The following is a 55,683-nucleotide window of genomic DNA, read 5'->3' as shown; positions in this document are numbered from 1 at the left end:
TACAAGAGGACAGGCGAAAGCAGAGCGGGCTCAGGGTGTGGCCCAGTTACGTCGGCGCTTTCCCCAGTAAGGAAGAAACCAGGCGGTATCTATCTCAAACAGGGCTCACCTTCGACTGCCAGCTTGCTCTATGCCCACGCGGTGTCAAACCACCTGCCTCCTGGTACTTGGCCTGTTCTCGGCGTTGACGCTGGGATACGGGCAGGTTTCCCCTTCTCGCCTGCAGGGCTGGACGCCCCGATTGGCCCGCAAGGCATGCATCAGTCTGGCCACGCTGGCGGTTCGGCGGGCCGACATTCGCCAGGTGGTCTTTACACAACCGGCCCGCTTTCGTGAAGGCAGCTGGACCCTCACGGGCGTCCTGCAGTTGCAATACGCGCCCAGTGGCCTCACCCGCGCACCCTTCATCTGCCAGTTCACGCCGGGTGCAGATCTGTTTGAGGTCGTGCTGGTCAGTCTGATTCTGGGGGCCTGAAGAGACGAGCAAACCAGGAGGACGCTGTCCGCTTGGCACTCTGCACTTTTCATTTGCCAGGAGGCGAACCGGTTGACATTCACCCCGCCTGGTGGCGCATCCAGAAGCCCAGCAGGCCGGTTTGACCGGACCTGGACAACTCTTAACAATTGACTAGCAGGGTTCCGGCGCAGCCCAGACCCGCTTTCTACACTGCGCAGCATGACCCAGCCCCGCACCATCGAAGACCTCCGCAGCGAGGTAGACCAGATTAACCGCGACCTGCTGCGCCTGCTCTCGCAGCGCGGCGCCGTGGTGGCCCAGATTGGTCACGCCAAGACCCAGGAAGGCCGTCCCAACCACTACGACCCTGCCCGCGAGGAGCAGCAGCTCAAGGAGCTTGAGGCCCTGAACGAGGGGCCGTTTACCACCGCCGCCGTCAAGGCCATCTTCAAGGAAATTTTCAAGGCCAGCCTGGACCTTGAGGAAAGCAACGACAAGAAGCAGCTGCTGGTGTCCCGCAAGGTCAAAAGCGACGACACCGTGCTGGACATTGACGGCGTGCGGATTGGTGGTGACGCGCCACCAATCATTATCGCTGGCCCCTGCTCCATCGAATCTGAAGAGCAGATGGAACAGACGGCGGCCTTCCTGGCGGGCAAGGGCGTCAAGATTCTGCGCGGCGGCGCCTACAAGCCGCGCACCAGCCCCTACGGCTTTCAGGGCATGGGCGTGGACGGCCTGATTCTGGGCAGCCGCGTGGCCAAAGAGCAGGGCATGCTGTTTATCACTGAAGTGATGGACACCCGCGACGTGGAAATTGTAGCCGAACACGCCGACATCCTGCAGGTGGGCGCGCGCAACATGCACAACTTCGCCCTGCTGCGCGAGGTGGGCCGCGCCCGGCGCCCGGTGCTGCTCAAGCGCGGGCTGTCGGCCACCATCGAAGAGTGGCTGTATGCCGCCGAGTACATTCTCTCGGAAGGCAACCCCGAAGTCATCCTGTGTGAGCGCGGCATCCGCACCTACGAGAAGTGGACGCGCAACACCCTGGACCTTAGCGCCGTGGCCCTGGCCAAGCAGGAAACGCACTTGCCGGTGATCGTGGACGTGACCCACGCCGCTGGCCGCCGCGACCTGCTGATTCCGCTGGCCAAGGCCGCGCTGGCGGTGGGCGCCGACGGCATTCATGTGGAGGTTCACCCCAGCCCCGCCACCGCCTTGTCGGACAACGAGCAGCAGCTGGACTTTGCCGGTTACGACCGCTTTATCGGCGCCCTGAGCGCTCAGCTGGGGCAGCTCGTTTCGGCGTAACACCTGGCACCAGAGCCGCGCCCACTTAGCTGGGCGCGGCTTCTTTCTGGGGCAAGGGCAGTCCGGCGCCCACCAGCGGAAAGGTATGCAGCTCCTGCACCTCGCCGCGCCACTCGCGCGTGAGGCTCAGGGCCTCGACCCGGAAGCTGCTTAGAGGCGGCGTCAGGCCCTCTATCTCGGCCCACAGCTCGGCCTCAGCCCAGGGCAGCACGCCCAGCGCCAGCGTCAGGTGGGGGCGGTAGGCAGCCCCGTCGTGCCTTGCCTGACTGGACGGCCCAATACTCAGGGTGCGTTCGTGCAGGGCGTGCAGGTCGTCGCCCAGAGCACATTCCAGAAAAAACATGCTGGGCACCCGTTTCCAGCCCAGCACCTGCACCGTCAGGGCTTCCTGCCCACGCAGCACCCCCCGGCAGGCCGCCACCAGGTCGGAGGAACTGAGGGTGGTATGAAAAGGCGCGCGCAGATTCAGGTGCGGCAGGCCAAAGCCGCGCACATTCAGCCGCAGTTGTAGGCGGCGCAGCCAGGTGTCCAGCGCTTCAGGCGGCCACGCCACCAGGGAATAGCGGGCGTGGTCAGCCTGGGACCAGGGCGCGGCAGAGTCGCTCACGGGGGCCTCAGCCTATCCGGTAATGGCAGGTGCCCTGCCCACAGGCAATCCGGGTGTCACGCGCCACAGGCACGCCCAGCAGCTCGGCATACAGCGTGCTCTCGGCGGCGCAGAGCTGCGCGTACTGCCGGGCGACAGTCAGGTTGGGGCAGTTGTGCTGAATCAGGTGCCACTGACCGTTCACCTCGTAAGCCGCCGCATCAAAACCGTGTTCGGTCAGGTGGGCCACCAGGGTCTGCACGCGCTCGCCCAGTGGCGCCGCCGCAGGCAGTTCCGGGCGCAACCGCCCAGCAATTTCTGTGTTGCGGGCGCCCAGCACCTCCAGCACCGCGCCGGCGCCGTACAGGGCCTCAATATGCCGCAGCACGTCCACGCAGAGGCTGGAATAGGTCTTGGGAAAGGCCGCCTCGCCCCGGTCGGTCAGGGCGAACACGTGCTGGGGCCGGCCGCGCCCGCCGGGCCGCTCGGTACGCGACTCTAGAAGCCCCTGGTCTTGCAGGTCGCACAGATGACGCCGCGCGGCCGGAATACTGACCTCCAGCCGGGCTGCCAGGTCCTGCGCGGTTTGCGGGCCGTGGCGCTTGACCAGTTCCAGCAGCCGGGTCTTGGTGCGCTCGGTGCTGGCCGGGGGGGGCAGGGTGAGGGTGGCGGTCATAGCCCCTCCGGCCGGAGCCCGCACCCTTCAGGTTTCAGTCCAGGCAGAGCGGGGCTCAGCCGCCGACGTGCTGGCCGGAGAAGGCTGGCACTCGCGCCTGTTCGGGAGAGGCACGGAACGGCCGTCATACGACAGTCAATTGACCAGGCAGGTCAGCCAGGGCGCGGTGGTCGGCCCGCACGCTGATCTGCCCCGCCAGGGTGCGCGCGGCGTGTTGCAGCGCCAGGGCGGCGGGGCTGTCGGGATGCGCCAGCACCGCCGGGGTGCCCGCGTCGGCGTCCTGGCGCACCGAGACTTCCAGCGGCACCTCGCCCAGCAGGGTGTACTCGCCCAGCTTGCGGCTGCCGCCCCGGCCGAACAGGTCGTAGGTGTGCCCGGTGTCGGGGGCCACGAAGTAACTCATGTTTTCAATGACGCCCAGCACCGGCACGCTGGCCTTGCGGAACATGTCCAGCGCGCGCGAGGCGTCAATCAGGGCCACATCCTGCGGGGTCGTGACCAGCACCGCGCCCGTCACCTGAATGGTCTGGGTCAGCGACAGTTGCACGTCGCCGGTGCCGGGCGGCAGGTCCACGATCAGGTAGTCCAGCTCGCCCCAGGCCGCGTCCTTGACGAACTGCTGGACGGCCGAGTGCAGCATCGGCCCGCGCCACACCAGCGCCTGCCCAGCGGGCGAGAGGTTGGCCATCGAGATGAAGTGAACGCCGTGGGCCAGCAGGGGCTGCATCTTGCGCTCGGCGTTGGCGGTGACACGGGCGGTACTTTGGCCCATCATGTGCGCCACGCTGGGACCGTACACGTCGGCGTCCAGCAGGCCCACCCGCGCGCCGTCACGCGCCAGGCTGGCGGCCAGGTTAACGGCCACGCTGCTTTTGCCCACGCCGCCCTTGCCGCTGCCCACCAGCACCACATGCTTGACGCCGGGCAGGGCCGGCTGCGCGGCGCGCACGGTGGCGCCAAACGTCACGTCCACGGTCTGCACACCCGGCACCGTCAGCACCGCCGCCCGGACATCCGATTCGATCTGCCCTTTTAGGGGGCAGGCGGGCGTGGTCAGGTTCACCTTGACCTGCACCGCCCCGGCTTCGATCTGCACCGACTCGATCATGCCCAGCGACACGAGGTCGCGGTGCAGTTCGGGGTCATTCACGGTGCTCAGGGCGCTCAGGACGGCGTCACGCATATGGGGCCATTAGTAGCGCAAGTCTGAGGGGGTGGCAAGCCACGCGCTTACAGTAGCGGCGCGGCGGTCCTGCCAGTCCCCGCCTCGCGCCCCGAGTGATTACGTCCTTATACTGGGCGCGTGATTCACATTTCATCGGGTGTGGACCAGAACCGGCAGGTCGCCGGCCTGCCCAATCCACGGCCGGGGTCATCATGAACGCTCTTGGCCCGTACGTGGCGGCGCGGGAACTGCCGGGGCGCCCCAGCAGCCCGGTGCGGACCCTGCGCGCCACCGACCGCCTGACCGGCATGCCGGTGCTGCTGCATGTGCTGAGCGGCCCTGAATGGCCAGGAGGGTGGCCCGACCTGCCGCCGCACCCCCACCTGCTGCCGGCCCTGGACAGCGGCCAGAGCAGCGGCGAGGCGTACCTGGTGACCGAGTTGCCGCTTCAGGCCCGGCCCGCCAGCGACCCCGAACTGACCGCGCGCGGCGCCCTGAGCGCCCTGGACGCCCTGCACACCCGCGGCCTGGTTCATGGGGGCCTCAGCCGCTCTCAGCTCTGGAGCGTGGACGGACACGTCCTGCTGGCGGGCGCGGGCCTGCCCTGGGGCGGCGACGCCCGGCCCGCTGACGACCTGTACGCGCTGGCCGTGATTCTGGACGAACTCGGCGGTCTGCCCGCCCGCCTGCGTGCCCTGGTGACCCAGCCGGGCACACTCAGCGCCGCGCAGGCGCTGGCCGCCCTGACCGGTGACTCAGCGGCGCCCCAGCGGCTTCGAGAGGCGCCCCCACCGCCTGCGGCCCCCACCGAAGCTGAACCGACGAGGCCCAGCCGCGTCTCACCCAGGCCGCTTAACGCCGAGCGGGCCGCGCCCGCGCCGATCAGCCCCGCTGACAATTCGGCGGCCCCGCACGACGGCACGCCGATTGTGCTGGGTGACCCGGTGGCCGAGGCGGCCGCCACGCCGGCCCCGGCAGCGCCCACGCCCACCGGCCCCGAAACGCCCCAGGAGCGCCGCCGCCGCCAGAACGAGGAACGGCGCGCCCAGGCCATCTTGGACGCCCAGGCCGCCGCTGAACGCCGGGCCCGGCAGTGGCAGGCCGAGGGGCCGCCTCCGGCGACGCCGCCCGCCCCAATCCAGATTGGCTTTGCCGACGACCTGCCTGGCTGGACGCCCACCGAAGCCGCGCCGCCAGCGTCCAGACCGGTGCCCACAGGTCCGGTGGAACGCCTGCCGGCCTCTTTGCGCCGCCCACCCCAGCCCGAGGCAACGGGCGCCGATGGCCCAACGCCCGCCGAACCGGCTGGGACGCTGGCCCCCAGCCCCGACACCCGCCTGCCCCCGCGCCTGCCCAGAGAACCCATCCGCATTGGCTGGGACGAGGACGAGTCCTGGCGGGTGGTGCGCGAGGCCCCCGCCCCGCCCCGCACGCGCCCGGCCATGCCCGAGTGGGCGCGGCCCGAATGGTTTGGCCCGCGCCGCGCCGCAGCGGTGCTGGCCGCCCTGGTGGTGTTGGGGGGCGGCTGGTGGGCCATGACGCACCGCCCCGAACAGACGGCGCCGCTGGCACCGGCCCTGGGCGGCTGCTGCGACGTGCGCGTCACCCTGCGGGGCGCCGCCGCGACCGCCGCCAACCTGAACCTGCTGAGTGCCCCGGACGCCGCCCGCCTGACGCCTGGGCAGCAGATGGGCCAGGTGCCGGGCACGCTGCATCTGCCGGTGCCGGGCACCTACCGCTTCAAGGTCGTGGCTCCGGGCTGGTCCCCGGCCAACCTGACCGTGACGGTGCCGCGCCGCCAGCCGGTGACCATTGACCTGAGCGACTGAGGACAGAGCTTACGGGGGTTTGCACGGTCCACCCTGGAGCCAGGGGCGCCCACGCCGCCATTTTGTTCCTCTGCATCGTGGTTGAGCGTCATAGTCTTCAACTCCTTGGATTCTGCTGTGTGATCAGAACCTCGAGCTGCCGTGGAATACATCGCGAATGACTCTTGAGCGAACCCCTTTGGATGAAAGCAGCGCAGTCAAGCGGTTCTCTGCGGCCAGTTATTGATAACGGCTTAAGTTCGCACTGGTGCCATCTGACTTGGCCAGCGAGGAGTGTGGCCAGCACGCAGGATGACTCACGTTAATTGATGCCGATTTATACCGTTCTCAATAGGAGCTGCTTTCAGAGACGTTGCTTGTCCAGCAGCAAAGCAAATTAACTGGAGGGCGCGCTGGGCACAGCATCAGGCGCCGAGCTGGCCAGGACGGCTTCCAGCTCGGCACGGGCCTGACGAATCGCCGCCTTCCACTCCATGAAGGCGGGCGAATCTATCCAGAGTTCAAAGGCTTGCCGGTACACGATGACCCCCACCTCGGCAGCCAGGGCAGCGGCGCCCCTGGCAAAGCCGCGCTGCACGAGCGCCCCAGCAAAGCCCGCCCGCAGGGAATTCAGTTTGCTGAGTTCGCGTTCCAGCAGCGGCGCGTTGGCACTGATGACCTGCTGACGGCGCTGGGACCAGCGGCGGCTGTCCTCGTTGAAAGAGTCGGCCGCCTCCAGCCCAGCCACCAGCAGGTCCAGCGCGCGGCCCGGCGGCGCCTGCCCCACGGCCTCGACCATGCGCGCTTCCAGCACCGCCGACCGTGCAAACAGCACTTCGCGCTTATCTGCAAAGTGCCGGTAGAAGGTGCGTTCGGTCAGGCCCGCCTGCCCGGCGATCTGGGCGACTGTGGTCTGTTCAAAGCCCTGCTCGATATAGAGATCCAGCGCCGTTTCTGCCAAACGGCGGCGAGCGTCCGGCGTCCAGCGGGCCATGCGCCGCACTATAGCGCCAGACCCCAGTGATGTCAGAGATTGACATCACTTACCCACGAGCCTAGAGTGGGTGAGGTCAGTTTCTGACATCACTTCTTTTCTCTCTCTCTTTAGGAGGTTTCCGCATGCGTGTTTTCGTCACTGGTGCGTCTGGCTTTATCGGCTCTGCCGTGATCCCTGAGCTGCTGGCCCACGGGCATCAAGTGCTGGGTCTGGCCCGCTCAGACGCGGCGGCCCAGGCGCTGGAAGCCGCCGGCGCGCAGGTGCAGCGCGGCTCGCTGGACGACCTGGCCAGCCTCCGGGCCGGGGCCGAGGCGACCGACGGCGTCATTCACCTCGCTTTCAAGCACGACTTCTCGGATTTTGCCGGCTCGGTGCAGGCCGACCAGCAGGCCATCGCGGCCCTGAGTGGCCCCCTCCTGCACAGCGGCCGGCCGCTGGTGATTGCCTCAGGCATCCTGGGCGTCGCGCCGGGCCGCACGGTGACCGAGCAGGACCAGCCCGACCTGACCCGCAACCTGCGCGCCCGCTCTGCCGAGCAGACCCTGGCGCTGGCGCCGCAGGGGGTGCGCGCGGTGGTCGTTCGGCTGGCCCCCACCGTGCATGACCTGGGTGACCCCGGCTTTGTTCGCACGCTGATTGAGGTGGCGCGGCAACAGGGCCAGTCGGGCTACGTGGACGGCGGCCAGAACCGCTGGCCCGCCGTTCACCGACAGGACGCCGCGCAGCTGTTCCGGCTGGCGCTGGAATCGGCCCCCGCCGGTTCGGTGCTGCACGGCGTGGCCGAAGAAGGCCTGACTGCACAGGAGATTGCCAGCACCATAGGTCAGCACCTGGGCCTGCCGGCAGTGTCGGTGCCCCGCGAGGTGGCAGCGGCGCACTTTGGCTGGATTGGGGCCTTTTTCAGCATGGACGCGCCGGCCTCCAATCAGGCCACGCGCGAGCTGCTGAACTGGCACCCGACCCACCGGGGGCTGCTGGAGGATCTGGCGCAGGGCGACTACTTCCGCCCGTAGGCTTGTTGCGTGAAACGCCCTCCAGCCCAGCAGATCGCCAGCTTGCCGCGCCGCACCTCCTGACCCGCTTTGCGCTTTTCTTGCAGCTCCACAACTTGGCAAGTTCGCTCGCCCCAGCACCTTGAAGGGAGTTGTCCCTCCAAGGTGCTGGGGTTTTGCTCTGAATCCTCCCCGAAACAGGTGCGGAGAGCAGCCGCAGGCCTTGCGGCTGGGCCTCCGCTTCACCCGTCTGCCCCGACCGGACGCCTCACCCAGAGCCGCGTGACACAATCAGGGCCGATGAGCGTCGTCATTCTGGATTTTGGCAGCCAATTCACGCGCCTGATTGCCCGGCGGTTCCGCGAGTTGGGCGCGTACAGCGTGATTCTGCCCGGCAATGCCCCGCTGGAGCGCGTGCAGCAGGAGAACCCCCAGGGGATTGTGCTGTCAGGCGGGCCCAGCAGTGTCTACGACGCAGCGGCCCCCAAACCGGCCGCCGGCGTGCTGGACCTGGACGTGCCTGTGCTGGGCGTGTGCTACGGCATGCAGTACCTGGCCCAGCAAGCGGGCGGCGACGTGAAACGTGCGGGCAAGCGCGAGTACGGCAAGGCTGACCTGACCCGCTACGGCGGGCAGCTGTTTGACGGGATTCAGGGCGAATTTGTGGCCTGGATGAGTCACAGTGACTCGGTAACGGCGCTGCCCGAGGGCTACGAGGTCGTGGCCGAGACCGAGGACACCCCCGTCACCGCCATTGAAAACGCACAGACCCGGCGCTACGGGGTGCAATTTCACCCCGAGGTCGTGCACACCCCCAAGGGCGGACAGCTGCTGGCCAATTTTCTGGACATCTGCGGCGTTAACCGCGACTGGAACACCGAACACATCGTTGAAGAACTGGTGGAGGGCGTGCGCGCCCAGGTGGGCGAGGGCCGGGTGCTGCTGGCCATTTCGGGCGGGGTGGATTCCAGCACGCTGGGCCTGCTCCTGGCCCGCGCGGTGGGCGAGCGCCTGACAGCGGTGTTTATTGACCACGGCCTGCTGCGCCTGGGAGAGCGCGAGCAGGTGGAAGCGGCTCTGAAGCCCCTGGGCGTGAACCTGCTCACTGTTGACGCCCGCACCGAATTCATGGCGGCCCTGGACGGCGTGTCCGACCCCGAACAGAAGCGCAAGATTATTGGCCGCGAATTTATCCGGGCCTTCGAGCGCGAAGCCCGCACCCACGGCCCCTTTGACTTTCTGGCCCAGGGCACCCTCTACCCCGATGTCATCGAGTCGGCGGGCGGCGAGGGCGCGGCCAACATCAAGAGCCACCACAACGTGGGCGGCCTGCCGGACGATCTCCAGTTCAAGCTGGTCGAGCCGTTCCGCACCCTGTTCAAGGATGAGGTGCGTGCCATCGCCGGGCTGCTGGGGCTACCCGACCACATCCGCATGCGTCACCCCTTCCCCGGCCCCGGCCTGGCCATTCGCTGCCTGGGCGCCATCAGCGAGGAGAAGCTGGACATCCTGCGCCGGGTGGACGACATCTTTATCTCGGGGCTGCGCGAGTTCGGGCTGTACGACGGCTGTTCTCAGGCGCTGGCAATCTTGACCCCTATTCAATCGGTAGGCGTCATGGGCGACGAACGCACCTACTCGTATACGGCCGCCCTGCGCGCTGTCACCACCGACGATTTCATGACGGCCGAGTGGGCCCGCCTGCCCTATGACTTCCTGGCCACCATGAGTAACCGCATCGTCAATCAGGTGCATGAAATTAACCGGGTGGTGTACGACATCACCGGCAAGCCGCCTGCCACGATTGAGTGGGAGTAAGTCCCAGAGGGCTTCAGGAGGAATGAGGGTCATCCTGAAGCCTCCAGAAGTGGGCAGCTTGACCAGAGAGCGTCGCAGTGCAAGCAACAGTCTCATATGGATTCCGTCTGGTGCCTTGCCACATTGGGAAAACGCCGGTTTGCGCACTTCACGCCCGGCACCCAGTTCGCTCCAACTCGCACTGCGGCGCAGTTTTTCAAAATGCAGGGAGCTATTGGACTTCCCTCACCGCAGCATCCAGAGCGACCAACAGCCGTAGCCCTCAACCACTCTGGGATGAAAGTGTGTCCACATAAAACAGCGGTGGAGGCCCGCCCCCCTGGCTCCAGGGCGCAACTGGCCGCCGCTGTCCATGCAAAAGACTGCTTGAACCTGGCCGCCTGAGCCTCATGAGACTGGCGCCCCCTGGCGGGTGAAGTCAGGAGGCGGGGCGCCGCGCTACTCTGGGGCCATGGGCCGCACCCAAAGGGGCGACACGCCCCAGGCAGTGCAGGGGGTGGACGCCGCGTGACGCAGGGCGACACGGCATTGACCCTCAGGCCGTACAGCCAGCTGCCCAAGCCGGCCCTGGAAGCGCAGGCGGTGGTGCTGCTGGCGCAGTCGGCGCAGGACGTGTTCCAGCGCTGCGTCGAGCTGGCCCTGAGCATCACGCGCGCCTCGACCTCGCTGGTCATTCTGTACCGCCCCGAGCAGGACGAGCTGGAACTGGTGGCGGCGGCGGGCCGCCTGAGTGAAGGTGCGGTCGGCCGCCGCCTGAAGCGGGGCCAGGGCGTGTCCTGGCGGGTGGTGGATTCAGGTCAGGTACTGCTGCTGGCACGCGCCGACCTGGCCGCCGACGCCGTATACCTGTCCGAACAGCGCCACGCCGCCATGTACCTGGGGGTGCCGCTGCTGGACCCTGACGGCCGGGTCCTGGGGGTCATGTCGGCCGATACCTCTGAAAGTGACGAGCAGCTGGGCCCCGATGACGCCCAGGCCATGCTGCTGCTGGGCCAGGCGGCGGGCGTGGCCTACACGCGCTGGCGGGCCCTGGAGCAGGCGCAGCACAGTGCGCGCCAGTTCGAGCGGCTGGCGCGGCTGTCGGCGCAGCTTGAGGGCCTGACCCAACCCGAAGACATTGTGCGCTGCGCCCTGCGCGCCCTGCTGGACCTGAGCGGCTTTACCACCGGCGGCGTGGTGACGGTGGACGCCAGTGGCCTGGCCCACCTGAGCGTGCAGGAGGGAGAACAGCAGTCGCAGGAACTGGTCGCGGCGGCGCTGCTCCGGCCCCATGAACCCAGCGGGCTGATTGGGCAGGTGCTGCGGTCCGGCCGGCCGCAAGCGGTACAGCACTATCAGGACTGGCCGGACCGGCTGCCGGGGGCCACGCACGTTCAGACCGCTGTGGCAGTGCCGCTGCGTCAGGGCGGGCAGGTGGTGGGGGTCGTCTTCCTGCTTCACATGCACCGCCCAGTGGCCCTGCCCCCCGAACTGCAAACCCTGATGGAAACGGTGGCGGCGCGCATTGAACACGCCCTGGAACGCAGCGCGAGCATGGAGCATTTGCAGCAGACCCGGGAAGCCGCCCTGCGCGCGCTGGGCCGCGTGCTCGAAAGCCGCGACGACGAAACTTACGGCCACACTGACCGGGTCACCACCCTGGCCCTGGCGCTGGGGCAGGCCCTGGGGCTGGATGAGCAGCAACTGCAACACCTGCGCTGGGGCGCGTACCTGCACGACATCGGCAAGGTGGGGGTCCATGACCAGCTGCTGCGCAAACCCGGCCCGCTGGACGACCAGGAGCGCCAGGCCATGCAGCGCCATGTGGTGCTGGGCGACGAGATGCTGCGCGAGGAGGTTTTTGTGCCGCGCGAGGTGCGCGAGGTGATTCGTTTTCACCATGAGCGCTGGGACGGCGCCGGCTACCCCGACGGGCTGGCCGGCGAACAGATTCCGCTGCTGGCCCGGGTGTTCAGCGTGGTGGACGTTTACGACGCCCTGCTCAGCGAGCGCCCTTACAAACCGGCCTGGTCACCTGCCGACGCCCAGGCGCAGCTGAGGGCCGAGGCCGGCACCCAGTTTGACCCGAGTATCGTGGCCACCTTTCTGGCCCTGCTGAGCAGCCAGGAGAGCTGAAAGGCCGTTGCCCGCTGTCCAAGAGGCACGGCGCACATAGGTTGACGTGCTACTCGCCTGGCGGCGCGCGTCGGCCTGCTTCTCTCTGTACCGTGGCTCTCTTCTACAGATTGCGTCTGTCAAGCCAACACATCGGTTCCGTTCCAATGTGTCAACTTCACGCCCGTCAGCCTACTTTTTCTCCCTCTCGCTCTGCTGCGAAGATCTTCGAGCCTGCTGTGCCGCTGTCCAAGTCGACTCGGATTCCATCGTTTGTGCAACTGGTTGAATCGGGGCCCTATCAGGCCAGGCAGATTGACTCCTGTGAGCAACCGGTTCAATGGGAAACTCTGGCAGTGTCTAGCCTGATAGGGACAGCAGAGGGGCCGCGTATTCCCTCACGCGACCCCTGCAACAGCTGCTCCTTACTTCTTCTGCAACGCCGCGATGTACTTCTTCAGGTCGTCAGCACTGCGGCCCTGTTTGAAGGGATTGAACTGACCGGGTTGCCCCCCCTGCGCCTGGCCATCCCGCGCCGCCTGAGCGCCCTGCCCCGCCTGACCGCTCGGGCGTTGACCTTGGCCCTGTCCCGGCAGGAAGCCGCCCGGAACCCCCGGAATCCGCGCCTGACCCCCTTGACTGCCCGCTTGCCGCTGAGCGCGCTGGGCCTCCCGCTCTTTTTCGGCTTTCAGCATCAGCGTGTCCAGGGCCGTCAGTTGCTTGCTGGTCAGCACCTTGTCTTCAATCTGAGTCAGGTACTTCTTGGCGTCGTTGGGCTGGACGCTCGCCGCTTTCTGAATGGTCGTCAGGATGGGCAGAAGCACCTTGGCCTGGGCTTTGGTCAGCGCGGTGGTCTTGTTTTTTTCCAGTTCGGGCAGCAGGCGCACCGTCTGGGCCAGGTCCATCACGGCCTGCATCTGGGTCATGCGGGCGCGCTGCTCGGCGCTCATCTGAGGCTGGCCGCTGGTCTGGGCGGCGGCGAAGGAAGCGGATACGACAGCGGCCGTCATCAACACGTTTTTCATAGGCAACTCCTGGGAAGGGGCTTTTGGGGGCGAACAGGGAACTTACTCGTAGCGAAGGGAATCCACGGGGTCGAGCTTGGCCGCGCGGGCGGCGGGGTAGTAGCCGAAAAACACCCCCACAAAGGCGCTGAAGGCAAACGCCACCAGCATGGGCGTCAGGGTGAAGACCGGCGAAATCCCGAAGCCTTGCCCGGCGAAGGCCAAGCCCACGCCCAGCGCCATGCCGATGATCCCGCCGCCGACCGACAGCAGGCTGGCTTCGACCAGAAACTGCGTCAGGATGTCGCGGGACCGCGCCCCCAGGGCCTTGCGCACGCCGATTTCGCGGGTGCGTTCGGTGACGGACACCAGCATGATGTTCATGATGCCGATGCCGCCCACCAGCAGGCTGATGCCCGCGATGGCCCCGACCAGCAGCGTCAGGGTGCCGGTAATGGCGCTCAGGCTGGCCAGGCTGTCGGCCTGATTCTGCACCTGAAAATCCAGGTTGTCTGGGTCCGTCTGCTCGTGGCGCTCGCTGAGCAGGTCGGTGACCTCGGTCTGCAACTGGGTCAGGTCTTTGGCGTCGGTCGCCTGAAGGTAGATGCTGCCCACGGTGGGCTCGCCCCGGGTGCTGTTCGTGCGGGCAAAGCGCTGGAGGTAAGTGGACAGAGGAATCAGCACCTGGCTGTTGGCATTGCCAAAGCCGCTGTTGCCCTTGTCGGGCAGCACGCCCACCACCGTGAAGGTCACGCTGCCCAGGCGCACCTTCTGGCCCAGAGCGGCGTCTGGGGAAGCGTCTTCGCCCCACAGGTCGGTCAGCACCTGCGCGCCGATGACCGCCACCCGCTTCTTGCCCTTCACGTCGGCGTCGGTGAAGTACGCGCCGGCCTCGACTGGGCTGTTGCGCACCATTTCATAGGCTGGCCAGGTGCCCAGCACGCTGGCCTGGGTGTTCAGGGTGCCCAGCTTGGCCTGCACGTTGCTGTTGACACTGGGGGCCACGCCCACCACCCGGTCGCCAAAGCTGTTGGCCAGCACCTCGGCGTCCTCCACCGTCACGGTCTGGCGGGGACCGCCGCGCACCAGACTGCCGCCGCCCCCGCCGCGCGCACTCTGCACCGTCAGCAGGTTGGTGCCCAGCGATTCGAGGTTGCGTGTGACCCCGGCCGTACTGCCCTGCCCGATAGCGGTGAGCGCCACCACCGCCGCCACGCCGATAATGACGCCCAGCGCGGTCAGCACCGACCGCAGCGGCGTCCCCACGATGGCCCGCCACGCGATAACGAAGGCGCCGCCCAGCCCAATCCCGCCCCGGCGGGGCCGGGTGGCCGAGGCCGCTGTGACCTGGGACAACGGCGCGGCGACCTCCAGCCCGGAGCCGCCGGCCGTCACGGCGCACTCCCGACGGCTGGCGGCCGGTGGGCCACTTTCGGGACCTGGCGGCGGTCACTTTCAATTCGGCCGTCGCGCACCCGAATGACCCGCTCGGCGTAGGCGCCGATGTCGTCTTCGTGGGTCACGATCACCACCGTGGTGCCCTCGGCGTGCAGGTCGCCGAAGAGGGCCATCACCTCCTCGCCGGTGCGGGTGTCGAGGTTGCCGGTGGGTTCATCGGCCAGCAGCAGCCGGGGCCGACCTGCCAGGGCGCGCGCCACCGCCACCCGCTGCTTTTGCCCGCCGCTGATCTGGCTGGGCAGGTTGCGGGCTTTATCGGCCAGGCCGACCCGCTCCAGCACAGCCAGCGCCCGCTCGCGCCGCTCGCGGGGGGGTACGCCAGCGTAAGTCAGCGGCACCTCCACGTTTTCCAGCAGGTTCAGGCGCGGCAGCAGGTGAAAGGCCTGAAACACGAAGCCGATGTCCTCGTTTCTGGCCTCGGCGCGCTCGTTCTCGCTGAGGGTGGTCACGTCGCGCCCGGCGAGGTGGTAGGCGCCGCTGCTGGGGCGGTCCAGCAGCCCGATGATCTGCATCAGGGTGGTTTTCCCACTGCCCGACGGCCCCATCAGGGCTACCAGCTCGCCCTGCCCAATCTGCACGCTGACCCCTTTCAGGGCCTCGAACACCACGTCGCCCTGCGCGTAGACCTTGCCCACGCTCTGAATGTCCACGACGGGCGGCCGGGCCACGGCGGTCACGGGGCCCCTCCGGGGAAGCCGCCGGCCGGAGGACCACCGCCGGCACCTCCAAAGCCGCTGTCCTGCGTCTGCCGGGTGCTGCCCGCCGCGCTGCTCCGGCTCGACGAGGCGCTGCCCGGCACCACGATCTCCTGACCCGCCTCTAAGCCGTCCAGCACCACGGTGTTCGTGTCGTCGGTCTCGCCGGTGGTGACGCGCACCCGCTCAGGTTCGGCGCTGGGTTCGGCGGCCGGCACCTCCACGTAGCTGCGACTCCGGACCGTCTGAATGGCCTTGCTGGGCACCAGCAGCCCGCGCTCCTCGCTCTGAATAATTTCGGCTTCGGCGGTCATGCCGGCGCGCAGGGTGCGGTCCGGGTTCTTCAGCTCCACCGTGGCGGTAAACACGCTGATCCCGCTGCTCTGGGTCGCGCCGGGCGAAACGCGCACCACCTCACCGCGAAAGGTCTGGTCCTCGAAAGCGTCCAGCGTCACCTCGGCCTGCTGGCCAGCCTGCACCCCCGCAATCTCGGTCTCGTCAATCTGCACCGGCAGGTTCAGGGTGGTGTCGTCCAGCAGGGTCAGAATGGTCGCGCCGCTGTTGACCACCGTGCCCTCGCCCGCCGTCACGGCACTGACCACGCCGCTGATGGGCGCGTAGACCTTGAGGCCCGCGCGGTCGGCCGCCGCCGCGTCCAGGGTGTCCTGCGCCTGCTGCACGGCAATCTGGGCGCTGCGCAGGGCCTGGGTGTCGCTGCCGCCGCCCGCCGCCGCCTGCGTCTGGGCGGCCGAGAGGCTGGCACGCGCACTGTCCACACTCTGCTGCGCTTTGGTCACCGCCGACTGCGCCTCCTGAAGCGCCTGAGAACTGATGGCCCCAATCGCGGCGAGTTGCCGCTGCCCGGCCAGGGTGCGCTGCGCGTCGGTCAGGGTCTGCGCGCTTTGCGTCAGGCTGCTCTGGGCCTGGGTCACGCTGCTCTGACGGCTGGCCACGCTGCTGGCCTGCGAGGCGCGGGTAGCGTCCAGACTGGCGCGGGCCTTGTCCAAGTTCAGCTGCGCTGTGCGCACATTCTGCTCTACGGCGTCGCTTTGCAGGGTCGTGACGAGTTGGCCCTTGGTCACGCGCTCGCCCACGGCAGGCACCGCGCCCACGGTGGCCGTCAGGTCGGCGCCCACCGTGCGGGTCTGGGCGGCTTCCAGGGTGCCGGGACCGCTGACCGAGAGGCGCAGCACCCCGGCCTCCACACGGGCCGTCGTCGTGGTGGGCTGGGCGGTGGCCGCCGCACTGGCCGTGCGGGTACGGGTGTAGACCACACCGCCCCCCACGGCGCCCAGCAGCAGCAGGCCGCCCACCACCCAGGGCCAGTGCTTGCGGCGCGGTGGGGCCGCGCGCAGGGGCGAGGTCTGAACGGTCACAGCGTTCCGCCCACGCCGGTCAGGTTCTGCCCGGCCGCCACCGACAGGGCGCCCAGGGCCTCCAGAACGTTGTTCTGGGCTTGCAGGCGGCTGTACTGAGCTTTTTTCAGCGTGAGCTGGGCGGCCTGAACCTCCACCGCGCTGACGGTGCCGCTTTTCAGACGGGCGCTATCCTGCGTGTAGGTTTTCTGGGCGGCGGCTTCACGGCTCAGGGCCACCTGCAACAGTTCGTAGGTGTTCTGGGCGGTCTGGTAGGCGCTGGCCAGGGTTTGCCCGGCACTTTTCTCGGCGCTGTCCTGGCTGCGCTGGGCGTTGGCGAGAGCCGTTTTGGCGTCTTGCAGGGTACGCGCGGGGGTGAAGTCGTTGTCGGCCAGCTTGACGCTCAAGGTGGCGCTCGCCACCTCGTTCTCGGCCGAGACCAGACTGCTGAGGCGCCCCAGGCCGCCTTGCAGGCTCGCCAGGGTGGCGCTCAATTTGGGGGCCGTAACGGCGCTGCCGGCGCGCACGCTGCTGCCCAGACCCGTCAGGGTGCCCAGCCGGGCGGCAGCCAGATTCACCTGTGCGCGGGCGTCGGCCAGATTCTGCCCGCTGCTCGCCAGAGTGTTCTGCGCGTTCGTGAGGTCCAGGGCGGTGGCGTTGCCGATATTCAGCTTCACCTGGGCCACCTGCACGCCCTTGGTGTCCACGGCCACCTGGAGGGTCTGCACCTCTACGTTCTCCTGCGCTTCCAGCAGGGCCGCATACGCGCTGATGGTGCTGCTGACGGCCGAGAGGCGAGCGCCACGCAGCGCGGCCTGGGCCTGCGCTTCGCTGTTTTTGGCCGTCAGCTTGGCCGCCACCAGCGCGGCGGGATCGGCCTGGGCGGCGCGGCTGGCGGCCTGGGCCTTGTCCAGGTTGGCCTGAGCGGTTCTGACGTCGGCATTGCTGCCTAGGGTCGCGGTGACGGCACTGCCCAGGCCCACGGCGCTCTGGGCGGCGGCCGTGCCCAGCAGCAGGGCGGCGCTCAGCAGGAGGGCGGTTCGGGTGGGGGCCAGCAGAACTGATTTCATTGAGAACCTCCGGCGGCGTTCAGAAGCGTGGTTTGGCTCAGGGAAGCTGTGATGCGGGCCGAGAGCAGGTCGCGCTCGGCCTGGGCGACAGCCAGTTCGGCGGTCGCCACGTCGTCAGCTGTGGCGGTACCGGCGGCCAGGCGGGCGCGGGCGGTATCCAGGCTCTGGGCGGCCAGGGTCAGGGCACTCTGACGGCTTTGCACGGCGGCCAGATTGGTTTGCAGGGTGGCGGCGCGGGTCCGCACGTCCAGTTCGGCGTTTTGCTGCGCCACAGTCAGCGCCAGTTCTGCCTGGGTGACGGCGGCGGCAGCGGCCGACCGCTGGGCCTGCTGCGCCGGCGAAAAGATGGTATACGACCCGCTGATACTGGCGGTCAGCCGCGCGCTGCCCGACGAAACTGCCGAAGTCGAGCCCGACGAGCTGCCCAGCGGCAGGGTGTAGCTGCCGCCCAGGGTGCCCTGCTTGAGGTTGAGGGTCGCGGCCACTGTGCCCAGGCCGGCTCCGCCGTAGCCCACGCTGGCGTTCAGGTCGGGCAGGCGGGTGTCGCGCTCCTCGGTGGCCAGGGCGTCCTGGGCACTGGCCAGAGCGTTTTGCGCGCTCACGACCTCGCTGCGCGCCGTGCGGGCGCGGGCCACCAGCGCCGCCAGGTCTGGGGCCTCTTCGGCTGCGGGCGCGTCTCCGGCAAAGGTCACACCGCTGAGCGGGGTGCCCAGCACCGCCTCCAGGCTGCGGCGGGCGCCGTCCAGACTGGCCTGGGCCTGCGCCAGACTGGCCTGGGCGCCCTGCACCCCGGCCTGCGCGCTCAGGAGGGTTTCGGCAGTGGCGTTGCCGGCCGCCTGCTGGGCCTGCACCACCGTGAGTTGCCGCTGCCGCTGCGCCAGGGTGCGCCCGGCCAGGGTGATGTCCTGGCCAGCCAGCGCGGCGGTCCAGTACGCCTGAGCCGCGTTCAGGCGAGTCGTGACCTGGGCCTCATGCAAGTTGGCCTGGGCCAGCGCCAGACTGCGTTCGGCGGTGCGGAGTCCACTCTGGGCACTGGACCAGGGCAGCAGCCCCAGAGTGACGTTGGCCCCGGCGCTGCCGCTCAGGGTGCCGCCCACCGTCGTGACCGTGCCGTCGGCGGCCGTGGTGGTGGCCGGGCCGGCGTAGTTGGCACTGCCCGTCACGTTGACCGTCAAGCCCAGCGCCGCGCGCGAGGCGGCCAGGTTCTGCACCGCCACCTGCACACTCAGAGCGGCGCGGGTGACGCTGGGGGCCTGGGCCAGACCGGCGTAGGCGTCGGCCAGGGTGTAAGGGCGGGGGTCTGTTGGGGGCGCACTGGTCTGGGCTGAACTGGGCTGGGCTGGGCTTGTTTGGGCCTGGGCCGCGCCGCCCAGCAGGGCCAGACTCAGCCCGAGCAGCAGAGGGGAAGGTGGGGGGCGACTCATGCGGCCCACTGTGGCGGGGGTCTGCGAAGACGCCGCTCAGCCTGTGTGAAGATTTATCGAAGACGGAGAAAGGTCGGCTAGGCGCGGCCTGGGCTGTCCTGAGCCTGCAGTTTTTGCACCTCGCCCCTTCGTTGTCCCTTCACGCGCGCCCTTTAAGCTGAACCCCATGAGCGCCCTGATCCTGATTGTCGAGGACGAACCCCAGCTGGCCGAGGTGCTAGAAGCCTACGCCCGGCAGGAGGGCTACCGCACTGAGCGCGCCGCCGACGGCCACGCCGCCCTGCACGCCTACCGGGCCATCAGCCCTGACCTGATCTTGCTGGACGTGATGCTGCCCGGCCGCAGCGGTCTGGACATCCTGAAGACGGTTCGGGCCTCTGGCAGCACGCCCGTCATCCTGGTCACGGCCCGCGCCGAGGAAACCGACCAGATCGTGGGCCTGGAACTGGGCGCCGACGACTACGTGGTCAAGCCGTTTCGCCCGCGTGAAGTGATGGCGCGGGTCAAGGCGGTGCTGCGCCGGGCCACCGCCGTGCTGGAAGGCGGCGAGCGCCCGGTGCGCGTGGGCCCTCTGGAAATTGACCGCCTGGCCGTGGCTGCCCGTGTCAACGGCGAAGCCCTGAACCTCACTCCAGCCGAGTTCCGGCTGCTGTCGCACCTGGCGCAGGCGCCGGGCCGGGCGTATACCCGCGAAGAACTGCTCTCGGCGGCCCTGCCGGGCAGCGAGGCGCTGGAACGAGTAGTGGACGCCCACCTGGCCAGCGTGCGGCGCAAATTGGACGCAGCCCAGGCCGGTGGGCTGCTGCATACCGTGCGCGGCGTGGGCTACCGCCTGGAGGCCGCTGGATGAAACGCCCCGTCTGGCCCTGGCGCGGGGGCCGGCCCCTGGCACTGACCCTGCTGCTGGCCATGCTGCTGGTGGTGGGGGTGTCGGTGGGCAGCACCTTCTATTTTTCCAATCTGGCGGTGCAGCGCCAGTTTCAGCGGCTGCCCGAAGAGGTGCGCGCCGCCCTGCGCGAGCGCCAGGAGGCGGCCCTGCGCGGCGAGACGGTGGCGCCCACGCCGCCGCTGCCTGTCATCCGCACCGGCAGCGCCGCTGACCCCTTTCTGGACCCCTGGCAAAGCAGCCCCGATGTGGGCGGAACGGTGACCCTCCCGGCCGGCACGCAGGCCACCGTCGAGGGCGGCCGCCGCCCGCGTGGCTGGCGCGACGACCTCTTTCGCGGCCCCCCCAACCAGACGCAGGACTTTCTGAAAGAGGTTCAGCGCAGCCTGCTCCAGGTGGGGCTGGTGGCGGCGGTGGCCTCGGCCCTCCTGGCCTTTCTGATTTCGCGGCGGGTGGCCCGGCCAGTGTCGGCGGTGTCGCGCGCGGCGGCGCGGCTGGCCAGCGGCGACCTGAGTGCCCGCGCGCCCACACCCGGCGGCGAGCGCGAGCTGGCGGCCCTGGCCCAGAGTTTTAACGAGATGGCCGAGAACCTGCAAACCCTGGAGCAGGAGCGCCAGCAGGCGGTGGCCGACATTGCCCACGAACTCCGCACGCCCATCGCCGTGATGCAGGCCCGTCTGGACGCCCTGGAAGACGGCGTCTATCCGCTGAACACGGAACAGATTGCGCTGCTCAGCACCCAGACCCAGCACCTGACGCGCCTGGTGGGCGACCTGCGCACCCTGACCCTGGCCGACGCGGGCCGCCTGACCCTGGAGGTCAGGGGCCTGGACCTGGCCGCCCTGGGCGCCGAGGTCGTGCGCGACCTGCAAGACCGCGCCGGGGCACGCGGCGTGGCCCTGACGCTTCAGGCGGCGCCCGCCCCTATGCAGGCCGACCCGGTGCGGGTGCGCCAGATGACGACCAACCTGATTGACAACGCCCTGCGCCACGCGGCCAGCCGCGTGAACGTGGAGGTCGAGTCGCGCGGCGCCGAGGTGCTGCTGCACGTCGAAGACGACGGCCCCGGTATTCCGGAGGGCAGCCGCGAGGCGGTCTTTACCCGCTTTACCCGCCTGGACAGCAGCCGCGCGCGCGACACAGGCGGCAGCGGCCTGGGCCTGGCGATTGTGCGCGCGCTGGCACAGGCGCACGGGGGCCGCGCCGGGCTGGGTGCCTCAGCGCGGCTGGGCGGGGCACGCTTTACGGTCGCCCTGCCGGCCCAGGGGTCATGACCCCGCAGGGGCCCCAGGGCCAGACTTTCACAGAGCGGCGCTTTGAACCGAGTACACTCTAAAGTGCCATGTTGAACGATTCGCGCCGACTCTGGAGGGTCTGCTGCCTGGCCAGCGCGCTGCTGTGCAGTCAGGCGGGCGCTGCGGCAGGCTGGGCGGCCATGGCCACAGCCCTGCTGGCCGAGCCGAATGCCAAGGCGGCGGCGCTGCGGGTCGTGGCCGCCAAAGAGACGCTGGATATCGTGCAGTGCCACACGCTGTGGTGCCAGGTGCGCGTGGGTGGGCAACTGGGCTGGGTGAACCGCGCCGCTGTGAACGTCAAAGGTGACTGCCCGGCGCTGCTGGCCCTGGGGCTCAAGGATATTCGCCGCAACGAAGCGGCCTACAGCGCCGAGCGCGACCCCGACCACAACGGCCGCGCCTGCGATCAGCGCGACCTGCTGAATATGCTCGGCCGCCGCTAAGAGGCCCAGCACCTCTTTTCATCGGGCCTCTGCCTTATATGGTAGGTCCGATGAAGCAGTCCAGACACTGTCTTTTGCAGATGCCAAACGGTTCATTCACAAATCGGAAGGGCGCCGATTTGCCAACTCCATCCCCAGCAACCATTTTTCTCCTTCCCCCACTGCTGTGGACTTGAGGAACTGCCTTGCAGAGCTGCGCCAGTCCGCTTGGATTTCATCGGTTGTGCAAACGGTTCAACCAGAGTCCGTATAGCCCTAATGCTTGGCCTGCGCGGCGGGACAACAAGGAGTGACGATGAGTAGCCCCCGTCACTCCTCGAACGTTTTGAGTTCTCCCCTACCTCCGTCCAACCCCCGCCAGGGACTGCCGCCATAGGGCCTCGACCCGCCGCCGGCAGGTTCAGGCGTTAGGGGTAAAGGTCAAAGCCGTGCTCATTGAGGTCTTGCTCAAGCGCCCGCTTCACCACCTGAATCTCTGCCATCGTCTCGGCCTCGAAATACACCTTGATGGGGCGTCCAGGCCTGGACTTGGCGACGTCCCAGCTCACATCGGCCAGATCAGTCCGTTCGCGTAAACGGGTGAGTGAAGCCTTCACAGCCTTTTCCGGTATTCCTGCATGAATTGCCATATCGTCTTTCAGCACAGGTCACCGTAGCAGACCCGGTGCCGCTACATAGGGCGGGAGGTCATCGTGTCGCCAGCTCTGGCCTCAAGGAGGCCTGTTTTACTCGCCTTCAGGTTGGTCGAACTGACCTCTCTGCAGCGGTTCTGAACGTGCCAGCGCAGGTCTTTAGTGCAGTGGGCTCTGTTGAGACAGGTGAGCTGATGAAGCCCTTCGGGTCAGACTAGAAGGCGGAAGCGACTTGGCCTGCTCACGACATTCATAGCCAAGGCCAGAGCCTGCGAATGCACCCTCCACTTGGCCCTCAGAGAAGGAATCGCTGGCCTTTCACGTTCAGGTGGAGAGCGTTAACGACTCCTGAAGCCAGTACAGACTCCTTGTCCTCCAGAGATCCACCGGCCAGAGACGACCAGTATCAGCTCCAGAAGATGTGCCGACATGCGGGGCCGGACGGGCCAGAGTGTGCGTCGGCAGGGGCAGCCTGTAAACTGGGAGGGTTGCCGCCCAGCGCGGCTGAGGAGTTGATTGGATGAGTAGTTTAGCCATCGGAATTGTCGGGTTGCCCAACGTCGGAAAAAGCACGCTGTTTAACGCCATCACGCGGGCCGGGGCGCTGGCCGCCAACTACCCCTTTGCCACCATTGAGCCCAATGTGGGCCGCGTCACCGTGCCCGACGAGCGCCTGGGCGCCCTGAGCAAGGTCTTTACCAAGGGCGAGCGGGTGCCGCCGATCATCCCAACTTTTGTGGAATTCGTGGACATCGCCGGGCTGGTCAAGGGTGCCAGCAAGGGCGAGGGGCTGGGCAACCAGTTTCTGGCCAACATCCGCGAGGCCGACGCGATTGCCCATGTCGTGCGCTGCTTTGAAGACGGCAACGTGGTGCATGTGGCCGGGCGCGTGGACCCCCTGGACGACATCGAGACCATCAACACCGAGCTGATTCTGGCCGACCTCGCCGGGCTGGAAAAGCGCCTGCAAAACCTCCAAAAGAAGGCCAAGAGTGGCGACAAGGACGCGCGTGAGCAGGCGGCCCTGGCCGAGCAGCTCCTGGCCGTACTGGGTGAGGGCAAGCCGGCGCGCGCCGGCAGCTATGATGCCCCCATCCCCAAGGAATTTGGCCTGATTACCACCAAGCCTGTGATTTACGTTGCCAACGTGGGCGAAGACAACCTGACAGAAGACAACGAGTACGTGCAGCAGGTGCGCGACTACGCCGCCGCCGAGGGCGCGCAGGTCGTGAAGATCAGTGCCCAGATTGAAGGCGAACTGGCCGAGATGCCTGAGGACGAGGCCCGCGCCTTTCTGGAAGAACTGGGCGTGCAGGAAAGTGGCCTGGACCAATTGGTGAAGGTGGGCTACGAGACGCTGGGCCTGATTACCTTTATTACCAGTGGGGAAAAAGAGGTGCGCGCCTGGACCATCCGCCGGGGCGAGAAGGCCCCTGAGGCTGCCGGCGAGATTCACAGCGACCTGGAGCGCGGCTTTATCCGTGCCGAGGTCATCGAGTGGGACAAGATGGTCGAGGCCGGGGGCTGGGCGGGCGCCAAGAGCAAGGGCTGGGTCCGCACCGAGGGCAAGGAATACGTCATGAAAGACGGCGACATCATGAACGTGCTGCACAACATGTAAAAGGGGAAGTGGTGAGTGGGCAGTGGTAAGTGGAAAAAGAAGGCGTCGCCATCCACTGGCACGCCTTCTTCTTTCTCCACTCCCTACTCACCACTCCCCGTTCACTTTCCTACACAGAAATTCCGGAAGACTGCGTCCACCACGTCCTCCTGCACGTCCTGGCCCGTCAGCTCGGCCAGGGCGCGCAGGCCTTCTTCCAGTTCGTAGCCGGCGAGGTCATCGGGCAGGTCACGGGCGGCCTGAATGTGACCCAGGGCGCGGCGGGCGGCGTCGGCCTGGCGCTCGGTGGTCAGCCAGGCTTCCCCGCGGGCGGCGTCGCCCAGCAGGGCGGCTTCCACGGCGGCGCGCAGCTCGGAGAGGCCCTGGCCAGTCACCGCACTGACCGCTATGGCTTCCGGGTCATGCCAGGCATCCGGGAGGTCAGCCTTGGTCTGCACCTTCAGCACGCGGCCAGCGGAGGGCACCTCGGCGCCCAGGTCTTCACGGGGCAGGCTGCCGTCTTCGAGCACCAGCACGAGGTCGGCGGCGCCTGCCAGCGCCACGGCCTGCCGCACCCCAGCAGCCTCAATCTGGTCGCCGGTTTCGCGGATACCCGCCGTGTCCACCAGCGTGACCGGTACGCCCGCCAGTTCCAGCCCCGCCTCCAGGTAATCGCGGGTGGTGCCGGGCAGCGGTGTGACAATCGAGCGTTCGTAGCCCAGCAGGGCATTCAGCAGACTGCTTTTCCCGGCATTGGGGCGGCCAATCAGGGCCAGGCGGGCGCCGCGTGTGGCCACCTGCCCGGCGTGGGCCGAGCGCAGCAGCTCGGTCAGGTCGTGCTCGGCCAGGGCCAGCGGCGCGGCGCGGTCTTCTTCGGGCACGCCCTCTTCGGGGTAGTCCAGCAGGGCCTGCAGGGCGGCCAGGGTGCGCGTGACCTGGCGCGTCACGCCCCCCACCCGCTCCCGCAGTGCTCCACTCAGGCCCAGGGTGGCCTGGCGGCGGGCAGCGTCGGTCTGGGCCTGCACCAGATTCAGCACGGCCTCGGCCTGCGTGAGGTCCAGGCGGCCGTGCAGGTAGGCGCGCAGGGTGAATTCACCGGGCCGGGCTGGCCGGGCGCCCAGGCGCAGGGCCGCTTCCAGCGCCCGGCCAAGCACAGCGGGGCTGCCGTGCGTCTGAAACTCGGCGACGTCCTCCCCGGTGTACGAGTGCGGGCCGCGAAACACCAGGCACAGCCCTTCATCAAGCACCTCGCCCGCCCCATCCAGAAACGACCCGAACAGAAACCGGCCGCCTGGGGTCCGCGAGGGCGCCCGCCGCCCCCGGAACAGCCCGTCAGCCACGGCCAGGGCGCCGGGACCACTGACCCGCACGATGCCCACGCCCGCGCTGCCCGGCGCGGTGGCAATAGCGGCAATGGTGTCAGACAGGCCCGTGCGAGAACTCACGCCTGGCAGGCTAGCACCGGCGAAGGGCGCGGGCTGTGGGGCGTAGAAACAGCTTTGCCTTCGCCCTAATCACGTGGTAGGAGAAGGGCTACAGCTCTACCATGCGGAAATATCTCCACAGCTGCCGCATTCGAATCACGATTCGCAGGCGGAAGGACCAAGGGCTAGACATCCGCATCTGTTTTGATGCAGTTGCCTGTAAGAAACGGAATATCGAGCGCCTGATTGGCTGCCTCAAACACTTCCGGCCACCTGATACGACAAGCGCGTGGTGAACGACCAGAGGTGGTTAACAGGTGTCACCGTCCTGCTTTGCATGCCTCCCGGTTCAGCTCTTGGCGACCGATAAGGTATACGCAGCCATCTCAAGCCATTCTCGCCGTGGGGTATCCGTCTGTGTGTGCGCGGCTGACTCAAGCCGGGCCTGCTGCTGGCTGTCCAGCAACCACTGCGTGACCTGCTGTGCCTGCGCTGGCCGGTTGGTCCAATAGGCCCCTTGCAACTGGCCCTTCACCAGCCCCTCAGCCTCCGATAACACAAAGGCGGCCAGATGCTGAACGGCAAATGGCGTATTCATCTCTGCCCAGTGAGTGAGGTAGGGCGTCAGATCGTGTGAGGCCTGAGCAATCCCTTCAAGAACTGTGGCCACCTCGCACGGTTCCCAAGGGTCCTTGACCTCTTCACGTGCCAAGACGTCATCCCACCAGGCATGCAGGAAGGCGTCCACGGCTGCATATTCCTGATCTGGCCATGACCACCACTGGCCGTAAGTCAACTTCCCTAACAGGCTTTCAGCCGAACTCAATTGATCATGGGCGATCAGTTCCAGAAGGCGAGGAAGGAAGTGCTTGAAATCGACGTCGTCCCCCCACGTGGTCATGGTTTTCATGGTGAAAAGAGCGAGATGCTGTGCCGTGAGTTCACGTAATGGTGCCGCGTGCAGTTCCTCTGCCGCACCTGGGGAAAGACACCCACAGGGACAGCCCTCGGTATGCCGTCGTAACGGGTACCGCTCAAACACTTGATAGATGTGATTGATGCTGCCCTGAAGGGCAGGCGAGAGAACTGGAGACGGCGTCACGCCTGTTCTTCCATACGGTCGCGCTCCTTGACAGCAATGCACCTCGGCCTAAACGCCGTAGAAGAGAGAAAGGCACGCACGTTGTGAGCAGAGGTCTTGCCGGGCTCTCGCCTTCCACTATTCGTATCGGGAACAGCGACAGTCTCCTGCATTCGCGGTGAGTCATTGAGAATGGCAGAGGGCCTGCTGAAGAAGCTGGGGATGCTCATCAAAAAGTTGCCGGGTGCGCCAGTAACTCTGCGCGTAAATGGCCAACCACTCATCCTCCGACAGATTCTGAAGTTGCACCACGTCGATGCTTGGGGTGGGTTCGTCGCGTGAGACTGGTCGCGTGCTGACCTGTATGGTCTGACGCTCAGCGTAGAGGTCAGTCACGAGCATGGCGAGTCCCTCGTTCAGCCAGAAAGGTAGGTGGAGGTGCGATGTGCAGGCGTGCGTTATTTCATGGCACAGCCGCCAATGTTCTTGCTCCTCTTTGCTCGCCGGTTGAAATAGTCGACTGCCCACAGACACTTCTGAAATACGAGGAGCCGGACGAGACCTGAGCAAGATAAGAGCACAACGACTCAATGGAACGTGGCATGCGGCAGACTTTTCCCATATTGCTTCATCTCTAGAGCGATATATCCTGCGCCAGACATATTCAATGGATGTCAAATGGGGGAAAATACCAGACCACCACTCATCGGCCAGATGAACACGAATATCCTGACGTGGTGTTATTTGCCACGTATCTTTCAAAATTTTCAATGTCTTTCCAACAACCTGAATATAATTGTCCTGAGCTGTTGTTTTGTACTCACTCATAAGGCAGCCTAGTGATAAGTGTCCTGATTTGTGCCGCAAAGAGTCATATTTTACATCAAATTCTGTTAGTAACAATTCAGTGTGAGAGCGAAAGTCGGGTGCTGGTCAACCTATTGCTGCTTATGGCGCCTTCTACCGCTGTCTGTCCGTTGCCTGAGTACCCTTAGCCTACAGACCCTAGCAGACGCGAGCATCTCTTGGCGGCGCATTTCAGCTCCCTTCAGAGCTTCCTGGCTGCTTCCTCCTACCCAAGATTCAAAGTTCACGCTCATGCTGTGGCCCTAGCATGGGGCGCGTATGCGTTTCCTTGTGCTGTCCGCGACCCTGACCCTTAGCGCGCTGCTGTGCGCGCCCGCCGCCGCACAGGCGACCACCCCGGCCACCCCAGCGGCCGCTCCCAAAGGCGTGTCCTCGGCGGCCACCACCAAGGCGGTCAGTGCCCTGTCGGTGGAGGTCAGTGCAGCGGTCAAAGGCCGCATCTTGACCTGTCCCGCCGCGCTGAAGCTCAGTGCCCAGGCGGTGTGCCTGTATGCCCAGAGCGCGCCGGCCAGCCTGCGGCCCCTGGTCCGGGGCAAGCTGAGCACCCGCGCCCAGGGGGACTGGAAGGCCAGCGGCAAGTCCAGCGTGCTGCTGGTCAAGGACGCCGCCAGCGGCCCGGTGTCGGCCTACGTGCTGCTCAGCCCCATCAGCGACAAGGAAACGCTGGTCGTCGTGGACACGGCGCAGGCCCAGGCGGCGGCCCCCGCTGCGGCGGCCAAAGCCGCTTTACCAGCGGGCGTGAGCAAGGGCCAGCCCTACGTCCTGGGCAGCGACCTGGTCGGTGTGGTGGCGGTGACCTCGCTGGGCGGCGGCAAATTCCGCCTGGTGGCAGAAGACGGCACCCTGACCGTCACCGCCGGCCAGCGCAGCGCCCAGGCGGGAGGCGGCACTGTGGAATTGCCCCTGGCCCCCGCCACGGACGGCAAGAACCTGATTTTCCCGGTCTCGGGCCTGCGCGCCCTGGGCTGCACCGTCACTCCGGCCGGCGGCTCGCTGACTGTGGCCTGCGGCAGCGACAGCGTCGGCCTGAAACCAATTGTGTTCTGAGCGTAGTTGAGGGAAATCCTCGACCGCCTTGAAGTTCACGCGGCCCGTGCGAGATTGAGACTGTCCCACTGACTCAGACTGGGGCAGCACTGCATACCCATCGCTTTATCCAGCCCATGCACGAAAGCAAAGCACCGTCAGGTTCGCGCGGCTTTCTCACGGTCCAGCTTCATCTTCTCTGGGCGGCCTGAGAGGACCACTCGTCTGAGCCCCAGTGAGCACTCATCCCTCACTGGGGCACTGCTCTGCTTTCAAACAGGGTCTCTGCGCCAACAGCTGGCCCCCTGCCGTATGGCCCTCAGCAGAGCTTGAGCGAGCCTTGAGGCTTGCCGGGAAGCGGCTGTCAGCACGGCCTCCAGGCGTCATGATGGCGGCAAGTCCCATTCTCAGGAGGAAAACCCCCATGACCATCCTTGACCGCCTGTCCCGCCTGCTGCGCGCCAACGTCAACGACCTGATTAGCCGCGCCGAAGACCCGGGCAAGATTATCGAGCAGGCCCTGCGCGACATGCGCGCCGCCTACGCCGAGGCCCGCAGCGAAGTGGCTGACGCCATGAGCCAGAACGCCAAGCTGGAACGTGAAGCCAGCACCAACCGCCGCCTGGGCAGCGAATACGAGAAAAAAGCCGAGGAGGCCCTGCGCGGCGGCAGCGAGGAACTGGCCCGCGAGGCCCTGCGACGCGCCCAGAACGCCCGTGACCTAGCCACCGGCTTTGAAGAGCAGTTGGGCCAGCAAACTCAAACGGTCGAGCAACTCAAAACCCAGCTGCGCGCCCTGGAAGCCAAGATTGACGAGATGGAATCCAAGAAGTCCCTGCTGGCTGCGCGGCAAAAGACCGCCCAGGCCGGGGCGACACTGGACCGCGTCTCGGGCTTTGACAAGGCGGGCGGGGCCATGGACGCCTTTGAAGAAATGGAGGCGAAAGTGCAGGGCCTGGAAGACCGCAACCGCGCCATGAGCGACCTGCGCCAGGACAATGACTTTGACGCCCAACTGAAGGACCTGGGCCGGGGCCGCGAGCTGGACGACGCCTTTGCGGCCCTGAAGGCGAAAGTGCAGGGCGAGCCGGGCAGCGCCGGCGAAAAGAGCGGCGGCTAAACGGCACCAGCACGCGTTCAGAACATCCGGGCGAAGGTCCGGATGTTTTTTGCTGCCTCAATAGGGGTTCCGTCTGTCACGCCGATAAATCCGCACTGACGAGCAAGCTCTACGTCTGCCCCCTCCCTTACTCCTGCGGCACTGCGCCCGTCCCTCAGCCTGAAGACCTTTCAGGTGGACAGTCCAGTGACTGGAGAACCGGCGTGAAGAGTCCTGACAGCCGATTCTCCGCGCCTCCAGCGGCCTGCATGGGCTTACCCCCTTTGCCGCGTGCACCTTCTGATCGATGACCGTCAGGAAAACTTCATATTTGCTGACAGAATGAAGGCGATGCGTTGTTTTAAGCTCGGTGGCATGTCGGCCTCCCCTTCCCTTCGCGTGTGGCTGACCGCGCTGCCCTTCCTGCTCCCCCTGGCAGCCTGCGCGCCGCAGGCCACGACCACGGTTCAGGCCAGTACGCCGGTCTCGGCAGTGTCGTTCTACCCCCATGAGACCGGGCTGGCCTGGAGTTACCTGCCCGAGGGCGAGGGCAGCGGCGCCCCGGCTTACACGCTGCGGGCACTGGGCGTCACGGTGTATGGCAGCCAGAGCGCACAGGCCTTTCAACTCGCTGGGCGCGGCGCCGACCAGACCTGGTACCGGACGGTGGACGCTTCGGGGGTGCGGCTGCTGGGGCTGCGCAAGCCCGGCGTGAACATTAGGCTGGAGCCGGCGTGGCTGGAGTTACCCGCCCAGACGGCCTGGCGCCTGGGACTGACCTGGCAGGGCCAGTCTCAGATCACGGTGAGCGGCGACGACGGCAAAGAGCAGGCGCGCGGCACCCTGAACTACAGCTACACCGTGCAGGACCGCCGCACCGTGCAGACCCCCGGCGGCCGCTTTGAGGTCTGGGTGGTCACGCGGCAAATCAGCGACACGCTAGGCGGCCTGTTTCCCGCCACGCAGCAGCTGTGGTTTGCCCCCTATGTGGGCGAGGTGCGCACGCCCGAAGGCCTGCTGCTGACCGGCCGCAATTTCTCGGCCCGCCCCGGAGGTCAGTGATGGAACGTGCTGCCGACAGCCTCACGCCCCTGCTGGACGGGATTCAGGCGCCCGCCGATCTAAAAAGGCTGACCCGCGAGCAGCTGCCCCTGCTGTCCCAGGAACTGCGGGACGAGATCGTGCGCGTGTGTTCGGTGGGCGGCCTGCACCTGGCGAGCAGCCTGGGGGCCACCGATGTGATCGTGGCCTTGCACTATGTCCTCAATTCGCCGCGCGACCGCATCCTTTTTGACGTGGGCCACCAGGCCTACGCCCACAAGATGCTCACCGGCCGCCGGGAGCAGATGCCCACCATCAAGAAAGAGGGGGGCCTGAGCGGCTTTACCAAGGTCAGCGAGTCCGAACACGACGCGATTACGGTGGGCCACGCCAGCACCAGCCTCGCCAACGCGCTGGGCATGGCGGTGGCGCGCGACGCACTGGGCCAGGACTACCGGGTCGCCGCCGTGATTGGCGACGGCGCCCTGACCGGCGGCATGGCCCTGGCCGCCCTGAACACCATCGGCGACATGAACCGCCGGATGCTGATTGTCCTGAACGACAACGAGATGAGTATCTCGGAGAACGTGGGAGGCCTCAACAAGTTCATGCGTGGCTTGCAGGTCCAGAAGTGGTTTCAGGAGGGTGAGGGCGCCGGCAAAAAGGCCGTAGAGGCCGTCAGCAAACCGCTGGCCAGCCTGATGAGCCGTGCCAAGAGTTCGACGCGGCACTTCTTTGACCCGGCCAGCGTCAATCCTTTCGCCGCCATGGGCGTGCGCTACGTGGGGCCGGTGGACGGCCACGACGTGCAGGAACTCGCCTGGCTGATGGAACGCCTGGTAGACCTGGACGGGCCGACCATCCTGCATGTGGTGACCAAGAAGGGCAAAGGCCTGAGTTACGCCGAGGCTGACCCCATCTACTGGCACGGCCCCGGCAAATTTGACCCCGCCACCGGGGACTTCAGCCCCAGCAAGGCGTACAGCTGGAGCAATGCCTTTGGTGACGCCGTGACCGAACTGGCCGCCCAGGACCCCCGCACCTTCGTGGTCACGCCTGCCATGCGCGAGGGCAGCGGCCTGGTCGAGTACAGCAGGGCCCACCCCAACCGTTACCTGGATGTGGGGATTGCCGAGGAGGTCGCGGTCACAGCCGCCGCCGGCATGGCGCTGCAGGGGCTGCGCCCGGTGGTCGCTATCTATTCCACCTTTCTGCAACGCGCCTACGACCAGGTGCTGCATGACGTGGCTATCGAAAATCTGAACGTGACCTTTGCCATTGACCGCGCGGGCATCGTGGGGGCCGACGGCGCCACCCACAACGGCGTGTTTGACCTGAGCTACCTGCGCTCTATTCCCGGCGTGCGCCTTGGCCTGCCCAGAGACGCCGCCGAACTGCGCGGCATGCTGAAATACGCCCGGGAGCATGACGGCCCCTTTGCCATCCGCTATCCGCGCGGCAACACGGCCCCCGTGGCGGCGGGCACCTGGCCCACGCTGACCTGGGGAGAATGGGAGCGGGTGCAGGGCGGCGACGAGGTGGTCATCCTGGCGGGCGGCAAGGCACTGGAGTACGCCGAGAAAGCGGCGGCGGGGCTGAGCGGTGTCGGCGTGGTGAACGCCCGCTTTGTCAAACCGCTGGACGAAGCCATGCTGCGCACCCTGGCCCGGACCGCCCGCGCGCTCGTGACCGTGGAGGACAACACCGTGGTCGGTGGTTTCGGCAGCGCCGTGCTGGAATTCCTGAATGCTGAGAGCTTGCAAGTGCCTGTGCGGGTGCTGGGCATTCCCGACGAGTTTCAGGAGCACGCCACCGCCGAGAGTGTTCATGCCAGAGCCGGCATTGACGCCCAGGCGATTCGGACGGTGCTGGCGGAACTGGGCGTGGACGTGCCGCTTGGGGTGTAAGAAAAGATAGAGAAGGCGGCGCAGGGAAGTTCACTCCTGTGCCGCCTCTGGCTGGGGGTGGCCCGCAGCCCTACACCCTGACTTCCCCATTGCCCTCTACCACCCACTTCGTCGTGGTCAATTCCCTCAGCCCCATCGGGCCACGGGCGTGCAATTTCTGGGTGCTGATGGCCACCTCGGCGCCCAGGCCCAGTTGCCCACCGTCGTTGAAACGGGGGCTGGCGTTCACCATCACGGCCGCGCTGTCCACATCCTGCACAAAGCGCTCGGCCTGGGCGGGGTCGCGGGTCAGGATGACATCAGTGTGGTTGCCGTGCGCCGCAATAAAGTCCAGCGCCTCGTTCAGACCCGCCACTACCTTGAGACTCAGCGTCAGGGCCAGAAATTCGGTGCCGTAATCGGCCTCGGTGGCGGGCTCGGCACTCAGGCCAGCGGCGGCCAGCACCGCCAGGGCCTCGGGGTCGGCGCGCAGGGCCACGCCGCTGTCCAGCAGGGGGCGCAGCAGGTCAGGGAGGACATCCAGCGCCGCGCGGTCCACCAGCAGGGTGTCCAGGGCGTTGCAGGCGCTGGGCTTTTGCACCTTGGCGTTGTGGAGGAGTTGCGCGGCCTTCTCTCTATCCAGTAGGTCTCGCGTGAACGAGGCGTCCAGGTAAATGTGGACCACGCCAATGCCGCCCACGATGACCGGCACGGTGGCGTTCTCCACGCAAAAGCGGTGGAGCCCCGCCCCGCCGCGCGGAATGATGGCGTCCACCCACTCGTCCAGGGTCAGGAGTTCCAGGACTCGCTCACGGGCCGGGTCGCGGATGACCTGGACGGCCTGGGCCGGCAGCCCCTGGGCCTGCAAAGCGGCGTGAATCACTTCCTCTAGCGCAGCGTTGCTGTGCACGGTTTCCTTACCGCCGCGCAGAATCACCGCGTTGCCACTCATGAGGGCCAGCGCCGCCACATCCACGGTGACATTGGGCCGACTTTCGTAGATCACGCCCAGCACGCCCAGCGGCACCCGGCGCGTGCCCACCCGGATGCCGCTGGGCTGGACCTGCACCGGGCTCTGCTCGCCCACCGGGTCAGGCAGGCGCGAGACGGCCTCGACATCCGCCGCCAAGCTGTCCAGCGCGGCAGGTGTCAGGCGCAGGCGGGCCACCATCGGGTCAGGCAGGCTCGCAGCCAGAGCGGCCTGGACATCCTGCGCGTTGGCGGCCAGGACGGCGTCAGCGCTGGCCCGCAGGCCCGCCGCCAACGCGGTCAGCGCCGCCACCTTGCGCGCGGTAGGCAGCGAGCGCAGGGTCCGCGCAGCCTGCCGGGCGCGCACGCCCATCTCCTGAATCGTGGCGTTGGGGGCACTCATGGCCCGAGGCTAGCAGGGCCGGCCGGGCACACCCAGGCGTGGGGTAGGCAGGGCGCCGCCGCGCCGAAAGAATGAGAGGTCTGGCTTAGCCGCCGCGCCCCAGGAGCCCCGTATGGACATCACCGAAACCCTGCATGCCCCGGACCGCGCTGCCTGGCGAACCTGGCTGGAGACCCACAGCGCCCAGAAAACGGAAATCTGGCTGATCCGGGACAGCACCAAGCCCAGCGTGCCTTATCTGGACTCAGTAGAAGAAGCGCTGTGCTTTGGCTGGATTGACGGCATCGCCAAGCGCCTGGACGACGCGCGCCTGGCGCAGCGCTTTACGCCCCGGCGCCCGCGCAGCCACTGGACCGAGCTGAACCGCGAGCGGGCCCGCCGCCTGATCGCCGAGGGCCGGATGACCGCTGCGGGCCGCGCCGTGCTGCCCGACCTGTCCACAGAGCACTTTCAGGTCGCCCCGGATATCCAGGCTGCGCTGCAGGCAGACCCGCAGACCTGGGCCAACTTCCAGGCCTTTCCCGCGCTGTATCAGCGCATCCGGGTGGGGTATATCGAAGAAGCCCGCCGCCAGCCCGAGGTGTTTGCCGCGCGCCTGAGCAACTTTGTGAGCAAGACGCGGGCGAACAAGCAATTTGGGGGGATGCGCTAGCCGAACTCCGATGACATCGGTGGCAGAACCGATGACATCCGGGCGGACTTGGGAGACCGCGCAGCAAACTTAAAGAGCCCCGCAGAAGAGCAGGCACAAGCGGGCTGACGGGCGTGGCGTTTCCACATCAGGAAATCCCAGATGTTGGCCTTGCAGACTAAAGCCGCATCAGCCGGCGGCCAGGCCCAGCATCAGCTCCAGATTCTGCACCGCCGCGCCGCCTGCACCCTTACCCAGATTGTCCAGGCGGGCGGCCAGCACGGCGCGCTCGCCGTCGCCCGAGGGGTAGACGAAGAGGTCCAGGTTGTTCGTGCCGTTGAGGGTCTGAGGGTCAAGAATCTCCGGATTGTCGGCAGGATCAGCCACCCGCACGTACCGCTGCCCGGCGTAGTGGGCGTTGAGCGCGGCGTGCATGTCACCCGCGCCCACACCCAGTTCTCGCAGATGCAGGGGAATGGTAACCGTCATGCCCTGCGCCCAGGCGCCTACATTCGGCGTAAAGATAGGGGTCCGGCTCAGGCCGCCGTAGCGCATGGTCTCGGGGATATGTTTGTGGCTCAGGCCCAGGGCGTAGCCCAGAAAGGCGCCGCGCATGGGGTGAGGCTCGTTCTGCTCGTGGGCATCCACCAGCGCGCGCCCGCCACCCGTGTAGCCGCTGTAGCCCTGAATGCTGACAGGGTGGTCAGCGGGCAAGAGGCCTGCCGCCGTCAGGGGCGCCAGCAGGGCAATCGCGCCGGTGCTGTAGCAGCCGGGATTGGCCACGTACCGCGCCGCCGCAATCCGCCCAGCCTGCTGGGCATTCAGCTCTGGGAACCCGAACACCCAGTCGGGGTTGACGCGGTGGGCCGTACTGGCGTCCAGCAAGCGGGCGGCCGGGTTGGTGGTCAGGGCCACCGCCTCACGGGCCGCGTCGTCGTGCAGACACAGAATGGACACGTCGGCAGCGTTCAGTAGCTCGGCGCGGGCCGCCGGGTCTTTGCGCCGGGCCAGGTCAATGTGCAGCAGCGTCAGGTCGGCGCGGCCCTCAAGCCGCTGGCGGATTTGCAGGCCAGTGGTGCCGGCCTCGCCGTCAATAAACACTGTGGGCAGGGTCATATCTTTACCTCGTAACGCGCGCCTTTGGAAAATTGGCAGTGGTAGCAAAGGGGCTGAAGATTATCAATATCGTCCGTACCGCCTGCCGACACGGGGATGACGTGGTCTTTAGTCCAGACGTACCGGAAACGCCGGTCAGGCCGTGGAGGAATTTCACTCCAGCGGCGGTGGCAACCTGGACAAGTTTCAACGGTTTGAAGAAGCTCTAACCATTGCCTGCGTGTATGCTTCCCACCGTTTTGACTTCGCCGCTGCCGGTACAGTTCGGCACGTCGCCCACGGCAAGGGCGGCAGTAATAAGCCACTCTGCCTGTTGTTGAGGAGGTAGAGCTGCCGAAATTGTTGGAGCCACACTTACGGCAGGACTGCCTGCTTGATACTCGGGCCCGAGTCAGTTCAGATGCCATAGCACCGCCGCACCAGTTCGGCCAGGTCGCCCTTGGCCGGGTCGCCGTGTTCAATCCGGCGCAGCAGCTCACCCGGCGTCAGCCACTCAGCGCCACTGAAATCGTCAGGATTGAAGTGCGGGGTCAGGTCTGCCTGAATCTCGTAGACCCGCATGAACGTGCTCAGGGTCGTCTCGAAGGGCGAGAACGCCGCCACCTCGCGCCAGGGCACGGCGCCGAGGTCCAGATTCAGCTCCTCCTGCGTTTCGCGCAGGAAGGCAGCCTCGTAACTCTCGCCGCGCTCCACATGACCACCCACGCTCATATCCAGGCAGCCGGGGAACGTGCGCTTGGTCTGGGTGCGGCGCGGAATCCACAGCTGGCCCCGAGCATTGATTAGAAAGGCATTCACCACCCGCACCGGCAGGCGCCGCGCCCAGGCGTCTTCTCGCGTGACGGTGCCGACCACCTCGTCCCGCTCATTGACCAGGTCGAGCCATTCCACCGGAGCAGCTGTCATGGGGTCCACTCATCGGCCAGCAGAGCGTACTGCGCGTCGTCGGTCCACTCGCCCCGGTGCCAGTAGCTCTGGCGCGACGTGCCCTCATGCCGGAAGCCCAGACCGGACAGCAGCCGGGCCACCGCAGCGTTGCGCGGGTCAATGCTGGCGTAGACGCGGTGCAGGGTCAGCGGCCCGAAGGCGTGGGTCAGCAGCGCCCGCAGCGCCTCGGCGGCGTAGCCCTGCCCCTGGGCGTGGCGGGCCAGCGTGATGCCCAGCTCGGCCTGCGGCCCCCGCGTGTTCAGGGCCAGGTCGCCCAGCAGGCCGTCTGCATGCGCCATAGCCCGCTGCACCCAGCCCGGCGCCCCCAGCGGCGCCGGCGAGACAAGACCCTGCGCCGCATCCAGGGTGGCTGGCAGCGCCCAGGCCTGAAAGCGGGCGACCTCCGGGTCATTGCGGTAGGCGACCAGAGTGGGCAGGTCATCCGGGGTCAGAGGCCGAATCGTCAGTCGGGGGGTGGACAGGGTGGTCACCCCTGCCCCGCGGAGGTCAGCGCCACCTCACCGAACGTCATGAAGACCAGCGTAGGGCCGGCGGGTCCCCGGTAAGCGCCCTGGGCGCCGTCCAGCGCCGTCAGGTGCCAGGCGTCCTCCTCGGTGCAGCTCAGGGTGCGCGTGGTCAGGGCGTGCAGGCGGTGCTCCTGGGCAAAGGCGCGCACCTTGCCAGCGGCCCTGGTCAGCTCCGCCGGAACCGATGGGTGGTCCCAGCCCCACAGCCACGGCCCGTCCTGCGTGTTGTAGGTGCCCACCACCTGCACCGGGCAGGTGGCCCGGAAGGTCTCGTTGGTGAAAGTCAGGGTGCCGGCCTGCAGGTCGGCCTGCCAGTCGGCGCGGCCCAGGCCCCAGGCGCCGTCATGGGCCGCCGTCTGGGCCTGAAGACCCGCCAGCGCCCTTTCCACAACGGCACTCTGGTCTCCAAACAGCGCAGGATTCACGTTGGTCATAGGCTCAGTGTGGCGCCTGCTCCCTACCAGCGCGGCTGGAGATGCCCCATCAGGTGGTACAGCAGGGCTTTTTGCGCATGCAGGCGATTCTCGGCCTGGTCAAAGACGCGGCTCTTGGGGTGCTCGGTGGCCTCAGGCACCGTTTCCTCGCCGTAGTGGGCAGGCAGGCAGTGCAGGAAAATGCCGTGCGGAGCAATGGTATCCAGCATCTGCGGGGTCACCTGATAGCCCCGGAAGGCGCGGCGGCGAATATCGGCTTCGGCCTCCTGCCCCATGCTGATCCAGACATCGGTGTACAGCACGTCGGCACCTTCAACTGCTCCTAGATCGTTGGTCAGGGTGACCTGCACGCCCGCGCGTACCGCGTCCATCAGGACGCCCGCATTCGGTTCGTAGCCCACCGGGGTCACCACCGTCACGTCGGTCCCGGTCAGGATGCCCATGTGAATGTGGCTGTTGGCGAGGTTGTTGCCGTCTCCGATGTACACCACCTGGCGGCCCCGCAGGTCAGCCCCGAATTCCTCTTCAATAGTCTGGTAATCGGCCAGCAGCTGCGCGGGGTGCAGCATGTCCGAGAGACCGTTGATGACAGGAATAGAGGCGTGCTGCGCCAGTTCCTGCAGGGTCTGTTGCAGGTAGACCCGGCCCATGACACCGTCCACCCAGCGCTCCAGGTTGCGCGCCACGTCGCTGACCCGCTCGCGGGTGCCCAGGCCAATTTCAGTGTTGGACAGGGTAATGGCGTGCCCACCCAGCTGGTACATGCCCACGTCAAAGGTGGTGCGGGTGCGCAGGCTGGCCTTTTCAAACACCAGGGCCAGCGACAGGCCAGCCAGCGGCTTGACCGCGCGCCACTCGCCGCGCTTCATGGAATGCGCCGTGTCCAGCACCGCGCGCAGTTCGGCGGCCGTCATGTCTAGGTTGCTCAGAAAGTCGCGCCCGGCCATCACGGGGGCCGGCAGGGTGTCTGGGGTATGCAGCGCATCTTTTTGCAGAGCAGGTGCAGAACCGAGCGCTGCCATCTCACCCTCAGCCGCACTCTTTTTCCTGGTTTTTGCTGTTTTCTCGGCCTTCGGCATAGGCAGAAAGTATAGCTGGCCCAGGTCATCCCTAGGCCAGCCCAATCAATTACGCATGTTTATTCATTCAGGACGCTTGAAGATACACTGGCACCCAGAATCTGCTTTCCCTTACCGCAGCTGCGGCGCCGTCTTACTTCGTCTCGGTCAGGGTGTAGTTGCCGCTGCCGCTGTAGGCGTACACGCGCCAGCGGTAGGTGCCACTGGCCGCGTTGTAGGTGATGGCCTCGGTGCTGGTGCTGCCCTCGCTGGCCCCCACCTGCGTCCAGGTGCTGCCGTTCAGTTTTTGCAGGTACAGGTCAAAGTCGGTGCCGCTGGGGCCCGTCAGGTTGCCCTTGAGGGTGCCGCCCGCGTAGGAAAAGCCTGCCGTGCCCGGCTGGTAACTGGTGCCGCCGCTGCTGAGCGTGCCGTTGTAGGTGGTGGGCGTAGGGGTCGGGGTGGTGCCGCCGCCCACGGTCACGAACAGCGCCGAGACTGGCCCGTAGGTGCCGCTGTTGTTGCGGGCGCGCACATAGACGGTGTGCTTGCCGGCACTCAGGCCGCTGGTGGACACCGTCGCCTGCACGTTCTCGCGGTTGGTATTGAAGCTGCCGTCGGCCGCCGTCATGGCGCTGGCGGTGCCCCCGGCCCAGGGCGGCGTGTCAATGAAGTATTCGGCCCCGGCCACCGTGCGGGCCGGCTCGCTGCCGTTGCTGGTGTTAAAGCGGGTGATGTCGGCGCTGGCGCTCAGGGTAAAGCTGGCGCCCGCCGCCACGCTGGCCGGGGCCGTGACGCTCACGCTGTCAGGGCCGCTACCCAGCTGGTACGGCGCGCGGGCCACGCGCAGGGCGTACAGCAGCGCCGCCTGGTTCTTGGGCAGGGTGGTGCTGGTAAAGGTGTTGCACGGCTCGAAGAACGCGGTGCCCAGCTCGATGGTGTATGACGCCACCCCCAGCTCGCCGTAGGCAAAGTCGTCGGTGGTGCCGCTGGTGGGGTACAGGCCCACCGACTGCTCGGGGGTATAGCCGTTGAAGTACGCCAGTTTGCGCCCCAGCGACTGCAGCGCGGCGCCGTTGGGGGCTGCGGTGGTCGTGTCGCCCCAGGGCCACAGCACCAGCTGCGAGTAGCTGTGAATGTCCATGTAGACGCCAGAAGTATTGGCGGGGGCCGCGTCGGTACGGCTGGCGCCACGGTTGTCGGCAAACGCCGCTTTAATCAGGTTCTGCAGGTTCTGGGTTTCGGGCTCTGAGCCGGCGCTGACGCCCCGGTACGTTTCGTTGCAGGGGTCGGTGCTGGACCCGCCCGTGCCCCAGGCGTAGGTGAAGTTGCGGTTCAGATCAGCGCCAAACAGACCGTTGCTGCACTTCTGGGTGTCGTTGACATTCTTGCGCCACGACGCGCCGGCCTCGGCCTTCTTGCGGCCATCGGGGTTGCTTTGCAGCACCAGCCAGACTTCCTGGCTGTCCAGCATCCAGGTCACGTCGGCGTCGCGGCCGTAGTTGGCCAGCAGGTACTCGGCAAAACGGGTGGACAGCTCGGCGGGCGTGTATTCCCGCGCGTGGATAGACGCCGTAATCAGCAGCCGGGGCTTGGTCCCACCCGTGCTCTTGTTGGTCAGCTTCAGGACATTCATGTCGTAGCCGCCCCGGCCCTTGGTCTTCAGCCAGGTCGAGCCGATGCTGCTCCAGCTGGCCAGGTTGGGGTACTGCGACACCAGGCTCTGCGCGCTGCTGTACGTTTCCTCGACAGTGCGGTAGCAGGAGTAGCCGCTGATGGACAGGCTGCCCAGGTTTTGGGTCAGCGAGCCGCTGTGACGCTCGGTTTCGGCCTTGTCAATACGGATGGTCCAGTCGCGGCTCAGGCCCGTGACGCGCAAGCGCTCGAAGTCAGCCTGGCCCACGTCCAGCAGCACGAACTTCTCCTCGGCGCTGCCGCCGATCGGCTCAAAGGTCTTGACGATGTCAATCCAGTCGCGCTCGGTCTTAAAGTCAATGCGCGAGACCACGATGGGCTTTTGCTGAAACACGCTGCATTCATCGGCCGTGGCCACCAGCGAGGTACCCGGCGTGACCGGCGGGGCGGCCTGCGGTTGAGGCGTCTGCGAGCAGGAAGCCAGGAAGAGGGACGTGCTGAGCAGCAGGGACGACGTGAGCCTTCGTGTCATAGGTCCTCCAGAAAAAGGGCACGCCAGCCTGGAAACCGCCGCCAGCAAAGGGGCCGTCAACGCTGTGCGCCTGGGTTGTGTGGTACTTCGGCACTGTAACACCCGGTTTCCAAAGCTCAAGTGCCTGCTGTCCCATACTTCCGAACATAGTGTGCGAAGTCGGCAGCCCCTCTGAGGATTTCGTGCTATCTGGGTCAGTCACTGCTGGGCCGTGGGGCCGCGCCCGGACAGCCTTCAGCCCTGGGCGCGGCGCCTGAAAATCCGGCGGGTCTGGGGGCGCTGTTTCTCCTCCTCTGGTTGGTCCTCTACCCTAGACAGGGGCGGGACAAAGCGCGCGTCAGCCCAGCTCGCCAGGTCTTTGAGGGCCAGCACCAGCAGGGTCAGCAGCAGCACCGGCCACAGCAGCCCTTCGGGCGTGTCCAGCCAGGCCCAGCGCGCAAAACTGACCAGTTGCCCCAGGTCGGCGTTCAGGGGCAGGGCGGTCACGTCGGGCACCAAGTCAAAGCCGTCACTGAACGCTATGCGCAGGGTCGGCTGGTCGTGAAAGCCCAGCGCCCCCAGTTCCATCAGCCACAAGAAGACGCCGCTGAGAACCGTAGCCACCACTGCTGCGGCCCGCCCGCGCAGGTGAGGCCACAGATGGGTACGCCACAGATGCCACGCGCCGCCCCCCAGGGCCAGCGCGCCTTCCATAAAGGGTTCCTTGCGCAGGGCGGTGACCTGGGCACCCACCAGACGCGCCGTCAGGAGAGCCGCCCCCAGCACCAGCACCACCCGGAAGGACCCCCGGCCCAGCAGGAGCACCAGAACCAGCAGCGTGGGCACTTCGGGCGGCAGGCGCAGGCGGCCCCAGCCGTGCCACAGACCCAGCAGCAGCCCAGGCAGCAGGCCCAGCAGCACCGTGAGCACCGCCAGATTCAGCGAGCGGGCCAGGGCGCGCGGCAGCACGCAGGCGGCGTCCCGGCCAAAGCGGTCGGTGCCCAGCGGCGCCAAGGGGTGGCCCGGCCGCAAAGGGGGCACTATAAAGGCCACGCTGCTGGTCGCCGCCTGCGCCACTGGCAATGGAATCAGAGACTGCACCGCACATTCCTGGCGCGGGGCCAGCAAGGCCAGGAGCACCAGAGGCAGCAGCAGCCACCTCATACGGCCTCTGGACCCATCGTTTGTGCAGACGATGACATCCGAGCAGGCTTGGCAAACGGCGCAGAAGAGTGAGCAGGAGAAAGAACGGGTTGCGGGCGTGGCGTTTGCACATCGGTTCTTTCCCAATGTGTTGGAACTACAGACGGACCCCGTGTCATTCGGCCCCCACTGGTCGGGGGTCCAGCCGCGCCGCCACGCCCCGCAGGATGACGTGACCCAGGCCGCCCAGCATCAGCAGGGCCAGCAGCGAACTGGAAAACACCATCAGCCGGTCCCCTTCCAGTTGCCCGCTCTCTGAGAACTGCCCCTGCACCGCCAGCGAGACGGTGTCGCCCAAACCCGGAAAGTGCAGCAGGCCCTCCAGGATGGTCAGTGAAAGCGTGAGCCCTAGGGCGTCCCCGGCCAGCGTGGTGGCCTGCACGGGGCGGGCCACGCCCAGCGCGCGCCGCTGAATCTGTCCTTCCGGAAGACCCATCGCCCGCGCTGTGCGGCTGTGATCGGCGGCCAGGGCCTCCAGGTACGCCGCGCGGGTCTGCACCGCCGCCCGCGCCGCCACTGGCCAGGCCAGGCTGGCAACAATAAAGGTCAGCATCAGCGGGGACCAGGGGGTCAGAGGAAAATCCCAGCCCCGCCAGAGGGTGACGGCCAGCCCCAGCGCCACGCCCAGCAAGAGCAGCAGGAAGGGCGGCACAGTTTCCAGCAGCCACAACAGCCCCAGCGGCGCGCGCCTCAGGCCGGCGGCCAGCACCCAGGCAAGTGCCAGGCCGCCCAGCAGGTAGGTGCCGCTCAGCAGTGCCGCCTCGGTGACGGCCGGCAGCACCTCAGGCGACAGGCCAGCCACCAGCGTGGCGGGATAAGACAGCAGCCGCTCGGGCAGGGGTAGATGACGCTGCACCCCGACCACCAGGACCGCGTGCCAGCCCAGCAGCGCGAGGAGGCCCAGCCTCATGTGGAGAAGGAATGGGAGGCTGGCCAGACGCTAAGGCTCTGGTCCTCTGCCTGGCCGGAAACGTGGGGGCCCAGCGCCCGGAGCGCCGCCATGTGGTTTGAGGTCACGCCCTAGCCTAAGGGGCGCGGCCCAGGGGCCTCAAGCCGATTGAGCAGATGCCCCGGTCTCGGCCCGGTCCAGCTGGCCCACCACCTTCTCGCTCCAGGTGCGCCCAGCGTCGCCGCCCCACAACAGCCAGGCGATGTAGCCGCGCGAGGGCTTACCGCTTTTGCCGGTTTCGTCCAGATTGTCACCGGCGTGGCGCGGAAAATAGCGGCTGATGTGCCGGGCCTTGCGCGCCGTGACAGCGCCACCTGCCGCCAGCAGGTGCGCGGTGGCCTCGCCGACTTTCGTGCCGCCGTAGCCGTGTTCCCTCCGCAACTCCAGGCCCCGCTGGGCATTGGCCTGCACGCCTTTGGGGATGGTCAGGTCAACTTTGGTCTTTGCCATAGGGGCCACCGTGCCAGCCAGGACCGGGGCAAGCTGTACCCAGGGGCGCAATCTGAAGAAGACGTGGAGAAGGGTCACTGGCCCTGAATTGCCTTTGCAGGCTCGCACTGGCGGCGGCTGGCACGGTGAGCCTGATGCAAGCTGCTCATGGCCGATGAGAGCGCCTGCGCACCAGTCTTTTTGACCAGAGAGTGGCCTTTCTCTCCGGCCCTCTTGTTCAATTTGTTGCGCGGCACGCCGCCTGACGGGCCCGCGCCCCGTACCCTGTGCCCTATGGCGTCTCCCCTGTTCGATTCCCACCTGCACACGCCGCTGTGCGGGCATGCCACCGGCACGCCGCGCGAGTACGCCCAGGCGGCCCTGACGGCCGGGCTGGCCGGGCTGTGCTTTACCGACCACATGCCCATGCCTGCGTGGTACGACGCGCCGTGGCGCATGCGCCGCGACCAGCTGGACGAGTATGTGCAGGAGGTGCGCGCTGTGCAAGCCGAGTTTGCCGGGCGGCTGGAAGTCAGGCTGGGCCTGGAAGCGGACTTTCACCCTGGCACCGAACGCTTTGTAGAGGACATCTTGACGGCGTATCCCTGGGACTACGTGATCGGCAGCGTGCATTACCTGGGCGCCTGGGGCTTTGACAACCCCGAATTCGTGGCCGAGTACGAGGCGCGCGACCTGCGCGAGCTCTACGCGCAGTATTACGGCCTGGTGGAAGGCGCAGCCCGAAGCGGCCTGTTTGACGCCATCGGGCATCTGGACCTGCCCAAGAAGTTCGGGCACCGCGACCCCGAAGGCTACGCCGCCCTGCACGCGCTGGACGTGGTGGCCGAGCGCGGCCTGGCCCTGGATTTCAACACGGCCGGCTGGCGCAAACCCGTGGCCGAGGCTTACCCGGCCCCCGACCTGACCCGCCTGGCCGCCGAGCGTGGCATTCCCTTCGTGCTGGGCAGCGACGCGCACAAACCCGAGGAGGTGGGGTTTCATTTCGCGGCGGCTCTGAAGCAGATTCACGACGTGGGCGGGCGCGTAGTGACGTATCAGGGGCGGGTGAGCCATGCTTGAGGTCACGCGCAAGGACCTCGTTTCGGTGCTCAAAACCACCGCCGACCTGCTGGACCTGCTGGGGGTAGGCGACGACCCCTTCCGGGCGCAGGCCTTCCGCAGCGCCGCGCGCAGCCTCGAAGCGGTGGACGCCGAACCCGAGGCCCTGGTGGCCCGGCAGTTTGCGGGTATTCCCAAGGTGGGCAAGGCGATTGCCGCTGATCTGCTGGCCTACGCCGAGACGGGCGTCTTTGGCCCCCTGGAAGACGCCGCCAGCCTGATTCCGGCCGGCGTGCTGAGCCTGTTTCGGGTGCGCGGCCTGGGGCCGAAGAAGATTCGCGCGCTGTGGGACGCGGGGATTGATTCGCTGGAGGGTCTGCGCGAAGCCTGCCGCGACGGGCGGGTGGCAGCCCTGAAGGGCTTTGGGGCCAAAAGTGCGGCCAGCTTTCTGGCGGCGGTAGAGTTCGCGCTGGCCTCGCAGGAGCGTCAGCACCTGAGCACCGCCGCTGAGGTCGTGGGGGCGCTGTGTGCCCGCCTGAACGGCCTTGACCCGCGCCCCAGTGGCGACGTGCGCCGGGGGCTGGACACGGTGCGCGTGGCCCGCGTGACGGTGACGGGCACCCCCGACGACCTGACGAGGCGACTGGGCGGCCTGGTGGAAGACCTAGCCCCGGTCGAAGACAAGCCCGTGCTGGCGGGCCGGGTGGACGGCGTGCCTGTGGAAGTGGCCTACGCAGAAACCGCCACACGCGGCGCCCTGGACCTGCTGATGGGCGGCAGCGCGCCGTACCGCGAGCAGCTGCGCGCCCAGGCCAGTGCCAGAGGCCTGGACCTGACCGGGCGCGGCCTGCTGCGCGGCGCCCAGCCCCTGTCCACGCCCACCGAGGCAGAGGTGGCGGCGGCCCTGGGCCTCACGCTGCGCCCCGCCGAATACCGCGAGCCCGAGCATGATGACCTCTGGACGACCCTCCCGCATCCAGACGAGTTGGTAACAGTGGCCAGCCTGCGCGGCATGCTGCACACCCACTCCACCTGGTCCGACGGGGCGGCCAGCCTGGCGGACATGGCGCGCGAAACTGTGCGGCTGGGGCACGGCTACCTGGGCACCGGGGACCACTCGCGCGCCGCCCACTACGCGAACGGCCTGAGCATCGAGCGTCTGCTGGCCCAGCTCAAGGAAGTGCGTGAGTTGCAGGCCGCCGGGCTGCCCCTGGTGGCCGGGGCCGAGGTGGACATTCTGGACGACGGCTCGCTGGATTATCCCGACGAGGTGTTGGAGCAGCTGGATTACGTCGTCGCCAGCGTCCACAGCCTGTTTACCCTGGACGCCGCGCGGCAGACCGAGCGCCTGATTCGCGCGGCCGCGCACCCCCTCGTGACCATCCTGGGCCACCCCACCGGGCGCCTGCTCCTGCGCCGCCCCGGCTACGCCCTGGACCTGGACGCGGTGCTGGCCGCCTGCGCGCAGAACGGCACCGTGGTCGAAATCAACGCCAACGCCTACCGCCTGGACCTGGACTGGCGGGCAGCTCTGCGCTGGCGTGATCGCCTGAAGTTCGCCATCAACACCGACGCCCACGTGCCTGCCGGTCTGGCCGACGCGAAATACGGCGTGATGGCCGCGCGCAAGGCGGGCCTGACCCCGGCACAGGTGGTTAATACGCTGGAACAAGGCGAGTTCCTGGCATTTGTGGCCGAGCAGCGGGCGGGGCGGAGCAGATAGTCAAAGTTCACAGCGAGAGGGCGCCTTATGAAGCGGCGCCCTCTCGCTTTTTCTTTACCAGATGTCCCACATCACACCCAGCCGCCGGGGCTGTGGGTCAAGGGCGCCTGCAGTGTCCAGGTCGCCACGCAGGGCCAGCCTACAGATCTGCTGTCCAGCACGGCGCCAACGCCGCCGAGAGCTGCGGGTGGAAGCCGCAATGCCGCCCTTCAGGCTTCCGCGCTTTAACCAGCGGCGTGCCTGCGTCTGCTGGTGACGCGCGGCCGCTTCCTCCAGCGCCCAGGTCGTGACAGGGGTGCGGTACGGCGCTCCCAGCCGGGTCACAACCCCCACCCGGTAGCCGATCACCTGCCGGTGCGGCTTGGGCTTGCGGCAGTAACGCCATACCGGCTCCAGCACCGAACCAGGGTGCCGGGAGGCCACGACCTGCGCCTCCGCCCACTGTTCAAAGCACCCCAGTTCACGCCACCTGCGGCGGGGCCAGGCCGCCTGAACCTCCGGCGGCTCTCCGTAGCCCCAAAACGGCTGAATATGCTGCTGAAGATGACGAGAAATAAGCCGGCGTGTGTGCTGCTCACGCTTCCAGAGACGTCCGCTCATGGCAGGCCCCCTCCAAAGGGCCTACTGGGTGTCGTCTCGCCAGGTCATGGTCAGCACCTTATGCGCGAGGCTCGCTAAAGGCATGGGCCAACTGGCTGAGCAGGGTTCACCGTGCCTCTGGAGGTGCATTTCCTCTGGGGTAATCAGGCCAGGGCTCTGTTCCCGAGCTGTATCTGACGTGCGGTCGCCTGGGACGGGCAGAACAACACGCGCCCCCTCATGGCCAGAGGGGCGCACTTCAGTCCATCCTGACAGCGGAACCCAGAGCGGTTGAACGAAGGAGGCCCTGAGCCGCGCTGGGGCGAACAAAGTACGTGACCGCAAGAGCCTGCGGCGGAAGTGGAGTTGAGGGGGTGTCCTTTGCCCTAGGGGCAGAAGTGTCAGCCGCTGTCAGGACACCGCAGTCGCTTCCCGCGCCGTTTTCAGGGCCGAGGCCCACCAGTGCAGTTCATCCAGCATGCTCTGGACGCCGGGTTGCAGATGCGCCATGTCTTCTAGCGCCGCCCCCGCCTGCCAGGCCCCGAAAAAGTCGGCGCCCTGAATATGTACGCCCGTGCGGATAGGCGCCATCTGAAGCTCCACGGCAATCTGACGCAGCTGCTCAATGGCGCGCGCCGCGCCCACCGAGCCGTACCCTACAAATGCGGCGGGCTTCTTGTTCCACTCCACATAAGCGTAGTCCAGCGCGTTCTTCAGCACCCCTGTCGGGGCGTGGTTATACTCGGCGGTCAGGAAGATATAGCCGTCAAACTCTGCAATCTTTTGCTGCCAGCGCAGGGCGACCTCGTTCTGGGTCGGCGCCCAGAGGTTGGAAGCCACCTCGTCGAAAAAGGGCATGGGATAGTCGCGCAGGTCCACGAACTCGTACTCAGCGTCGGTGCGCTGTGACACGATGCCGCGCAGCCAAGCGGCCGGCTTGTCAGCAAAACGGGTGGCGCGGGTGCTGCCAATAATCACGGCGATTTTCATGGTGGGGCCTCCGGGAGCAGGAGAAAGCGGCGAGGAAAAACCCACTTGGCTTTTCAAATCAAGTCATAACCCACAGCAGCCCGGACTGCCAGAGGGGGGGCTTCATGTTTAGAGGCCCAGCACCTCATATGGATGCAGAACTGTCAACTCATGGTGTTCACTGCGCCATAAAGTTCCTGGCCTCTATCTCACAAGGGCTCTTGAAGTGTGCTGGCTTCTGCATCTTTGCCTCAAAGTCAAATCTACAGACCTCGCCAAGAGGCCCTGCCATCACACCACTTAGGTCTGGATGAGGCCATTGGCGGTGGCTCCACCCGTTCAGTGGCGACTCCTCGTCTTCTTGCGTCGTCCACGTCGGCTTATAAGCTTTTGAGGGCGCAGGCCCCTCCACAAAGGGGGCAGGATGGCGCCGGATGGCCAACCACCTTGACGAAAGACCAGAAGCCCCAGGGGCACGTTTTGAAAGCCGAGCTCCAAGCGACGCAAGACAAACTTCAGGCCCCGCGCACGCCCTTTCAGCAGAGCCAACGTCAGAAGCAACTCGTGCCTAATGTCAACGTCTGCTCCCCTGCTTTCACCCTCCCGACACGACAAAAGTGGGCGGAACGGTTCCCCTCACAGAACCGTCCCGCCCTAGAGTTATCGCGTGCGCCCGGCTTCAACCCCGGTGCGCAGGCACAGCGCCCTTAGCGCGTGCCGAAGTTCTGGACCCAGTAGGTGCCGTAGGGGCTGCCCTGGCGGTAGGTGTAGCCCACGCCCAGTTCCTTCAGGCCGGGGTCCATCAGGGTCTTGCAGTGGCTGGGGCTGTCAATCCAGCCCTGCACCACGTTCTGCACCGTGTAGCCAGCGGCGATGTTCTCGCCCACCTGGCGCCAGCTGCTGTAGCCGGCCGCTTCCATGCGCTGCGCGGGGGTGCGGCCTTCGGGGGTGTTGTGGTCAAAGTAGGCGCGGGCCGCCATGTCGGTCGCGTGGCCACGGGCCGAAGCCGCCAGGTAACCATTCCAGGTCACAGCGGGGGCGGCGGCAAACGCCTGACCACCGCAGGACCGGGCCTGGGCGCGGGCCTCGTTGACTTCCTTCAGCACCTGGGCTTCCTGGGCGCTCATGGTCTGGTCGCCTGCGCTGGGCACACTGCCCCCCTGACCGCCCGTCGAGCCGCTGCTGCCCACGGCTGGTGCGGGGGCCGCGCTGGCGCTGGGGGTACTGGGTGCGCCGCCGCAGGAGGCCAGCAGCAGGCTAAAGGGAATCAGGATGGTCAGGGCAGTCTTGGTCATGTGAGGGTCCTTTTTCGCTGTCAGTGACCTGAAGCGGTTGAAGTGCCCTCACGGTACAAATCTGCTCCTTTCATGCCGCTCACTCCTGGCAACATGAACGTCTTTATCCTGCTACCAAGCCTCTGCTCTGCTCTGACCAGGGCAAGAAAGAGTGTCCTCAAGCAGCTTTTCCCTGCTGGCACCATGCACTTACAAAGACAGCCCCCCCGGCGGGGGCACGCCAGGGGGTCTAGAAGGGCAGGGTTTTGAAGGCGGGGCGCTGTCAGAGTTCTGTGACAAGGCTCAGCGCCGCGCCAGGCCTCATTTCACGCGGTTCAACCCGTCCTGAGCCGGCTTGTAGCTGGGGCTGAGTTGCAGCGCCCGTTCATAATTCTCGCGCGCCTTGAGGCGGTCGGCGGCCACAGCCCCCGCGCCGCGCTCGTAGCTGAGGCCCAGGTAATAGATGTATTCGGGGGTGCTGCTGCCCAGCGCGGCGGCGCGGGTCAGGTTGTCGCGCGCGGTCTTCAGGTCGCCGCCGTCCAGGGCCAGGCGGCCCAGGTAGTAATAGAACTCGGGGTAACGCAGCGGGTCCAGGGTGATGGCCTGGGTCAGCTGGGCGCGGGCGGTGGTGGTGTCTTTGGCCAGGTAGCTGACCACGCCGTACTGCCCGACCGCGTAGGCGTTTCTGGGCGCCAGGCGGGCTGCCTGCGCGGCTTCGGGGCGCGCCGCCGTCAGGTTGCCGCTCAGGGCCAGCAGCTTGGCGTAGTAGGCGCGGTTGTAGGGGTCGCGCGGGTCCACGATGACGGCCTGCTGCAAGCTGTCCAGCGCCAGGGGCAGGTTGCCGGTGGCGTAGTACATGTCGCCCAGGTTGTACAGCAAAATCGCGTTCTCGCCGTTCAGGGTAATCGCCTGCTTGAAGGCGTCGATGGCCTTGCTGGCGTCGCCCTGCAACTTGTAGACATAGCCGCGTTCATTCCACACGCGGCTGAGCTGCACGGCGCGGGTCGTGCCGCCCTGGGCCAGCGCCTCGGCGTCGGTCAGGACACGCAGGGCTTCATTCAGGTTGGTCGCCACACTGGTCCGGTCGCCCGCACCGATGTACTGCTGCACATATGCCTGCGACAGCGAGATATAGGCGTCAAAGTTGCGGCTGTCCAGGCCAATCAGGCGCCGCAGGGTCTCGATGCCGGCGCTGTACAGCCGCAGTTTGACCTGCGAGCGGCCCAGGCCAATCAGGGCCTCGGGGCTGCGCGGGTCCAGTTCGCTGGCGGCGCGGTAGGCCACGTAGGCCTGGTCAAACTGACCCTGCTCGTAGTAATACACGCCCAGCGCCACGTAGTTGGCCGCCGGGATGGCGCGCGGAGCCGCTGGGGCGGCCTGGGCCGGGGCGGGGGTGGCCGGAGTCGTGGGGGCCGTCTGCGCGGCCGCCAGCCCCAGGGTCATCAGCAGGCCCAGCAGGCCGGTCTTGGTCGTGCTTCGCTTCACTCGGAAACCTCCGTGCGGCCCGGCGCCTTGTGCAGCGCCGGCCTCACCCTGCCAGAAACAGGCATAACGCCATGATACGTGAGAACGCCGACAAACCGGGTGAAGTGGCCGTGAGAGGGCCAGGAGCCGCAGAAGCTGAACATAGGCCGCAGTGTTCTGCGCCCCGGTGACGCCGGTCTGATGAAGCCCGTCACAGAACCGGGTGAGACTAGAGGGCGGTACAGTCGGGGCGTGACTGCCGACCCTCTCCCACCCCGCCGCTTGGGCCTGACTGGCAGCATCGGCGCGGGCAAAAGTACAGTGGCTGGCCTACTGCGCGCACGCGGCCTGACCGTGCTGGACGCCGACGAGCAGGCGCGCCTGGTCACCCAGGAACCGGAGGTGCTGACCCAGATAGAGGCGCGGTTTCCCGGCACCGTGACAGCAGGTGTGCTGGACCGTGCGGGCCTGGCCGCCCGCGTCTTTCCCGACCCGGCGGCGGTGGCTGACCTGAACGCCATCGTTCATCCGCGCGTGCGGGCGCGGATGAGCGGCCTTGAAGCGCAGGCGGCTGCTCGCGGCGAGGTCTGGGTGGTGCAGGACGTCCCACTTCTGTTTGAAAGTGGTCTGGACGCCCAGATGGACGCCGTGCTGGTCGTGGACGCGCCGCTGGACGTGCGGCTGAGGCGCGCCCTGGCCCGAGGCGGCCTGACCCAGGACGACATCCTAGCCCGTGACGCCCGCCAGCTGCCCGCAGATGAGAAACGCCGCCGCGCCACCTGGGTCATTGAGAACAGCAGCGATATGGCAGGGCTGGAAGCGCAGGTGGAAAGAATACTGATAAGCCCGGAGTGGACCAGAGGCGCAGCAGGAAGGGACGCCATTTAAGCAGCGTCCCTTCCTGTACTCGTAAGTGCTGGCTTTTGGTTCCGCTTCACACTGGACTGACAGTGCACCCCTCGGTGTCAGTTAGGGCAGCTGAGAGAACGCCTCAACTGCACCAAAGACCGCTGTCAGTTATCACTACCCACGGCTGGCTGCCCACTTTCCTTGAGGGCCGCAGCAATAAACCCTGCAAAGGGCGGGCTGGGGCGCATGGGGCGGCTCTTGAATTCAGGGTGAGCCTGGAGGGCCACGAAGAAAGGGTGCCCCGGAATCTCGATGGTTTCCACCAGCCCCGCGCCGCGTCCGGCCACGCCGGGGGTCACGCCACTAATCACCAGGCCCGCGTCTTTCAGCTGCCCTGTATAGGCGGGATTGACCTCAAAGCGGTGACGGTGACGTTCCTTGACGGTGCCGCCGCCGGCCACGCCGTACAGCTCGGCGATTTTGGTGCCGCCTTCCAGATTCATGGGCCAGTCGCCCAGGCGCATGGTGCCGCCCATACCCGCCACTTCCAGCTGCTCGGGCATCAGGTCAATGACCTTGTGAGGCGCGTATTCATCGAACTCGGCCGAGTTGGCCCCGGTCAGGCCCGCCTTGTGACGCGCGTATTCGATCACGGCAATCTGCATCCCCAGGCAGATGCCCAGATACGGCGTCCCGGTTTCGCGGGCGTACTGCGCGGCGCGAATCTTGCCTTCAATGCCGCGAATGCCAAAGCCGCCCGGCACCAGAATGCCGTCCGCGCCGGCCAGCTGCGCCTGCACGTCCTCGTCAGACACACTGGGGTCGGCCAGTTCCTCGGCGTTGACCCAGCGAATATTGACGCGGGCGTCGTTGGCAATGCCCGCGTGGGTCAGCGACTCCATCAGGGACAGGTAGGCGTCGGGCATCGCCGTGTACTTGCCCGCAATGGCAATCGTGACTTCACGCGCGGGCTGCTTGATGGTCTTAACAGCGTTCTGCCACACGCCCAGGCTGGGGTGAATCCGCTCCAGGCCCAGCAGACTTTCGACCACTTTGCCCAGGCCCTGTTCTTCCAAGGCGAGGGGTACCTCGTAGACGTGTGACACGTCGTAGCTGGAAAAGACGCGGTTTTCACGCACACTGGTAAAGGCGGCAATCTTGCGCGTGATTTCCGGCGGCAGCTTTTCCTTGCTGCGCACCATCACGATGTCGGGGCTGATGCCCACACTGCGCAGCTCGGCGACCGAGTGCTGGGTGGGCTTGGTCTTGAACTCGTTGGAGGTGCCCAGGTACGGCACCAGCGTCAGGTGCAGGTACAGGACATTCTCGTCGCCCTCGTCGAACTTGAACTGCCGAATGGCTTCGAGGAAAGGCAGAGACTCAATATCGCCCACCGTCCCGCCGACCTCAATAAGGACAATCTCGGCCCCGGCCGTCTCGCCCGCCGCGCGAATGCGGCGCTTGATCTCGTCGGTGACGTGCGGAATGACCTGCACCGTCTGTGACAGGTAATCGCCGGCGCGCTCTTTGCGGATGACCTCCTGGTACACCTGCCCGGTAGTGATGTTGCTGCCCGGCGGAATGTCCAGGTCCAGAAAGCGCTCATAGTTGCCAATATCCAGGTCGGTTTCGGCGCCGCTGGCTGTTACAAACACTTCGCCGTGCTCGTAGGGCCGCATGGTACCCGCGTCAATGTTGATGTACGGGTCAATCTTGACGGCCGTGACCTTGTAGCCGCGTGCCCGCAAGAGCGCCCCCAGACTTGCACTTGCCACGCCCTTGCCAAGGCTGCTGACCACGCCGCCTGTTACGAAGATATATTTCATCTCTAGCCGCGAGCGCCTGACCCCGCCCTGGGGGCCAAAAAGAAAAACCGGGGCGCTCGGCCTCCGGGATTTCATGCTAGCACGCGCCAGGGCTAGGGGGCCAGGGTGCCGATGTTGCGCGGCGCGGCGCTGAGGGTCTGTGTCCAGGTGGCCGGGTCGGGCGAGGGGCGCGCCGGGATATTAATCTCGCGGCGCTCAACCAGGCGGCTTAGGCTCAGGTTCAGGGTGACGCGCACATTGCCAGGTGTTTGTGGGCTGTCCGCTTGAACGCTGAAGAGGGGACGCAGATTAGGCACAGCCGGCTGCACGTAATCAAGCAGGAGACGGCCACTGCTGCTGGCCACATTGAGGCCGGCGAGGTTGGTTAAGGTTGGTGGAGAGTTGAGAGGCAGATTCTTGCGGTATTCGACCAGAAGCCAGCGCTCACCATTGGCAAGATCGGAGCCAGGGTTATTCTGGCCGGTACTAGCCGCCACCCAAGCGCTTCGCAGGACAGGGTAATACGCTACGAACTTATAACAGGCTTTATCGTCATTTAGCTCGTTTTCCGTCACCTTCCAACAGCCCGCAACAGGAAGACGGGGAGCCTTAATGAATGCCAAGATGGGCGCTGTGCTGTTGCCCACCACCCAGTTGCCGCCTCCAGGTCGCCGTGTGGTGTCTCCCCCACCCAGATTTAGCGTGGTCCCATTTGGATACACATACGCCGCTTCCCTGACATTGGCCGCGATGTAGTTCAGGGCAATTTGCCCTTCTTGCGCCATGTCGTTGCGGGCCTGCAGATTTGTGGCACTGCTGGAACTGGAAATCAGCAGATTGGAAGCCGCAAACAGCACAATCAGTGCCAGAGCGACGGCCACCAGCAGTTCAATCAGCGTAAAGCCATGGTTGCGGCTGCTCATGGCCGGGCCACGTCCACGCTCAGGGTGGACTGCGCCGCGCCGTCCCGCACCGTCACACTGACACGCCGCGCTGGGGCCAGGTCCGGCGAGTTGCCGTTGCAGCTTGGGTGCATGGGTGCTTCGCCTGCCGTATTGCCGTCCAGGTCTAAGTTAGTCACGGTGAGGGTGAGGTTGCCGCCACTCAAGTCTGCGGTCGTGCAGCGCTGGGCGTATACGGCCGGTGAAAGCCAATCACCCCGGACAGTCTCCAGAATCTGCTGGGCCGCCTGGGTGGCGCCTACCTGCTGGGTGCTGCGCCGAGTCAGACCGAAGAAGCCCGTCAGCGGAGTCAGCACAACCATCACAATAACGCTGACCAGCAGTACACCGACGAGCACTTCCACGATGGTAATGCCCTGGATACGGGGGTTAATTTGTCGCATCGATCATGACCTTTCCGGTGATGCCAACCACCTTGACTTTGATTTGACGGCCGCCGGGGTGACGTAGCGTCCAGACCACGCCATTCCCACCAATGGTCCCTGTGGGCGCCTGATAAGTGACTTCGGTCTCACCGACTTCCTCTGCCACCACCACGCCGCTGGGCAAGGTTCGAGTCTGGGACTGAGTAGCCGTGCCCGCCCCGCGTGTCACGGTATAGGCCGTGCTGTTCAGAGTGACGTTGATGCCTACGCTTTGGCCCGTTTTCAGCGTGTCGCTGCGGGCTTGGCGCAGGTCGCCGCTCATCTGCGAAGCCGCTTCGCGCAGTTGAGCGCCGCGGTAGCTGCTCAGGAGATTCAGGCCCAACACGCCCGCCAGAATGCCCAGAATGGCCATGACGACCAGCAGTTCTAGCAGAGTAAAGCCCTGGGTCTGGGCGCTCACTGTCCTTCTCCAGCATTCACCGTATCGCCGCGCAGGCGCAAAGATGCCGTCAGCGGTTGAGTCCCAGCCTCCTCGGTCAGGGTAAGTTTCCAGGTGCGGGCGGTGGGAAAGAAGGGCGGCTCGTAGCCCTGCAGGGTGCGCGGATCGAAGACGAAGTTCCGGCCGTAGCCCGTTTTCGCTGTGTCGCCATCGAAAGTGCCGAAGGCGCCGTAATAGTTTTCGATAATGCCGCCGATCAGGTTCACGGTGCCCTGAGAGGTCCCTTGGTTATATTTATCCACCTGCACGGCACCTGTACCCGCCATCAGGACGGCGTGAATGGCAGGGTCGTTCCCTAGTTGGTCTTTCATCAGGTTCACGTTGCCCTGGGCCGAGTAGATCCCCAGGATGTTGCGGGTGTTCAGGTTTGTGCAGGCGGCGGGCGTCACGCTGCCGTCGCCGTTGCGCACATGCTGCCCTGCACAGGGCGGGTCGGCGTAGCGCAGGCTGCTGGTGATGTTAATGTCGCCTGCAGCGGCCAGCGTCAGGCCACTGAACGACGCCACAGCGGCGCCACCATTGCTGCTGTTGGGGCCAGCGTTCAGATTGGCCACCTTGCCCCCCACGTACAGCACGCCGTTAAAAGCAGAGGACACACCCGGCGTAAAGCTGCCGTCCGCCTGCCGGGCCGCGCCTACCCAGGCCGTGCCGTCCCACATCAACATGTTTTTGTTGCTATCTATGGCCAGTTGCACGGTGACAGGGCCAGTGGCCCCCGGCACGGTGTAGGTCAGGCGCTGCACGTTCTGCCCACCTGGGGTCAGAGGGGCCTGATACAGCTGCAATTCGCTGACGTCGCCGGGGATGGCCACGCCGCCCACCTGCGCCGCCGCCTGCTGATCGTTGCCGTTTTCCGGTAGTTGCAGGTAAGAGGCCGACCAATTGACACCTTGATTAAAAGTAGGCGCCGCGCAATTGGTATTGCCGCTCTCGCACACCGACGGAGCCTGCGGATCGGGCATCGCACTAGCCGCCACGAATGTCCCATTAAGAACAGCGCCGGGAACGCCCGCCACAGCGCACTGCGGCCCGTTGGGGCCCATGGTAATTTGCCCCGCTGGGCAGCCAGCGCTACTGACGGCGCCTCCGAACCAGGGTTTGCCGACGATATTCAGGTGCTGGTTGGTGTGCACCGGACCGCTAAAGAGCGTGCGGC

Annotated in this window: 52 protein-coding genes (1 of these 52 only partly in view); 18 read left to right on the top strand and 34 right to left on the bottom strand. The window is 66.6% G+C overall.

Annotation, left to right across the window (positions count from 1 at the left end; genetic code table 11):
• Positions 1–130: 130 nt before the first annotated feature.
• Positions 131–475 (top strand): hypothetical protein, encoded by a 345-nt coding sequence (locus K7W42_RS06110; RefSeq protein ID WP_224573148.1) that lies wholly within the window; start codon positions 131–133, stop codon positions 473–475.
• Positions 476–676: 201 nt separating this feature from the next.
• Positions 677–1,768, top strand: coding sequence for a bifunctional 3-deoxy-7-phosphoheptulonate synthase/chorismate mutase (locus K7W42_RS06105; RefSeq protein ID WP_224573145.1), 1,092 nt, complete (start codon positions 677–679; stop codon positions 1,766–1,768).
• A 25-nt stretch (positions 1,769–1,793) separates the two neighbouring features.
• On the opposite strand, the gene K7W42_RS06100 is transcribed toward K7W42_RS06105, so the two are convergent.
• From K7W42_RS06100 to K7W42_RS06090, 3 genes are all read right to left on the bottom strand, one after another.
• A complete protein-coding gene (locus K7W42_RS06100) occupies positions 1,794–2,375 on the bottom strand; it encodes a 2'-5' RNA ligase family protein (RefSeq protein ID WP_224573143.1) in 582 nt (193 codons plus the stop codon).
• Positions 2,376–2,382: 7 nt separating this feature from the next.
• Entirely contained in the window at positions 2,383–3,030 is a 648-nt protein-coding gene (locus K7W42_RS06095; protein ID WP_224573141.1) for a helix-turn-helix transcriptional regulator, read from the bottom strand.
• A 124-nt stretch (positions 3,031–3,154) separates the two neighbouring features.
• Positions 3,155–4,213, bottom strand: a complete 1,059-nt coding sequence (locus K7W42_RS06090; protein WP_224573139.1) for an Mrp/NBP35 family ATP-binding protein — start codon at positions 4,211–4,213, stop codon at positions 3,155–3,157.
• Between the two features lie 194 nt (positions 4,214–4,407).
• On the opposite strand from K7W42_RS06090, the gene K7W42_RS06085 reads away from it, so the two are divergent.
• Positions 4,408–6,024 (top strand): protein kinase family protein, encoded by a 1,617-nt coding sequence (locus K7W42_RS06085; protein ID WP_224573137.1) that lies wholly within the window; start codon positions 4,408–4,410, stop codon positions 6,022–6,024.
• Between the two features lie 376 nt (positions 6,025–6,400).
• On the opposite strand, the gene K7W42_RS06080 is transcribed toward K7W42_RS06085, so the two are convergent.
• Entirely contained in the window at positions 6,401–6,997 is a 597-nt protein-coding gene (locus K7W42_RS06080; RefSeq protein ID WP_224573136.1) for a TetR/AcrR family transcriptional regulator, read from the bottom strand.
• A 125-nt stretch (positions 6,998–7,122) separates the two neighbouring features.
• Here K7W42_RS06080 and K7W42_RS06075 point away from each other — a divergent pair, with 125 nt between their 5' ends.
• The 3 genes from K7W42_RS06075 (at position 7,123) to K7W42_RS06065 (ending at position 11,925) form a co-directional block, all read left to right on the top strand.
• Positions 7,123–8,013 (top strand): SDR family oxidoreductase, encoded by an 891-nt coding sequence (locus tag K7W42_RS06075; RefSeq protein WP_224573134.1) that lies wholly within the window; start codon positions 7,123–7,125, stop codon positions 8,011–8,013.
• 279 nt (positions 8,014–8,292) lie between these two features.
• A complete protein-coding gene (gene guaA, locus K7W42_RS06070; protein WP_224573132.1) occupies positions 8,293–9,810 on the top strand; it encodes a glutamine-hydrolyzing GMP synthase in 1,518 nt (505 codons plus the stop codon).
• Positions 9,811–10,317: 507 nt separating this feature from the next.
• Entirely contained in the window at positions 10,318–11,925 is a 1,608-nt protein-coding gene (locus tag K7W42_RS06065) for an HD domain-containing phosphohydrolase (protein WP_224573130.1), read from the top strand.
• 404 nt (positions 11,926–12,329) lie between these two features.
• Here K7W42_RS06065 and K7W42_RS06060 read toward each other — a convergent pair whose 3' ends face one another.
• The 6 genes from K7W42_RS06060 to K7W42_RS06035 are packed head-to-tail and all read right to left on the bottom strand — an operon-like array spanning position 12,330 to position 18,910.
• Complete coding sequence (locus K7W42_RS06060; protein WP_224573128.1) at positions 12,330–12,929, bottom strand: hypothetical protein; 600 nt, start codon at positions 12,927–12,929, stop codon at positions 12,330–12,332.
• Positions 12,930–12,971: 42 nt separating this feature from the next.
• The gene (locus K7W42_RS06055) at positions 12,972–14,303 is read right to left on the bottom strand and encodes an ABC transporter permease (protein ID WP_224573127.1); all 1,332 of its coding nucleotides are present in this window, start codon (positions 14,301–14,303) and stop codon (positions 12,972–12,974) included.
• The gene (locus K7W42_RS06050; protein ID WP_224573126.1) at positions 14,300–15,043 is read right to left on the bottom strand and encodes an ABC transporter ATP-binding protein; all 744 of its coding nucleotides are present in this window, start codon (positions 15,041–15,043) and stop codon (positions 14,300–14,302) included. The genes K7W42_RS06055 and K7W42_RS06050 overlap by 4 nt, the downstream gene beginning before the upstream one ends.
• Positions 15,040–16,437, bottom strand: coding sequence for an efflux RND transporter periplasmic adaptor subunit (locus tag K7W42_RS06045; protein ID WP_224573125.1), 1,398 nt, complete (start codon positions 16,435–16,437; stop codon positions 15,040–15,042). Before K7W42_RS06045 ends, K7W42_RS06050 begins: the two co-directional genes overlap by 4 nt.
• Positions 16,434–17,486 carry a TolC family protein gene (locus K7W42_RS06040; RefSeq protein ID WP_224573124.1) on the bottom strand — a complete coding sequence of 351 codons (1,053 nt, stop codon included), beginning with the start codon at positions 17,484–17,486 and terminating at the stop codon, positions 16,434–16,436. The genes K7W42_RS06045 and K7W42_RS06040 overlap by 4 nt, the downstream gene beginning before the upstream one ends.
• Positions 17,483–18,910: a TolC family protein gene (locus tag K7W42_RS06035; protein ID WP_224573123.1), complete on the bottom strand. Its 1,428-nt coding sequence runs from the start codon at positions 18,908–18,910 to the stop codon at positions 17,483–17,485. Before K7W42_RS06035 ends, K7W42_RS06040 begins: the two co-directional genes overlap by 4 nt.
• A gap of 166 nt (positions 18,911–19,076) precedes the next feature.
• On the opposite strand from K7W42_RS06035, the gene K7W42_RS06030 reads away from it, so the two are divergent.
• From K7W42_RS06030 to K7W42_RS06020, 3 genes are all read left to right on the top strand, one after another.
• Positions 19,077–19,760 carry a response regulator transcription factor gene (locus K7W42_RS06030; protein WP_224573122.1) on the top strand — a complete coding sequence of 228 codons (684 nt, stop codon included), beginning with the start codon at positions 19,077–19,079 and terminating at the stop codon, positions 19,758–19,760.
• Entirely contained in the window at positions 19,757–21,070 is a 1,314-nt protein-coding gene (locus tag K7W42_RS06025; protein WP_224573121.1) for a sensor histidine kinase, read from the top strand. Before K7W42_RS06030 ends, K7W42_RS06025 begins: the two co-directional genes overlap by 4 nt.
• A gap of 68 nt (positions 21,071–21,138) precedes the next feature.
• Positions 21,139–21,534, top strand: a complete 396-nt coding sequence (locus tag K7W42_RS06020) for an SH3 domain-containing protein (protein ID WP_224573120.1) — start codon at positions 21,139–21,141, stop codon at positions 21,532–21,534.
• Positions 21,535–21,941: 407 nt separating this feature from the next.
• Here the strand turns inward: K7W42_RS06020 and K7W42_RS06015 are convergent, their stop codons facing one another.
• On the bottom strand, positions 21,942–22,178 hold the full coding sequence (locus K7W42_RS06015; protein ID WP_224573118.1) for a hypothetical protein: 237 nt from the start codon (positions 22,176–22,178) through the stop codon (positions 21,942–21,944).
• A gap of 508 nt (positions 22,179–22,686) precedes the next feature.
• Between K7W42_RS06015 and ychF the strand changes: the two genes are divergently transcribed.
• Entirely contained in the window at positions 22,687–23,787 is a 1,101-nt protein-coding gene (ychF, locus tag K7W42_RS06010) for a redox-regulated ATPase YchF (RefSeq protein ID WP_157457369.1), read from the top strand.
• A gap of 101 nt (positions 23,788–23,888) precedes the next feature.
• Here ychF and mnmE read toward each other — a convergent pair whose 3' ends face one another.
• From mnmE to K7W42_RS05995, 3 genes are all read right to left on the bottom strand, one after another.
• A complete protein-coding gene (gene mnmE / locus K7W42_RS06005; RefSeq protein WP_224573116.1) occupies positions 23,889–25,211 on the bottom strand; it encodes a tRNA uridine-5-carboxymethylaminomethyl(34) synthesis GTPase MnmE in 1,323 nt (440 codons plus the stop codon).
• 328 nt (positions 25,212–25,539) lie between these two features.
• Positions 25,540–26,100 (bottom strand): hypothetical protein, encoded by a 561-nt coding sequence (locus tag K7W42_RS06000; RefSeq protein ID WP_224573114.1) that lies wholly within the window; start codon positions 26,098–26,100, stop codon positions 25,540–25,542.
• 354 nt (positions 26,101–26,454) lie between these two features.
• Positions 26,455–27,099: a hypothetical protein gene (locus tag K7W42_RS05995; RefSeq protein WP_224573113.1), complete on the bottom strand. Its 645-nt coding sequence runs from the start codon at positions 27,097–27,099 to the stop codon at positions 26,455–26,457.
• 297 nt (positions 27,100–27,396) lie between these two features.
• On the opposite strand from K7W42_RS05995, the gene K7W42_RS05990 reads away from it, so the two are divergent.
• The 4 genes from K7W42_RS05990 to dxs all read left to right on the top strand — a co-directional run bounded on the left by K7W42_RS05990 (position 27,397) and on the right by dxs (position 32,211).
• Positions 27,397–28,185 (top strand): hypothetical protein, encoded by a 789-nt coding sequence (locus tag K7W42_RS05990; protein ID WP_224573110.1) that lies wholly within the window; start codon positions 27,397–27,399, stop codon positions 28,183–28,185.
• A gap of 403 nt (positions 28,186–28,588) precedes the next feature.
• A complete protein-coding gene (locus K7W42_RS05985; RefSeq protein WP_157457371.1) occupies positions 28,589–29,284 on the top strand; it encodes a PspA/IM30 family protein in 696 nt (231 codons plus the stop codon).
• Between the two features lie 354 nt (positions 29,285–29,638).
• On the top strand, positions 29,639–30,325 hold the full coding sequence (locus K7W42_RS05980; RefSeq protein WP_224573108.1) for a hypothetical protein: 687 nt from the start codon (positions 29,639–29,641) through the stop codon (positions 30,323–30,325).
• The gene (gene dxs, locus K7W42_RS05975; RefSeq protein ID WP_224573106.1) at positions 30,325–32,211 is read left to right on the top strand and encodes a 1-deoxy-D-xylulose-5-phosphate synthase; all 1,887 of its coding nucleotides are present in this window, start codon (positions 30,325–30,327) and stop codon (positions 32,209–32,211) included. Before K7W42_RS05980 ends, dxs begins: the two co-directional genes overlap by 1 nt.
• Before the next feature lie 70 nt (positions 32,212–32,281).
• On the opposite strand, the gene K7W42_RS05970 is transcribed toward dxs, so the two are convergent.
• Entirely contained in the window at positions 32,282–33,562 is a 1,281-nt protein-coding gene (locus tag K7W42_RS05970) for a glutamate-5-semialdehyde dehydrogenase (RefSeq protein ID WP_224573104.1), read from the bottom strand.
• A 112-nt stretch (positions 33,563–33,674) separates the two neighbouring features.
• Here K7W42_RS05970 and K7W42_RS05965 point away from each other — a divergent pair, with 112 nt between their 5' ends.
• The gene (locus tag K7W42_RS05965) at positions 33,675–34,214 is read left to right on the top strand and encodes a YdeI/OmpD-associated family protein (protein ID WP_224573102.1); all 540 of its coding nucleotides are present in this window, start codon (positions 33,675–33,677) and stop codon (positions 34,212–34,214) included.
• A 168-nt stretch (positions 34,215–34,382) separates the two neighbouring features.
• Here the strand turns inward: K7W42_RS05965 and argC are convergent, their stop codons facing one another.
• The 10 genes from argC to K7W42_RS05915 all read right to left on the bottom strand — a co-directional run bounded on the left by argC (position 34,383) and on the right by K7W42_RS05915 (position 43,000).
• Positions 34,383–35,309 carry an N-acetyl-gamma-glutamyl-phosphate reductase gene (gene argC / locus K7W42_RS05960; protein ID WP_224573100.1) on the bottom strand — a complete coding sequence of 309 codons (927 nt, stop codon included), beginning with the start codon at positions 35,307–35,309 and terminating at the stop codon, positions 34,383–34,385.
• Complete coding sequence (locus tag K7W42_RS23225) at positions 35,306–35,716, bottom strand: HNH endonuclease signature motif containing protein (protein WP_224573098.1); 411 nt, start codon at positions 35,714–35,716, stop codon at positions 35,306–35,308. The genes argC and K7W42_RS23225 overlap by 4 nt, the downstream gene beginning before the upstream one ends.
• Positions 35,706–36,215 carry an NUDIX hydrolase gene (locus K7W42_RS05950; RefSeq protein ID WP_224573096.1) on the bottom strand — a complete coding sequence of 170 codons (510 nt, stop codon included), beginning with the start codon at positions 36,213–36,215 and terminating at the stop codon, positions 35,706–35,708. The genes K7W42_RS23225 and K7W42_RS05950 overlap by 11 nt, the downstream gene beginning before the upstream one ends.
• Positions 36,212–36,727 (bottom strand): GNAT family N-acetyltransferase, encoded by a 516-nt coding sequence (locus K7W42_RS05945; RefSeq protein WP_224573094.1) that lies wholly within the window; start codon positions 36,725–36,727, stop codon positions 36,212–36,214. Before K7W42_RS05945 ends, K7W42_RS05950 begins: the two co-directional genes overlap by 4 nt.
• Complete coding sequence (locus K7W42_RS05940; protein WP_224573092.1) at positions 36,724–37,197, bottom strand: DUF6882 domain-containing protein; 474 nt, start codon at positions 37,195–37,197, stop codon at positions 36,724–36,726. Before K7W42_RS05940 ends, K7W42_RS05945 begins: the two co-directional genes overlap by 4 nt.
• A 23-nt stretch (positions 37,198–37,220) precedes the next feature.
• Positions 37,221–38,144: an ornithine carbamoyltransferase gene (argF, locus tag K7W42_RS05935; protein ID WP_224573167.1), complete on the bottom strand. Its 924-nt coding sequence runs from the start codon at positions 38,142–38,144 to the stop codon at positions 37,221–37,223.
• A gap of 265 nt (positions 38,145–38,409) precedes the next feature.
• Positions 38,410–40,419, bottom strand: coding sequence for a M14 family zinc carboxypeptidase (locus K7W42_RS05930; protein WP_224573090.1), 2,010 nt, complete (start codon positions 40,417–40,419; stop codon positions 38,410–38,412).
• Positions 40,420–40,653: 234 nt separating this feature from the next.
• Positions 40,654–41,562 carry a hypothetical protein gene (locus K7W42_RS05925; RefSeq protein WP_224573088.1) on the bottom strand — a complete coding sequence of 303 codons (909 nt, stop codon included), beginning with the start codon at positions 41,560–41,562 and terminating at the stop codon, positions 40,654–40,656.
• A gap of 154 nt (positions 41,563–41,716) precedes the next feature.
• Positions 41,717–42,511 (bottom strand): ABC transporter permease subunit, encoded by a 795-nt coding sequence (locus tag K7W42_RS05920; RefSeq protein ID WP_224573087.1) that lies wholly within the window; start codon positions 42,509–42,511, stop codon positions 41,717–41,719.
• A 138-nt stretch (positions 42,512–42,649) separates the two neighbouring features.
• Positions 42,650–43,000, bottom strand: coding sequence for a DNA-binding protein (locus K7W42_RS05915; protein WP_157457384.1), 351 nt, complete (start codon positions 42,998–43,000; stop codon positions 42,650–42,652).
• A 273-nt stretch (positions 43,001–43,273) separates the two neighbouring features.
• On the opposite strand from K7W42_RS05915, the gene hisJ reads away from it, so the two are divergent.
• Together hisJ and K7W42_RS05905 are read left to right on the top strand one after the other, a co-directional pair.
• Complete coding sequence (hisJ, locus tag K7W42_RS05910; protein WP_224573085.1) at positions 43,274–44,059, top strand: histidinol-phosphatase HisJ; 786 nt, start codon at positions 43,274–43,276, stop codon at positions 44,057–44,059.
• Positions 44,052–45,761, top strand: a complete 1,710-nt coding sequence (locus tag K7W42_RS05905; RefSeq protein WP_224573083.1) for a DNA polymerase/3'-5' exonuclease PolX — start codon at positions 44,052–44,054, stop codon at positions 45,759–45,761. The genes hisJ and K7W42_RS05905 overlap by 8 nt, the downstream gene beginning before the upstream one ends.
• Before the next feature lie 54 nt (positions 45,762–45,815).
• Here K7W42_RS05905 and K7W42_RS05900 read toward each other — a convergent pair whose 3' ends face one another.
• From K7W42_RS05900 to K7W42_RS05885, 4 genes are all read right to left on the bottom strand, one after another.
• Positions 45,816–46,361 (bottom strand): hypothetical protein, encoded by a 546-nt coding sequence (locus K7W42_RS05900; protein WP_224573081.1) that lies wholly within the window; start codon positions 46,359–46,361, stop codon positions 45,816–45,818.
• 390 nt (positions 46,362–46,751) lie between these two features.
• Positions 46,752–47,330, bottom strand: coding sequence for an NADPH-dependent FMN reductase (locus K7W42_RS05895; RefSeq protein ID WP_224573079.1), 579 nt, complete (start codon positions 47,328–47,330; stop codon positions 46,752–46,754).
• 686 nt (positions 47,331–48,016) lie between these two features.
• Entirely contained in the window at positions 48,017–48,604 is a 588-nt protein-coding gene (locus K7W42_RS05890) for a CAP domain-containing protein (RefSeq protein ID WP_224573077.1), read from the bottom strand.
• A gap of 300 nt (positions 48,605–48,904) precedes the next feature.
• On the bottom strand, positions 48,905–50,068 hold the full coding sequence (locus tag K7W42_RS05885; protein WP_439648852.1) for a tetratricopeptide repeat protein: 1,164 nt from the start codon (positions 50,066–50,068) through the stop codon (positions 48,905–48,907).
• A gap of 231 nt (positions 50,069–50,299) precedes the next feature.
• On the opposite strand from K7W42_RS05885, the gene coaE reads away from it, so the two are divergent.
• A complete protein-coding gene (gene coaE / locus K7W42_RS05880) occupies positions 50,300–50,935 on the top strand; it encodes a dephospho-CoA kinase (protein WP_224573075.1) in 636 nt (211 codons plus the stop codon).
• A gap of 125 nt (positions 50,936–51,060) precedes the next feature.
• On the opposite strand, the gene pyrG is transcribed toward coaE, so the two are convergent.
• The 5 genes from pyrG to K7W42_RS05855 form a co-directional block, all read right to left on the bottom strand.
• Positions 51,061–52,722 carry a CTP synthase gene (gene pyrG, locus K7W42_RS05875; protein ID WP_157457391.1) on the bottom strand — a complete coding sequence of 554 codons (1,662 nt, stop codon included), beginning with the start codon at positions 52,720–52,722 and terminating at the stop codon, positions 51,061–51,063.
• A 92-nt stretch (positions 52,723–52,814) separates the two neighbouring features.
• Positions 52,815–53,624 (bottom strand): PilW family protein, encoded by an 810-nt coding sequence (locus tag K7W42_RS05870; protein ID WP_224573073.1) that lies wholly within the window; start codon positions 53,622–53,624, stop codon positions 52,815–52,817.
• Complete coding sequence (locus K7W42_RS05865) at positions 53,621–54,046, bottom strand: hypothetical protein (RefSeq protein ID WP_224573071.1); 426 nt, start codon at positions 54,044–54,046, stop codon at positions 53,621–53,623. The genes K7W42_RS05870 and K7W42_RS05865 overlap by 4 nt, the downstream gene beginning before the upstream one ends.
• Complete coding sequence (locus tag K7W42_RS05860) at positions 54,033–54,488, bottom strand: pilus assembly FimT family protein (RefSeq protein WP_224573069.1); 456 nt, start codon at positions 54,486–54,488, stop codon at positions 54,033–54,035. The genes K7W42_RS05865 and K7W42_RS05860 overlap by 14 nt, the downstream gene beginning before the upstream one ends.
• Positions 54,485–55,683: the 3' portion of a DUF4900 domain-containing protein gene (locus K7W42_RS05855; protein ID WP_224573067.1), read on the bottom strand. Its footprint extends 793 nt past the window's final position; 1,199 of the gene's 1,992 nt are visible here — the last part of the coding sequence; the start codon falls outside the window, past its right edge; it ends in the stop codon at positions 54,485–54,487. The genes K7W42_RS05860 and K7W42_RS05855 overlap by 4 nt, the downstream gene beginning before the upstream one ends.

The sequence above is a fragment of the Deinococcus betulae genome (genome assembly GCF_020166395.1).
Classification (GTDB): Bacteria; Deinococcota; Deinococci; order Deinococcales; family Deinococcaceae; genus Deinococcus; species Deinococcus betulae.
Note: the sequence above shows the minus strand (reverse complement) of the source record. Positions and strands in the feature narration are given on the sequence as shown.

Excerpts from the sequence above, each read along its gene's own strand:
- K7W42_RS06110 (WP_224573148.1), top strand. The coding sequence starts at position 131 with ATGCCCACGCGGTGTCAAACCACCTGCCTCCTGGTACTTGGCCTGTTC.
- K7W42_RS06105 (WP_224573145.1), top strand. The coding sequence starts at position 677 with ATGACCCAGCCCCGCACCATCGAAGACCTCCGCAGCGAGGTAGACCAG.
- K7W42_RS06095 (WP_224573141.1), bottom strand. The coding sequence starts at position 3,030 with ATGACCGCCACCCTCACCCTGCCCCCCCCGGCCAGCACCGAGCGCACC.
- K7W42_RS06090 (WP_224573139.1), bottom strand. The coding sequence starts at position 4,213 with ATGCGTGACGCCGTCCTGAGCGCCCTGAGCACCGTGAATGACCCCGAA.
- K7W42_RS06085 (WP_224573137.1), top strand. The coding sequence starts at position 4,408 with ATGAACGCTCTTGGCCCGTACGTGGCGGCGCGGGAACTGCCGGGGCGC.
- K7W42_RS06080 (WP_224573136.1), bottom strand. The coding sequence starts at position 6,997 with ATGGCCCGCTGGACGCCGGACGCTCGCCGCCGTTTGGCAGAAACGGCG.
- K7W42_RS06075 (WP_224573134.1), top strand. The coding sequence starts at position 7,123 with ATGCGTGTTTTCGTCACTGGTGCGTCTGGCTTTATCGGCTCTGCCGTG.
- guaA (WP_224573132.1), top strand. The coding sequence starts at position 8,293 with ATGAGCGTCGTCATTCTGGATTTTGGCAGCCAATTCACGCGCCTGATT.
- K7W42_RS06060 (WP_224573128.1), bottom strand. The coding sequence starts at position 12,929 with ATGAAAAACGTGTTGATGACGGCCGCTGTCGTATCCGCTTCCTTCGCC.
- K7W42_RS06040 (WP_224573124.1), bottom strand. The coding sequence starts at position 17,486 with ATGAAATCAGTTCTGCTGGCCCCCACCCGAACCGCCCTCCTGCTGAGC.
- K7W42_RS06035 (WP_224573123.1), bottom strand. The coding sequence starts at position 18,910 with ATGAGTCGCCCCCCACCTTCCCCTCTGCTGCTCGGGCTGAGTCTGGCC.
- K7W42_RS06030 (WP_224573122.1), top strand. The coding sequence starts at position 19,077 with ATGAGCGCCCTGATCCTGATTGTCGAGGACGAACCCCAGCTGGCCGAG.
- K7W42_RS06025 (WP_224573121.1), top strand. The coding sequence starts at position 19,757 with ATGAAACGCCCCGTCTGGCCCTGGCGCGGGGGCCGGCCCCTGGCACTG.
- K7W42_RS06020 (WP_224573120.1), top strand. The coding sequence starts at position 21,139 with ATGTTGAACGATTCGCGCCGACTCTGGAGGGTCTGCTGCCTGGCCAGC.
- ychF (WP_157457369.1), top strand. The coding sequence starts at position 22,687 with ATGAGTAGTTTAGCCATCGGAATTGTCGGGTTGCCCAACGTCGGAAAA.
- K7W42_RS06000 (WP_224573114.1), bottom strand. The coding sequence starts at position 26,100 with ATGAAAACCATGACCACGTGGGGGGACGACGTCGATTTCAAGCACTTC.
- K7W42_RS05995 (WP_224573113.1), bottom strand. The coding sequence starts at position 27,099 with ATGAGTGAGTACAAAACAACAGCTCAGGACAATTATATTCAGGTTGTT.
- K7W42_RS05990 (WP_224573110.1), top strand. The coding sequence starts at position 27,397 with ATGCGTTTCCTTGTGCTGTCCGCGACCCTGACCCTTAGCGCGCTGCTG.
- K7W42_RS05985 (WP_157457371.1), top strand. The coding sequence starts at position 28,589 with ATGACCATCCTTGACCGCCTGTCCCGCCTGCTGCGCGCCAACGTCAAC.
- K7W42_RS05980 (WP_224573108.1), top strand. The coding sequence starts at position 29,639 with ATGTCGGCCTCCCCTTCCCTTCGCGTGTGGCTGACCGCGCTGCCCTTC.
- dxs (WP_224573106.1), top strand. The coding sequence starts at position 30,325 with ATGGAACGTGCTGCCGACAGCCTCACGCCCCTGCTGGACGGGATTCAG.
- K7W42_RS05970 (WP_224573104.1), bottom strand. The coding sequence starts at position 33,562 with ATGAGTGCCCCCAACGCCACGATTCAGGAGATGGGCGTGCGCGCCCGG.
- K7W42_RS05965 (WP_224573102.1), top strand. The coding sequence starts at position 33,675 with ATGGACATCACCGAAACCCTGCATGCCCCGGACCGCGCTGCCTGGCGA.
- argC (WP_224573100.1), bottom strand. The coding sequence starts at position 35,309 with ATGACCCTGCCCACAGTGTTTATTGACGGCGAGGCCGGCACCACTGGC.
- K7W42_RS23225 (WP_224573098.1), bottom strand. The coding sequence starts at position 35,716 with ATGGCATCTGAACTGACTCGGGCCCGAGTATCAAGCAGGCAGTCCTGC.
- K7W42_RS05950 (WP_224573096.1), bottom strand. The coding sequence starts at position 36,215 with ATGACAGCTGCTCCGGTGGAATGGCTCGACCTGGTCAATGAGCGGGAC.
- K7W42_RS05940 (WP_224573092.1), bottom strand. The coding sequence starts at position 37,197 with ATGACCAACGTGAATCCTGCGCTGTTTGGAGACCAGAGTGCCGTTGTG.
- argF (WP_224573167.1), bottom strand. The coding sequence starts at position 38,144 with ATGGCCGGGCGCGACTTTCTGAGCAACCTAGACATGACGGCCGCCGAA.
- K7W42_RS05930 (WP_224573090.1), bottom strand. The coding sequence starts at position 40,419 with ATGACACGAAGGCTCACGTCGTCCCTGCTGCTCAGCACGTCCCTCTTC.
- K7W42_RS05925 (WP_224573088.1), bottom strand. The coding sequence starts at position 41,562 with ATGAGGTGGCTGCTGCTGCCTCTGGTGCTCCTGGCCTTGCTGGCCCCG.
- K7W42_RS05920 (WP_224573087.1), bottom strand. The coding sequence starts at position 42,511 with ATGAGGCTGGGCCTCCTCGCGCTGCTGGGCTGGCACGCGGTCCTGGTG.
- K7W42_RS05915 (WP_157457384.1), bottom strand. The coding sequence starts at position 43,000 with ATGGCAAAGACCAAAGTTGACCTGACCATCCCCAAAGGCGTGCAGGCC.
- hisJ (WP_224573085.1), top strand. The coding sequence starts at position 43,274 with ATGGCGTCTCCCCTGTTCGATTCCCACCTGCACACGCCGCTGTGCGGG.
- K7W42_RS05905 (WP_224573083.1), top strand. The coding sequence starts at position 44,052 with ATGCTTGAGGTCACGCGCAAGGACCTCGTTTCGGTGCTCAAAACCACC.
- K7W42_RS05900 (WP_224573081.1), bottom strand. The coding sequence starts at position 46,361 with ATGAGCGGACGTCTCTGGAAGCGTGAGCAGCACACACGCCGGCTTATT.
- K7W42_RS05895 (WP_224573079.1), bottom strand. The coding sequence starts at position 47,330 with ATGAAAATCGCCGTGATTATTGGCAGCACCCGCGCCACCCGTTTTGCT.
- K7W42_RS05890 (WP_224573077.1), bottom strand. The coding sequence starts at position 48,604 with ATGACCAAGACTGCCCTGACCATCCTGATTCCCTTTAGCCTGCTGCTG.
- pyrG (WP_157457391.1), bottom strand. The coding sequence starts at position 52,722 with ATGAAATATATCTTCGTAACAGGCGGCGTGGTCAGCAGCCTTGGCAAG.
- K7W42_RS05870 (WP_224573073.1), bottom strand. The coding sequence starts at position 53,624 with ATGAGCAGCCGCAACCATGGCTTTACGCTGATTGAACTGCTGGTGGCC.
- K7W42_RS05865 (WP_224573071.1), bottom strand. The coding sequence starts at position 54,046 with ATGCGACAAATTAACCCCCGTATCCAGGGCATTACCATCGTGGAAGTG.